The following is a 57,671-nucleotide window of genomic DNA, read 5'->3' on the forward strand; positions in this document are numbered from 1 at the left end:
CGGCCAGGTTAACGTGCTGGATTCTGAGACGCCTAATACATCAATAACAATAACTGAATTTATCGTGTACAGGACGATGATCAAAGCAACGCCGATGATGGCGGAGCGCACCATTTTTTGGGGTTTATCCACGAAAGCGGAGAACACCATAATACATTCAAAGCCTGAATATGAAAGTGCTGTCGAAAGAAGGCCGTTAAAAACAGGGCGCATCCCTTCGCTCAGAACTGGACGCAACTTATCGACATCAAAGTCTTGGACGCTGAGCAGCATAACAAACAAAATGCTTATATAGGTAACCGGCAATAAAAATTCCATAAGTCGGGCAATAGGATTTATTTGTCCCAGAAGCAAATAACCGGCAACAAACAGAAAAGTGATCATTGTCACTTCAATCGGCGTTTGATCTAATAGAAATTGCCTGATCACCTCGGCTTGCATGCGTACCTCGAAGGCAGCCATCAAAATGTAGTAAACGCAGAACACCAGGCTGAAAGCAATCCCGATGGCTTTACCGACAATCTGCTGATTGTATTCAAAAAATGTCTTTCCGGGAAACCGTTGGCTTACCTTCGCACATATAACGGCTAGCGCCACAGAGATGAAACCCGCTATGATGATGCTGATCCATACATCCGGGGTACCGATCTTCTCCGAAGTAGCCCTTGGCAGCGTGAGGATGGACAGTCCGAGAATCATGGACGTATTTAAAACAGTTAATTGCGATATCGATATCTGATCGCTTCGCACGATCTTCATGTGTCCATCCCCCTTCCTTCGTTGCGTTAATTCGCACGCTTCTTGTCCTTGGGATCAATCAAATTCGGACGTTCTTTGAACCACTTCAAGGGATATTTAATGATCGAATCCTTCCAGTTTGAAGGGTGATAATGCACGAACGCGCCGGCATAGTTGGTTCCAAAACTTTTTAGCTTCATGATATGAGACAGCAGAAGCAGCGTAACCATGATGATGCCGTATAAGCCCAACATCGAGGCTGCAAACATCATGAAGAATCTTAGCAACCGCATGGCGATTCCTCCCGAATAAATGGGGATTGTATAGGAAGATATGGCCGTGACGGCTACAACAATGACCATGATTGGGCTCACAATACCCGCCTGTACCGCAGATTGCCCAATGACAAGACCGCCGACCATACCGATGGCCTGTCCGATTGGCCTGGGTAAACGAATAGCGGCTTCCCGTAGGATTTCAATGGTTATTTCCATCATCATAGCTTCTACAAAGGTAGGGAAAGGAACACCCTCCCTGCTGGAGGTGATGGATATGGCCAGCTTGGTGGGAATTAGCCCCTGATGAAAGGAAATAAAGGCAATATACAAGGATGGCAAATATAGAGAAACGAAAGCGAGGATATACCTCATCATGCGGATTAAGCTTGAATACATCCAGCGTTCGTTATTGTCTTCCGGAGAGTAAAGCATCATGGGAAATGTCACCGGCACAATAAGCACAAAGGGCGTACCGTCCAAGATGATCGCCACTTTGCCCTCCATCAAGGCATTGACCACTCGATCCGGCCGTTCTGTGTTCATCACTTGCGGAAATGGAGAGAAGGTATTATCTTCAATAAACTGTTCAATAAACCCCGAATCCCCGGCATCGTCGATATCGACGGTCTCAATTCGGCGGCAAACTTCCTCCACAATCTGATCGTTGGCAATATCCTTAATGAAAGCTATAACCAGCTCCCTCTCGGTACGCTTGCCAACGTGATACTGGAGCATCGTGAAAGTGGGATCTTTGATCCGCTGCCGGATGAGCGAAATATTCGTTGAGATGTTCTCAACAAAACCTTCACGCGAGCCGCGCACCACGGATTCCGACTTCGGTTCCTCAATACTTCTGCCCTCTAGATGCGCCGTGCTGAGAATGATATAACTGTTAATTTGGTCAATGATGAGTACGGTATTTCCTGTTAAAATATTGCGGATACATACCGCCACAGAGTCGTCTTCTACCAGTTCAGTAAGCACAATTGTGGCGTCTATCACTCTTTCTTTGAATCGATCCGAATCCGCATCTCCGTCGGCCGCTTTCATCTGCATGAGCGGTTGCAGCAGGCTTTTATTAATGACCTCCGCATTCCCGAGTGTAGCAATATAGATAATGGCTGCTTTTCGTCCCGTACTTCCAAGTGCAATTTCTCGCAAAACGACATCATGATTGTGCCCGACTACATCCATAATCGATTTAACACTATCTGAAAGGGACTCACTCACCATCATTTTCGGTCCCCACCTTCCAACGTAATTTGTCAGATCTTCATGGTATTATTTGTTTGGCAAGAATTACTTATACGCAAAAACCCGACCAGCTCATCTGAGCTAATCGGGCTTCTAACTTGGCATCTTTATGATCCGCTTGCTCGCATCGGCGCGAAGAAAGCTTCCTCTACATCCTGAGCAGGCAACGGCTTGCTGTAATAATAACCCTGAATCTTTTTGCAATCATTATCCATAAGAATATCCAACTGTTCCTTCGTTTCAATGCCTTCCGCAATAACGTCCATATTCAAATGCTGCGCCATCGAAATAATCGTAGCCACAATCGCTTTATCATTATTGTTCTCCGTAATATCGCGGATAAACGAACGGTCAATTTTGAGCTTGTGGATCGGCAGAAGCTTCAGATAACTCAAGGAACTATATCCCGTTCCGAAGTCGTCCAGGCTGATTCGAATGCCCGATTCCGTCAATTCATTGAGAATGCTTCTGGAAACCGTCGCATCCATCATCATGCTCTCCGTAATTTCCAGCTCCAAATATTGCGGCTCAAGTCCCGTATCCTCAAGAATTTCTTTAATGTACATCGCCAAATTGGTCTGGTGGAACTGCTGGGAGGATAAATTAACGGAAACAGGAATCAGCGGCCCTCCGCCGCGATGCCATTCTTTCATTTGCCGGCAGGCTTCTCTCAGCACCCATGTGCCCATTTCATAAATAATGCCTGTTTCTTCGGCTATCGGAATGAATACGCCTGGAGAAATCGTGCCCTTCGTCGGGTGATTCCAACGAACGAGCGCTTCGACGCCAATCATCTGGCCATCCCCGGCTCGAATTTGCGGCTGGTAATTCAAGAACAGCTGTTTGCGCGCAATCGCCTGACGCAATTCAACTTCCAGCTCAATTTTCTCCTGCAGCTGCGCGTTTAGTTCGCCCGTATAGAACTGGTACCCGTTCTTGCCGTTTTTCTTCACTTCGTACATTGCAGTGTCCGCATTTTTGAGCAGCTGCACAGCATCTGCGCCGTCGTTCGGATAAACGGCAATACCGATACTCGCTGTAACATAGAAGTCATTTTCTTTAAGTCGATACGGCACGCCAATCGCTCTGATGATTTGTTCAGCAAAATCGGCAACTTCTTCTCTCTCGTAACGGCTGTCACAGAGCAATGTGAACTCGTCACCGCCCATACGCGCCAAGGTCACATTCATGCCCTCCATGCACCGGCGGATACGTTCACACATCTCCTGCAAAAATTGGTCCCCATATGTATGTCCAAGCGAATCATTAATTAATTTAAACCGATCCAGATCCATCACCATAACGGCGAACTGCTTAGCTTCGCTATCAATCATTTTGCCCAGCACTTCATTGAACATTCGCCTGTTGGGCATCCCCGTCAGCTCATCATGAAAGGCTAAGTGTTGAATTTTCTCTTTGGACTGCTTTTCTTCTGTTATGTCTTTGGCAATGATGTAGCTGCCGACTACTTCCCCATCGAGGATAACCGGTGCGTTAATCACACTGAGTTCAACACGGTGCCCTTGCTCGTGGATAATCGCAGTCTGGTACGTCTGCATCTCGCCGCCGCGCGACTTTACAAACATCTCCCTCGTGCGCTCCTGATCTTCCGGTACAATGAAGGGTAGAATATTGTCGATCGTTTGATTGCGGAACCATTCACCGGTTAGCCCTGTGAGCTGCGTGACAGCCGAATTGAACCCAATAATGCGATACTGCATATTAATTGAAATGATGCCATCCTGATTATTTTCAAATAAAGATCTATACCATTTCTCATGTTCCTCAATTTCGTTATCTTTTCGTGACAATCGATTTGATATAAATATGCCAAAAAGCGACAAACCTAACGTGAACAATGTACCCCCTGCAATCGTATAAGCCAAAAGCTTCTGGTCCAGAAACATACCCTTCGTTTCGTCTAGCGCATCTAGCATTTGAAATTGTGCTGCATACATACCCGTATAGTGCATGCCTACCACGGCAGCTCCCATAATTAAGCCGCTGCCTAGCTTCTTCCACATTCTACTTGGCTCTGTGCCCTTGCGGAAATAGAATGCTAACCATAAAGCCGCGATAGACGCCACAATAGCAATGATAATTGATAGTACGAAATAAAAAGGCTTATAGGAAATATGAATTTCCATTGCCGCCATCCCGATGTAATGCATGGCCGAGATGCCCGTTGCTAGCAGCAGCCCTCCTGCAAGTAATAATCGCCAAGATAATTGACTGCGGCCAACCACATACAACGCCAGGAAGGAAGCCGCGATAACGACCACGACGGAAAGTATGACATTAACTAAGTTATAGGCAACTGAAATGTTCAGCGAAAATGCAAGCATCCCGACAAAATGCATAGACCATACGCCGAGCCCCATTGCGATCGCTCCGAAAAGGAGCCATAACCAGCGAAACATCCCCTTGGACGTGCTGATTCTTCCTACTAAATCGAGGACAGTATAGGATGCCACGACAGCAACCACATAGGAAAATGCAACTAAAACCATATCGTATGTACCATGCAAATGATGCACTGCTAGACCTCATTTCAACTATAAAATATTGGCAATCATTTATAATATATATATTACCTGATTTGTCGAAAGATATATAGCTTCCTAACATGTAAAAAAGGGCTAACTGATTAACAGTTAACCCTTTCGACACAGATGGTTGTTAATACTGCGCTGCTTCCGTTGGATTCATCGTCAACGTAATATCCAAGTTTCCGTTCCTGCATCTAATGGCATCCAGAAAGTCTTTTTGATTCGTGAGATGGTCGATTGTAACCATGTACACCAACTCGTACAAGCTGCCGAGCTCCGTCGTTTTAACTTTTCTCAGCTCATAAGCAATGCCGAATTTGTTGAAAATCTCATCAAACGCTTCCTCGTACCCCAGATTCTCCGGGATCGTAACGATCAAATACACCAAACCGAAAGGCTTGATTGCGATTACCTTGCAGAAACGGCATAGCGATATTCTGTTCACGGTGACCAACACGGGCGAGGGTATCCCATCCGATTATCTTGGGAGGATTTTCGACCGCTTCTATCGCGCTAATCAATCCCGTTCGCGCAAAAGCGGCGGCTACGGCCTGGGACTAGCCATCGCCAAATCCATTGTCGAACAGCATAAAGGGAAGATTTATGCGAAAAGCGTGCTGAATGAGACCACTTCGTTTTACGTTCAGCTTTCATAATGACACTGATTATTTATCACTTTTTAAGTTGCTCTTAAGGATCTTAGGATACAATTTTTCCAAACGACTATCCTACTACAAAGGAAAATAAATAAAATGATGCATGTGGAATCCTTATTTTCCTCTTTCCCTTTCATTTATACCGAACGGCTCGTCTTACGGCAAATGGATGTCGCGGATGCGGAGGATATCTATGCTTTTTACTCCGACCCTCAAGTCACCAAGCACTTGGATTGGCATGGCCCCTCTTCGATCGAGGACACCCGTATGCTAATCGACTCGTGGAATCAGGCTTTTGCAGACAGAAGGTTAATTTCTTGGGGAATTTCCTTCTATCCTAGCGAATCTCGGCATATTATCGGAACCATTACACTTATGCCTACAAGAGGCATATTTGATGCCGATCACCGTTATCCTTTAACTGTCGGCTATGATCTACAGACCGATTATTGGGGCAAGGGCATAATGTCCGAAGCCATGCAAGCGGTGATCCATTTCAGCAAAACACATATAAGTCCTCATAGAATTCAAGCCGAAGTCTACCCTGAAAATGTGGCCTCACTGAAGCTATTAAAAAAGCTCGGTTTTCAAGAAGAGGGGCTGCTGAAGCAGTATTTAATGCACGAGGTCACGAAGACCTTTCTTGACGTGGTTTTACTTGCTTTGTTGTTTAATTAGCGTGTGTATAAAAAAGAGAGGCCGTTCGAAACCTTGTGGTTTCTGACGGCCTCATTTCTTATTGGTTTATATTTGTTGCTTTTATACGACGAATCACTACACGTTCCTGCTCCTGATTCATCTCTTCTATTCTTTTGTTTAGAAAAAAAGCGTCAATCCAGCTCCAAAGCAAAGATCCAGCTAATATGGCTATGTTAAACCATAAAAGAAAGTAACTAAATGCTTCTAACTCTGTGTAGACCGCCAATAGAATGATTGCAAGACCAGGAACGACCGTAGCCGTAAACATCAAGCTTGCATACAGATAATTCTCTGTATAATAACGGTGGGCTCCAAAATAATGCAGCACAGACCATAACGCCCATACAACTTCCTTAGATTTGCGTTTCTTCAACAGTTCTGCTTCTAAGATAGCTAGCTCTTCCAGTGTTAGCGTACGCAATAAATTTAAATTATCCATAATATGATGTACGTTATGCCTGCGCTACAGCAGCTTCTGAGTTTGCTCGTGCTTGGTGGATCAGACGGATTTCGGAAATAATCTCATTCTCAACTTTTTCATTCGTATCTCTAATCATCCCTGATAACAGGAACAAATCAACGAGTGACCAAATACCCAAACCGCCTAGTGTGAGTAACATAGCTACTCCTGTTCCAATTCGACCTAAATAGAAACGGTGACCCCCAAATGAGCAAGTGAAAAACCAAAGTAGCCATGCAATACCACCTGATTTCTGTTTCTTACTCATTTCGGAAGCAAGCAATTGAAGCTGTTCCGATGTTAAACTCTGTTTTTGCAATAGTGACGACATAGTTCGACCCCTTCTCGTATAATGTTTAAATTATACCGTGAGGAGGTATCATTTTATATCAAATTTCCCTAAATTTTGGTCAAGTTTTCATAAAGATTCATATAGACAAAGAAGAAAACACCCTTACAGGTGTCTTCTTCTTTGTTAACTTTGCCCCGAAGTTTACTGAGCCGCTCGCTCCGGAGTTAGCACACTGGCGGTTGGCTCAGCCTGTGCAGGGCGAGTATCCGGTAACGGTACTGGCGCTGCCGTCGGCCTCTTCACATCTCGAGATTCAGGCACTGCCGTTACCTCACTCGCTTGTCGTGGTGAAGCAGGTACTTGTCTTGGACTCTCCGCTGCCTGTGCGGCCGCGGCATTTCGTCTTGCCTCCGTGACAGACGCTACCGGTGAAGGCTTCAACTCGTCCGTTCTTGTAACTGCTGCTGTAGGTCTAGCCTCTTCTGTGGTAACCGTTGGCGACGCAGTTGGTTTCACGGAGTCAACAGGTTTTGTATCAGCTGTTGTTTCCGTCTTTTTATCCGTATCCGTTGTCTCTGTACTCGTATTTGTATTCGTCGTATCTGTTGAGTTTGTATTATTTGTTGTGTCTGTCGTCTTTTGATCAATAGCCGGAGAGCTCGGTGGAGCTGAAGCTTGCTTATCCGTATTCGTCGCATTCGTCAATGAACATCCGCTAATGATCAAAACAGCAGCTAAGCCAACGAACGACCAACGGTATGAATTAAATTGAAACTGTTTAATCATGATAATTCTCCTTTTTAACTGTGACTTGCTGCCCGATAAATTAACATTGCCAGGTACACTTACTGGACGTATATAGCTCTCTAATAATTGAATGAGCGTATATCCGTAACTGTCTCTTCCCGCCGGCTCAAGATAAGAAAGTGCTAACGCGTCGCTTGCTATCTCCTGATCTTCACGCATGCGTTGATTCACGTACCAAAGTACAGGATTGAACCAGTGAATAATCAATAAAAATTGCATGATCCAATTGATTCCAATATCATTCCGTTTGCAGTGGGCCAGTTCATGCAGAAAGATATGCCGCAGTTGTTCCTGGCTCAAGCTGTTAATCACCCTCTGCGGTATAACTAACCGTGGTTTCCAAAATCCAAAAAGCGTGGGCATCGTCAATTGGTCCGATACGACTAAAGTGACGGGTTTATGTACCGACATGAGCTTTTGACATTGGGAGAACAACTGCAGGATGCCGGTGTCTGTCATCGGACTCGTTTCATTTGTTATTTTCTGCGCGAATCTACGGTTAATCACTAACGTGTATATGCCAAATACGGCAATACCAAACAGCCATACATACATGGAATACCTGTACAAAATAGTACCTACGGAGTCCACAGCAGCCAACCTCTCTTGTGTTCCCATCTGAACCACGGAATCGATTTCGTGAATGCCGCCAGAGTAAGATAGCCAATTGTAGATGCTTAAATCGCTTTCCAGGTCCCAAGGTAGAAGCAATCGCACTATGACCAACAACCACATGAGATAGTGCCATCTAGGTTTTATCCGTTTATGCAGAATACGTTGGGTTAGCATGATCAACACGGCCGTAATGGCGGCCATTACCGATACCGACAAAATCCACTCAAAAATACCTTTGAGAAGTTCATTGGTTTGGTTCACTTTCACCCTTTCCTTCCTGAAACCGCGCCGCCTGTTCTGGCATCGCTGTTTATTTGGATTTATTTTCGAGAAGTTGTTTTAGTTCTTTAATATCTTCCTCCGACAGCTGCTCCTCCTTCAAAAAGTTAACCAGCATCGGCTTAAAGGCACCGCCATACATTCTTTTCAGAAAAGATTGCGTTTCTGACTTCACACATTCACCCTCAGAAACTAAAGGGAAATAGGCATACACTCTGTTTTCTTGCGTAAAAGACAACGCCTGCTTCTGCGTTAATCGGTTTAACAGGGTTCGAATCGTTTTCGGCTTCCAATCCGTCTGATCCTGCATAGCTTCAATCACTTCATTCGCCGTTCGTGGGGACTGGTTCCAGAGCACCTTCATTACTTCCCATTCAGCATCCGTAATATGTGGGACAGTTTTCACATTAGCTACCTCCTTTCCACTTGGATTACAAATGTAATACACACTCAGTATTACATTTGTAATCCATACTTGTCAAGTTCAACGACTGAGTCATAAAATAGCAAAAAACCACCCTGCAGAAGGATGGTTTTCTTCTTTAATCGTTTAATCCCTTGCCTTCGAGAATTTTCGGCACATTTTTCTCTACCCGTGACTGTCGCGTTTTTGATTGTTTCGGCTCAGAAAAGTGAAGCAGATCATTTCTTTGCCGTCCGGGTGTTAAGGCTTCAAAAGCCAAAATACGATTCACCTCAACTCTATGTATTCTTCCTTCCAGGTTTTGGCCTTACTGATAAATTCGTCAACCTTAGGATTCGTTTTTGCCATGAAAGATCACCTCATCAAGCTTCAGTTATATGCATATTCTCCTTTGATGACGAAAAACGACCCCCGAATTGTTCCAGCTAATTTAGACTTCTGCCTAGCGAACTTGAACTTCGGTTCTAGCTCTTTAGGTATCTCCATCCCCTCGGAAAGCTTAAAACCAACCGCCCGCTTCTTAGGGTCATCCACCGTGTACATGACATTGATTGACAGGCCATCCTCATAAAAAACATAGGTAAACTGAATATTTTCCACTTGAAAATGTGAGGTTTCTAAGGGTTTGGCGGCAAACTCAATGTCACGTTCTTTTAAAACTTTGTTCACATAATCAAGGTTTTCCTGACTTTCACTGGCGGGTATAACCTCGAATTCATGCTTGTATTTGTTCATAAAATAACGGGCTTCATTCGCGCGCAAACCGGCAAGCGCTTCTGCTACAGGTGAAGACTCTAAACCTACTGTAGATACATTTTTAAAATCAACGATATACGACATTACCATCCCTCGTTTTCTATCAATATTTGATATGACTAGGATTCCATTTTTGTCCAAAAATTAAACAGCCCTGCTATTTCTATTATAGCAAAAAGTAGACCACCCTGAGGAAGGATGGCCTACTTTTCGTGTTTTGATTTACTTGGCATAGACCATTCTCCCAGTGATCATCAGCGTAGACAGTAGCGTAATAAGCGCAATGGATCCGACTATAAGAGAAAGCATCCATATTGCGAAGCTAAAGCCATAAATAGTGGAAGCCAAACCACCGCCAAATGCGCTGGCTCCTTGGAACAGATAAGAGACGACAAAAACAGAAGATAAAAACTGCGCTTTGTTTTCAGGTGACGCGTACAAGTTGGCAAGGCCAATCCCGCCGGTTACAGAGAATCCATAACCAAGTCCTCCGATAATCGACGACGTTACGAATAGGATGAAAGAATGCATTTCCGACGCCATGACAAGAAGAATCAATGTCGAGCTTATCAGAAGCGTTCCGATACGAATTGAAGGCAGCGGACTCATTCGCCCTGCAATCGTAGCACCCACCGCAATTAGCAAACTCAAAATCGATAAGACCATACCGATCACAAGAATATCTTTCGTCCCAACGACATCGCGCGCAATTTGAGCCCCAAGAGATAAAAATATTCCTCCATAGGCAAAACCGATTCCTACGGCCAAAGCTGCCAGGAGATAAATGCCCCATAGTCCTTTCGGTATCTTAATCCCCGCTGGTTTCCAGTTCGTTTTACGGCCAGATCGAGATGTTTGATTTTTCGGAAGGAATACGCACAGGAGGATACTGACCAATATGAGTAAGGATAAAACCCAATAACTTAAATGCAGCGGGAATGGCTCATACTTAATCAGAATTGCCCCAAGAATTAATGCAATGAACACACCAACTGCCTGAGTAATCGTGTTTATCGATCCGGGAAATTTCGTGTTCGTTGTCGGATTAAACTCTACAAGCGCTGCGGCCCCCGCCCCCGATGTCAATCCAACCCCAATGCCCTGTAGGGCTCGGGCCACAAACAGCCAGTGCAAGTTCGGAGCTAATGCAAAAACGGTTGCGCCAAAAAGGAGGAACATAAGTCCGATCATTAACGTCATTCGGCGTCCGATGTAATCTGAAATATTACCTACTATCACAAGCACGAAGATGATTGCAATAGGATACATAGCAAAGATACCAGTCGTTGTTGCTTTCGAGAGATGCCAATCCGTTGCATATAATGGAAACACAATGGAAGGTGCTGCACTCGACCATAAACAGAGCACGAGCACCCAGGCGACTATCCAAAATGCTGCTTTGGTTGACTTGCCTTTCATTTGTCATCCTCCAAGAAATAATAAGGTTGTGGCGAAAAAGCGATATCGTGTAGTCTTCCCTTTTTCCAATCACTTATTATAACAACTTAATGAGCTCCTCCAGCTCCTCGACCAATACTTTCGCAAGTTCAAAATTCGTATCTCTTAATGCCAATTCTATTTTCATTTCAAGTGATTTTTTATTTTGTTCATGTTCTAGATAGTCTTTATCAAAATGACTAGCATAAATCATCTGTCTAAATTTCCGCATACTCATTTTTCTAATCGTCTTATCGTCAATGATTAAAACATAATCCATACCATTTACAACCGAATAGAAATCATGAGAAATCATGAGAATCGCACCTTTGTAGTCTTCAATGGCTTTCTCCAGTGCTATCTGTGTATAGGTGTCTAAATGGCTTGTCGGTTCATCTAGGAGCAATACGTTTGCTTTGCTGGCAGAAACCTTAGCCAACTGAAGCATATTTTTTTCTCCACCAGATAAAGATTGTATCTTTTGATTAACGATTTCCCCTTCAAAGCCATAGTTTGAAAGATAGGATCTAATCTCATCATAAGTTTTAAACCCAGCATCGATGAATTCTTCTAGAATTGTATTAGAATCTTTTAGCATTTCACCTTGAAACTGAGATAAATAAGCCACTTTAACATCAGGATTAATTTCAATGGAATCATGCTTATTTTTAAAGATATCTCGAAGTAAAGTCGTTTTCCCGGTACCGTTTGGACCAATAATGGCTACTTTATCCGTAGATTTTATCTCAAAGTTAACATTGTCTAAAAGCAACTCATCAAAAGTAACACTGAAATTATTGACCTTTACAACAACGCTGTCTTCAATTTCATTCTTAATACCAAAACTGATGTTCGGTTGCTTAATTTCAACAAAAGGAGCCTTAATTCTACGTGCTTCCAATCTCTCTTGAAACCTAACTCTAGCTTTTAATGCTCTACCTCTAGATGCTTCTGAATTAATAGTTGCAATAACTCTAAGATTATCAATAATGTTATCGTATCTCTCAATTTCTTCTTGTTCAGCGACTGCGATTTCTTGCAACTCAACTTTTGTCTGAAGTAATGAGAAAGTATACTCCATATATCGCCCATCAAACTCTTGGATCTCCATGTTTTCAAGGTGTATGATTTTATTGAAACAATGATTCAATAGATATCTGTTGTGCGTAACAACTAGTAGTATTCCTTTGTGAGAATTAATAAGATTTTTAAGCGCATTTAGGTTTTCAAAGTCTAAAAATACATCTGGTTCATCCATAATCATCAAGTCTGGACTACTGAGCATTTCCTTCATTACTTGAATAAGTTTGAATTCCCCACCACTTAGGTCGGATACCCTAAGATCCTTTAGCTTCATGAGGTTTGCTAAATTTAGTTTCTTATTTATGTTACTTTCAAAATCAGCCCCACCAATGGAATCAAATGCATCTAGCGCTAATTGATACTTTTCTAATAACGAATCCATATCATCCGGTGATGTTTCCATTTCCGCACAAATCGATGTTATTTCATCTTGAATCTTAATGAATTCTTCCCCTATATATTCAAAAACGGTTGTTTCTTTCGTTTCATCCAGTTGTGAGAATTGGCTCACACGCCCGATTTTGCAAGTCGGGTCTATTTCTAACTTGCCCTCGAACAAATATTTTTCTGGATCCATAAGTATATCTATCAGTGTACTTTTTCCACTGCCACTTGTTCCTATAAAAGCGCAATGTTGTGCCTCTTCAAGCGTAAAGGAAATGTTTGTATATAGTTCTTTTTGCGGAAATGAGAAGGATAAGTGATCAACTTTTATCATAGTGTTACCTTTCTATACAAACGTAGATTATGAGTTTACCGTTGTAAGAGTAACACTGTTTACAATCAACTACAATCCCATTTGGGGAATAGCAGCATTTACCTTACAAAACCAAATCAAAAGGCGTCCAATTGGACGCCCTCTGTCTCTCTATTTGAGCATTTGATAAACTTGCTCGACATCCTTATCCCCGCGGCCGGACAGATTGACGATAATAATTTGATCTTCGCTCATCGTCGACGCCAACTGCTTCGCGTAGGCAACCGCATGCGCGCTCTCTAAGGCAGGAATGATTCCCTCCGTGCGCGACAGTTCCTGGAAGGCTTCCAGCACTTCCTCGTTCGTGACCGTTGCATATTCAGCCCGGCCCGACACCTTCAGGTGGCTATGCTCCGGCCCAATGCCCGGATAATCCAGCCCCGCGGCGATGGAATAGGTCTTCTTCGGCTGTCCTTCCTCGTCCAGCAGCACTAAACACTTGAAGCCGTGTATGATGCTCGGAACGCCTTGGGTCAAAGACGGAGCTTGATCGGGCTCGACCCCGATTAAGCGAACGCTCGGCTCGTCGATGTAGTGAGCGAACGCACCGATGGCATTACTGCCGCCGCCTGTGCAGGCCACCACCGCATCCGGCAAACGACCTTCTTTCTCCACAATCTGCCGCTTCGATTCTTCACTAATAATGGCCTGGAAGTGCTTGACCATCGTCGGAAACGGATGCGGACCAACGGCGGAGCCTAGTAAATAAAATGTATTTTTATAATTGCGAACCAGATCGTCCAGCGCCTCATCTACCGCATCTTTCAATCTTCCTTGTCCTTTATGTACCGGTACAACCGTCGCGCCCAGCAGCTCCATTCGGAACACATTAAGCGCCTGCCGACGTGTATCCTCAGCTCCCATATAGATGATGCATTCCATATTAAACATAGCGCAAGCCGTTGCCGTAGCCACACCATGTTGTCCGGCGCCCGTCTCAGCGATGATTCGCTTAGCCCCCATCCTTTTAGCAAGCAGGATCTGCCCAATAGCGTTGTTGATCTTATGCGCTCCTGTATGATTCAAATCCTCGCGCTTTAAGTATATTTTCGGCCCTCCCCAAGCTTTGGTCAGCCGCTCCGCATACGTTAATGGATTCTCACGTCCAACATATTCGCTTAGATAATAACGAAGCTCTTCCTTAAACTCCGGATCGTCTCTAAACTTGTAAAATTGCTCACTCAAATAACTCAACACTTCCTGTAATTCCGGCGGGACAAAGCTGCCGCCAAACTCCCCAAAGTATCCCTCTTGCTGCAATTGTTGGTCCATAAGTAAGCGCCTCCATTTTATGAGATAGGAATGGTACTCTCTGCTATTATCTTATCATAATTTTCTGGTGTCGTATTTAAAAGAAAATAGGCAAACTATGTCCTGCGGATCGGCCAATGAATACGTAGTGAGGGGCATAAAAATGCATAGGCGCACCGATTTCAATATGTTTATTTACATAAACTTCTTGCTTATCTAAATTGACATGCAACTGGGGAAGATATATTATGGACTATATAAATCGTCGATAAATTAAGTCGACAATATACGTCTAGGAGGAACTATACATGAGTAAATTACTTATCATCAATGCACACCCGGATTTTGATTCCACAACCTCTGCAAGTCTCGATGTGTTTAATTATTTTCTGAAAGTATATAAAGAGAAGCATTCCAATGACGAGGTTATTGAACAAATTAATCTATACGACGACGAAGTACCCGCGCTTGATAAAAATGTATTGAGTGCATGGTCGAAACTAGCGGAAGAGAAAGAGTTGACTAGTAAAGAAAAAGAAGTAACCGATCGTATGAACACCCTTTTAAAACAATTCAAAAGTGCTAATAAATACGTCATTGTATTTCCAATGCATAACTTCAGTATCCCGTCGAAACTAAAGGATTATATTGATAATGTTATGATTGCCAGGGAAACATTTAAATATATCAGCCCCCCAATGAGTAACGGAAGAGCATCTGTCGGACTTCTCAATGATGGAAGAAGCGTCGTTACCATTCAAGCCAGTGGGTCCATTTACACTAATAATGACTTCTATGCCGAGCTGGAGTTCACGAATAAATTTTTGAAGTCCATGTTTGATTTGATGGGGATTGAAGATTTTGAAGCGGTGCGGATTCAAGGAACAGCCTTTTTGGATAGAGATGAAGTGTTGCAAAAAGGGTATAAAGATGCTGAGGAGCAGGCTTTGAGGTTGGCGGGTAAGTAAGGACCCAGCCTCCCGTATCCCTCATAGAGCGTCGCTTAGAGGTTCTTAGTGGACCACATGCAAAACCTGACTATCTTCCGCAAGCGTATGTCCGGTATTCTCTAGGATTGTATGCCGCATTTGCAACTTCATCTGGGTAGCAGTATAAAGCAGAGGCGCCTGAGGCAGGCCGTGAGATCCATTCAAGATCAGTACCGGCATACTTATACTTAAAGCCTGAGCCGCTCGCATCCGATTGACTTCTCCGTCGCGTAGTAAAGCTTCGTAATGCATGAATCCAGCTCGCATGGCGCCCGGTAATTGAAATTTACTGATCAGCTCAGCTTTCAGCGTTTGATCAAGCGGATTAATTGGAGACATATGTCTCCAAAACTGTTCAAGATATTCCGCTTCTTTTCCCCGGACCAGACTTGCAGCTAAATCGGCCTGCATATGAAATCCGAAATGCCACGAACCCCCTTTGGCCACATCCATCAGTTCTTCTAGCCCGAATCCCGGCAACACGGATTCCGATATAACGAGTCGTCGAATGCTTTCCGGATAGGACGTAGCAAACGCAAAGGCCGTCATTGCGCCTATGTCCATTCCCATTAGATGGATTTGGTCATGTCCCAGCTTTTGAACAAGTTGATGAATATCTTCAGCACTGTTCGTTTTTTCGTTCCTTACCTGGAGACGGCGAACCGCCAACCCACACCGTTCGTCTCGTCCTTTGCACAACCGACGAAGCAGCAACCAACGTTTACGTTGAAGGAAAGGACATTTACGTGAGGATATACAACCACCAAGACTGCAGAATTCGTATGGGAAGACATTGGGAAAGAAGGGCCTCTTACACCCGTTCACCAAAGACTGATCGCCCTACTTGTGATATGATTCACCGCGCTGCCTGTAACGGCAAGTTTAAAGGCCATCCATGCCAGGATGGCCTTTTTGGGTCGTACCCGTTAGCCAACCCATCAAAATGACTCCTCAGGTACCTTCAACTTTATTAGATAGCACCTGCATCTCTTGCCGAATAAAATGACGGGTAAATCGGCCGATAATTTAATTCTTCTCTGATCCGAGTGGTATCAACGACCATATCCCATGGATCATAAGCCTGTTGCAGTGCGTTTGGGGTAAATTCACTATGATGAAGCATGGCCAATTCCGCAGCGGAGATCGGCGCATCGTCGGCAACATTGTAGATACGGCCATCAATTCCTGGTGTGGAAGCGGCGAGCATCAGGGCTTGAGCTACATCCGCATGGTGTGCCATATGCATTCGTTTGGCTGGATTCCAATTGCGCATATACGGAAGAAATTCCTGGATATGAGGGTCCTGATCACCATAGACAAAAGGAAGTCGTACTATACGCAGTCCCAGTCCCTGTTCGCGATGAAGCTGCAGCAGAGCCGTTTCGGCCGCGGCTTTGGTTTGAGGATATGCAAAGGCAGGTCTAAGCTCGTCATCTTCACGGTTGGGTCTTGAACGATTCCCGGAGCCGTATACATTATTGGTACTGGCAAAAACAAATTTTGGAACTTCCGCCTGCAACGCAGCCCGTGCTAGGGATATACTGCCATCCAGGTTTGAGATTTTGGCGGTATTCTCGTCTACCCCGCGGAACTGAGCAGCCAAGTGAATCACAGCAGCAGTGCCCTGGAGAGCGTCACCATAATCTTCCGGCTGCAAAAGATCGCCTTCAATAAGTTCAGCTCCCTGCTGATGAAGCCAATCCGCCTTTGCAGCGTCCCTAACCAACACTTTAACGTTATGACCCCGCTGTAGTATACGCGGAACAAAACGGCTTCCTACTTTTCCTGTGGCACCTGTTACAAAAATGTTCATTGTTCAAATCCTCCTAGGTTTTTAGAAGCTATACCGGCAGTATAATAGAACGGGCAAGTAGCAACCATCCTGCGATTATCGTATGATTGAAAGTGTCAGGATAAGGAGGAGTTTGAATGGAAGAAATCCCTTCCAGAAAATCGTTAGGTGAATTTTTGCGCTCGCGCCGGGAACGTCTTACTCCGGAAAAAGTAGGGTTGGCATCCTATGGACAACGCCGGACCTCAGGGCTTCGAAGGGAAGAAGTAGCCCACCTTGCCCATATTGGAACATCATGGTACACCTCTTTGGAACAAGGCAGAAGTGTCAATCCGTCAGAGGATGTACTGAATAACATAGCAAAAGCGCTGCAATTGACTGAGGATGAACGCTCCCATCTCCATCTTCTTGCAAGACCGGCACAACAGGAAAAGGTAGAACATCAGCAATTAAATGCAGGCTTGGAACAGATGATTAGGGCTCTTGAACCGAATCCGGCATTTGTACTCGGAAGATACTGGGATTTACTATTTTGGAACAAAGCAGCTGAGTTTGTATTCCATTTCCCATCATTTTCAGATCAATTGCAGCAGAGACCTAATTATATGAGATTCTTCCTGATGGACAACAAGCTGGGATCGGACACAAAGGATTGGGAAGCCAAAAGACAAATCATGATCGCACGCTTTCGTGCGGATTACGGACACTTCCCGAATGATCCGGGGTTCAATGAGCTTATTGAGGAATTTATGCAGAAAAGTCGGCTGTTTCGCGAGAGCTGGCCGATGCATGACGTTCAGGTCGTAACCGATTGCCATAAACGGTGGTACGATCCTCGTATCGGAGAGATGGAGTTTGAACATGTGACCCTGCAGCAGCCGACCCATCCGGATCTGAAGATTATGATTTATATAGCTTCAGCAGATACTGCTCTACGTCTGGGAAGTTTAGTGAGCAATTAGGAGTATTGATCAGTCACTTGAGACTTGCATTCACTCTAGAACTGTAGATCCAAGACCCCTTTCGAGGGGTCATTTTCATTTTTAGGTGGTCTGCAGATTGAGAATCAACAAAACAGAGCAGGAAGTGAACACCGCACGATTAGCTTGGTTAAGAGCTAACTTATTTAGTTTCCCACATCGCTTAACTTGTAATACAAAAAACCTGCCGTTATTTATGATAAGGCTCGCCCCGATTTATCCGCATAGCGCGATAAATCTGCTCCACCAGCACCAGCCGCATCAACTGGTGCGGCAGCGTCATGCGGCCAAAGCTCAGCCGCATATCCGCACGGCGCAGCAGCTCGCTAGAGAGCCCCAGCGAGCCGCCGATCACGAAGGCCACCTGGCTCCGCCCATAGGTGGCCAACTTATCGAGCGAGGCCGCCAGCTGCTCGCTCGACCACATCTCGCCGTCGATGGCCAGCGCCACGACGTACACATCCGGACGCAGCGCAGTCAACAGACGCGCGCCTTCACGATCGCGCACCTGCTGCTCCTCAGCGGCGCTCATGTTCTCCGGTGCCTTCTCATCCGGCACCTCAATCATCTGCACCTTGGCATAAGGCCCAAGGCGCTTGACGTACTCCGCGATCCCATCCACAAGATAGCGCTCCTTCAACTTCCCAACCGTTAAAATCTGTATCTGCATAAACGAATACGCCCTTTCTTAATCTATTCAAAAACAAAAAGGAAGGCCTAAGCCTTCCTCATACAACTAGAAATCGCGCCAACTCCTGGCAATGCTCACAATGGGAAGGAGGCTCCCAGTTCGCGAAGTGGGTTTTCAGCAAATCCACAACGTCCGGCGCTTCCTCGTATTCATCGACAAACTCATCAATCGCGATTTCCACATGATCCTTACAAACTACGTGCATGCAACTACCTCTCATCCGCATTGTTTCTATATCTTATTTATCCGTTGCTTCCACTAACGTTACGACCGCATTCATCTTCTTGCCGCCGCGATAGAAAGTAACGTTCACTTTATCACCAATATGTTTCTCATTGTATAAATACTTACGCAGCGTGATCGTATTATCAATCTTCCGGTCATCCAACAACACGATGACATCCTGCGGCTTCAGACCCGCCTCTTTGGAAGGGCCGGATACTTCGAAGACGATAACTCCAGTTTTCACATCTGCGGGCAGCTTTAATACATCCGTCCCTTTAAAAGCTTGCAATTCCTGCGTCGAGACACCCATCAGCGGTCTTTTGACCTTGTGATCGGTGATTAGATTATCGATGATCGGCTTGGCGCTATTAATAGGAATTGCGAAACCTAACCCTTCAACGCCGGTATCCGCAATTTTCATCGAGTTAATCCCAATCACTTTACCGTCGATGTTGACCAGGGGTCCGCCGCTGTTTCCTTGGTTGATCGCCGCATCCGTCTGGATGACATCCATCTCCCAGTCATAATCCGTACCCTCGCGGGACAAAGCAACCGGTATCGTTCGCTTCGGCGACGAGATGATGCCCTGCGTGACTGTGGGCGAGAAGCCAAGTCCTAGCGGATTACCGACGGCAATCGCCATTTCCCCAGCGCGGAGCGTCTCAGAATCGCCAAATTCCGCAAGGACCTTAATATCCTTGCCATCGGCTTCCAAAACGGCTAAATCCGTGATACGGTCACGGCCGACCAGCGTAGCCTTGCGATGTTCACCTTGAAAATTGACGATTTCAAACTGGTTCCCATTTTCAACAACATGGCTATTGGTTACGATACGCACCTTATCCCCATTCCGGGAAAAAATGACGCCCGATCCAATCCCGATCCCGCTCTCTTGACCCTTATCATCCTTCTTGGAGGAGATCACGCTGACTACAGCCGGCTTGATCTTCTCCGTTGCCGCCACGACAGAGTCGTTGATGTTCATCGGACGCGTCTCTGCATTCGCGACTGCAGCCGGTATCGCTATTGCATCGGTTTGCGATTCCTTATGACCCAAACCGCTAACTAAGCCAACTAGCAAAAGCATCGATAAAGCCCCGCCTACACCTGCGATAAGGGCCACATTTCGTCTGCGTTCCGTAAAGCCTGTAAATCCTCCCGACCTTTTAGGACGCCACACAGGCTCTCGCTGCTTGGTTCTTTTCGTCGAATAAAAATCATCATCAAACAAACTCACAGGGTGTCCCTCCTTGCTGACAGGGGGCGGGTCATGCCGCTCTTGCCTCAGAATCTTATTTGCAAAAAATAGGAATGTTTCGTTCCGTTCTTGCCTACAATAATAGTAAACCAAATCTCTCAAGGAATTACTAGAGTTAACCGTAACTTTAAATTAGAAAACCAAAGGAGAATGCACATTATGAATCGAATTCCATCCCATATGGACGAAATCAATATGATCGGGAAGCTCGCTGATCTCAAGGACAGCCTCTACCACCAATCCCTCGTGCTTTCATCTCTCATTCAAACACTGATTGATAAAGGTCTGATCACGCCGCAGGAAATACAGCTCAAATCCAAAGAAATCGACGCCGCGCTTACTCCGAATCCAATACATCCCATTTCGTAGAACGGTCAAAATACGTATCCATTAATCGTAACTGCTTAGACTCCGGGGCGCGCTCTTGTACTATGTTATTCACCGTTAGCCTGGCTAAATCCATTAAATTATGGTCACGGCTTAAATGGGCCATATAGACGGACTTCGTCTTATTCGTCATTACGTCACAAAGCGCTTCTCCCGCGGCTTCGTTGGATAAATGCCCCTTATCCCCGAGAATGCGGCGCTTAATGCTCCAAGGATAGTGCCCTACGCGCAGCATGTCTACGTCATGATTCGTCTCTAGTACCAGTGCATCTGAATCTACAATCTTCTCTTTCACTTTCTCGCTCATATAGCCGAGGTCCGTGACGACACTTATTTTCTGCTCCCCATCATAAAAGCAATAGCCCACCGGTTCCGCCGCATCATGCGAAATCCCGAACGATTCCACACGCAGTGTACCGAATTCTTCGATGCTGCCGGTTTCCATAACCCGCTTGTTCTCTTCTGCAATCACACCGATTTGGCGGTCCAATTCCACCCATGTTTTCTCGTTCGCATAAATGGGCAAATCATACTTACGCGCCAGCGCGCCTAGACCTTTGATATGATCTGAATGCTCATGCGTGATTACAATGGCGTCAATGGTATCCGCGGCAAGCTCGCGTTCCTTCATCAACGCCTCCATCTTCTTCGCGCTGAAGCCCACATCGATAAGCACCTTGGTCTCCCCATTGTCGACGACCGTCGCATTTCCCGTCGAACCGCTCGACAGTACTGTAAACCTCATACCCATCCTACCCTGCTCCTCTATGCATTCATGTACACATGTTTTAGTTATTTATGTAAAACGCTGCGCTACCACTCTACTCTACTTTTTTTCCGGCTTGTTCTTATCATCGTTGTTATTTGTATTTGCCGGTTTGCCGCCTTCCGGCGTTCCAAATGGCACAGGATCCGACCCTTTTTGCGGAGACTCCACCGCGCCGTTGAACGCTTGCAGATAATAAATATCGTGATTATCAATCGTAATCCGCCAGTGCGGGAACATCGGCTGTGTCTGGGAATTGTAAGGCTGTCCATGGTACCCCAGTCTGACCTCTGTGATAACCGAGCCTTCGCTTAAATAGTTGTCTACAAGGCTGCGTACCGCTAACTGAGCGGGAATCAGCTTTTGCTCCGTTTGTTCTACTCCTGATTCTACTTCAACGTAGGCTTGACGGTAACTGGTAATTTCTCCATTTTCCTCATTTAACTCTACCGTCACATCAAAAAGCGGAAGCTTGCCATACAGCTGATTAAATACATAAGTACCATTCGTTCTTACCGCCGAATCCAGCTGATACAGGTTAAAATTCGGAATTTCCGACTGAGCCTGAACTTCTTTGCTTGCCCCTTTGCCGAGCAGCGCGCTCATGCTTAACGGCGTTTTCAGCATTTTCTTGTCCCCAGGCTTTATACTATCGTCATATTTCACCGTAATCACCTTCAGCTTCGTAACATCCGTCGGCAATTCATCGGCTAATCGAATATTTTTACTGTGGAGTGCGCGATTCAGCTCCTCGATCGTCCCTGACGTGTCTAGCGAGATTTCCGTCTGATTGGAGCGATTGGTGGACCACAGCTGGAAGCCAAGAATCATATTGAGCAGCAAAAAGGAGCAAATCAAGATCGTTTTGGCCCTGCTCCAATTCATGGTCTCACCAACCTTTCCATAAAAATAGTGTTAATCATCCTTATTCGATGAAATCATATGTGCCATCTCGCAGCTCCAAAGCCCATGCAGGAACTAACGTGAGGGTCTTTTCCGAAACAACCGGATGATACGCCGGAAAAATAGAGACGATGCTGGACCGCCGCTGATAATACTGCAACCGTTCTTCTAAAGCGTCACCGGATAATATTTCCCCGTCACGCCGCTGAGCTGTCTTCAGATCCGGAATAATCATGGACCGTTCGAATCCAGAGATGATTCCCTTCTGTACCTGCATTTTCAGCGAACCATAACCCTCAGGTTGTGAGGTCACAATCGGCAAGGATTCATAATACTGACGGAACGTGAAGGCCTGATTGTCAAAAAGCTGCTTCTGTGGCGTCCGAGCCACCATATATTTACCGTCCCAACCAATATGTTGGTTGATGAATTTAATACCCGCAAGCAAGTTCTCAAGCACTTCGCTTTTGCTCTCCACAGGAGCGACAGGGTCGGAGTACGTCACCCACCGCAGGTCGCGATTAAGCTGAAAACCGCGTTTGCTGTCCGTGTAGATTTCCGAACCATCGCGCTCTTTAAGATAGCGGGTGATGCCCGGATCTACGAACAGGCTTTGCTTCAATTGATCCGCTGTAAGCAGGGTGTAATTGAAGGTATAACTCGGCAGCCTGAGCGGCTTGACCGGAAGATAGTAATCGCCGCTGTTCGTCGTCTTATACAGATTCGTAACATCACCGAAGGCCGCAAAATTCTCCACGTCTTTACTTGTAAAATCGGCCCCGATCACCTCATAGCCTACGCCTGGTGAATCCGTAAAGAAGAAAGCGCGAACATCTTCGTTATTGCCTTTCGAATAAATCCATATCCGCGTCACTTTATCGTTATCCGCCGGCAGCTCGCCTTCAATCCGCAGCACCTGCTGCAAAATGGTGAACGGAATGCCGTCCCGGAACCGGATCTCGACGCCTTGCTGCTTATTGCGAACATCTTCCCAGTTCACATTCACCAAATACATTGATGTCTTGCGGAAGCCCTTAAAGCTCCGCTGCTTAATGTTATCAAGCAATCTTGTATAGTAATAATTCGTGGGATACAGCACGGAATGTTGTTGATTGCCCAGATGGACAATAATTTGATCGGGAAAAAGCATATCCTGCAGCTCTGCCTGCTTCCCAAGTGTCTCTGTCTGCACATAGTTGCTTTGTTGAATGGGCTCAATCTTAGGCGGGCTGTACGACGCCAGCAAAAAACTTTGATACAGCGAGGTACCAATCAGGATGACAAGCGCGATAGATTTTAAACTCTCAATCATAGCTCATCCTCCTCCTCTTGCTGAATCGGCAGCGTAAATACAACACGGGTCCCTTGTCCCAACTCGGATTCTAAACTAATCGTACCGCCATGCGCTTTGACTATTTCCCGGGCAATGGACAACCCAAGTCCTGTACCGCCCATATTCCGTGAGCGTGCTTTGTCTACACGATAGAAGCGGTCAAAAATGCGGGTCAAATCCTTTTTCGGAATCCCAATCCCATTATCCTGAACGGAAATCTCCAGCATATCCTTCTCGATCTTCCGAGCCTCCAGCCGGATGGCGCCTTCATCGCCCGTATACTTAATGGCATTGGACACCAGGTTATCGAGAACCTGATCTATTTTGTCACGGTCGAGCAGCAGGCCGGTTACGCCTTTCTCGACCCGAATCACAATCTCAATCTTGCGCTGCTGCAGCTGAAAAGAAAACCGATCGGCCACTTCCTCCAGCATTTCGCTCACAAGTGTTGTAGATTTACTCATCATCGACTGCTTGGAATCCAGCCTCGACAAGTGTAAAAGATCTGTCACCAAACGGATCATCCGCTCTGTCTCGCTGCGTGTCACGCTGATAAAGCGAGAGGCTAACTGCGGTTCCTCGATGGCGCCGTCATCCAGCGCTTCCAGATAGCTCTTGATCGTCGTCAGCGGTGTACGCAGCTCATGCGACACGTTCGCGACGAACTCGCGTCTGGCTTGCTCCAGCTTCTCCTGATCCGTCACATCCTGCAGCACCGCAATAATCCCGCTTTGCCCTTCTCCCCGGCGGTGAATCGGTGTGAACGTAATCCTTACGGACAGCTGCTCATCATCATCCGGCAGTTCTATATTGAGAAGCGTCGTGCGCACCTCTCCCTGAAGCAGCCCTTGAATCGTCTCGTCCGGAATCCCGAGCACCTTGGAAATATCGAGGCCAATCGTCGTGTCTTCTTCCGCTTGCAAAATTTGCTTCGCCCTGCGGTTCAGGACGATGACATGGCCTTTATCATCCGTTGCGATGACCCCGTCGTTCATATTCGTCAAGATGGAGGCCAGCTTCTCCTTCTCCTCTTCATTGAGAGACAGGGCTTCCCTGAGCCGATTCATCATGAAATTAAACGTATGGCCAAGCTGGCCGATCTCGTCGGTACCTTGAATTATGACCTGTTGATCAAAATTCCCCTCCGCAACCGCTGTCGCCTGTTTCGTAATCTCTTTGATTGGATTTGTAATCGTACTGGTGAGGATCACACCAAGAATAGCCGTTAATCCTAGCGCAATCAGTGTTCCCGAAATCAGAATGCGGTTAATCGACCTGATCGTCTTATAGACATCCTCCATGGATGCAATCAGATAGACAGCGCCCAGAACTCGCGCACCGCTGCCCACAGGCTTAGCGATAATGACCTTCCGATAACCATCTTCGTCGGTAAAGATCCGCTGGTTGTCCTTAATCCCTTGCAGAGCCCTGATGACTTCCGGCTGCGTATTTTTTTGCTTTAAATGATTGGGAACCGACGTGCTAATGACGTTCCCGTTGGCATCTATAATTTGAATTTCAGCATTATTAATCGAAAATAAATTGCTAACGAACTCGTTCAAATCCGCGTACGTTTTCTTGCCTTCGGCAGCGTTCTTGCTGTCTTGGTCTCCTGTAAGGTAAGACCCCACGAAACCTGCCAGCAGCGTAACCTGGCTATTGCGCGAAACCAAGAAGTCGTTCTTGAAATACGTCTCCACCGTTTTGTAGAAATACACCCCGATCAGCTGCATCGCAATCAAAATAAGCAGGACATACACAATAATCAGCTTCGCTTGGATCGATTGAAAGAAGCGGATGCCCTTCATGCTCAGAAGCCTCCGGCTTTAGGGCTGCGCATTAAATAGCCAAGCCCCCTGCGCGTCATGATGTACTCCGGACGGCTTGGGTCCGTCTCCAGCTTCTCGCGCAGCCGGCGTATCGTCACATCGACGGTGCGCACGTCGCCGAAATATTCAAAGCCCCACACCGCTTGCAGCAGGTGCTCGCGTGTCATCACTTTGCCGGAGTTTTTGGCCAAATATTGAATCAACTCGAATTCGCGATGCGTCAAATCGAGCGGAACCCCATCTTTATACACCATGTACATGTCGTTATCGATGAATAAAGCGTGAATTCGCATCCCGTTGCGCTGCGTATCCGACTCCGTCGGAGCTGTCTGCACTTTCGTCTGGCGGCGTAAATGTGCCTTGACTCGGGCCAGCAGCTCTCTTGTGCCGAATGGCTTGGTGACATAGTCGTCCGCACCCATCTCCAGGCCAAGTACTTTATCCAGCTCGGTATCTTTGGCTGTTAACATAATAATCGGTGTGTTCAGCTTCGAGCGCACCTCTCGGCACACATCCATCCCATCCTTCACGGGAAGCATGAGATCCAGCAATATAAGATCGGGCTGCTCGGAGAACGCAAGCTCTACAGCGCTTCCGCCATCATAAGCACAGACCACCTGATAGCCCTCTTTTTCCAAATTAAATTTCAAAATATCTGCAATCGGTTGTTCGTCATCCACCACGAGAATTTTCCCAAACAAACCTACCACCGCCTACTCCAGGATAAACTGCGAAGTCGTCCTATTCCTTGCATACTACCCTTTATTTTATCATATATTCAACTAAAAAGAGACAAGGCCCCCGAGTTGTCCGGTTTGACCTTGCCTCTATGTAAATTAACGATTTAAATACTTCAATGGATTCTCCAAGCTGCCGCTTTTGTGTATTTCAAAATGCAAGTGAACGCCTGTGGAATCGCCTGTGCTTCCCATTATACCGATGGCATCACCTTTTTCAACGATCGAACCCTCGGTAGCAATAATTTTGCTCATGTGGCCATACAACGTCTCGTAACCATTCAAATGATTAATAATCACATAATTGCCGTAATCTGATTTATATCCTGTTTCGGTTACTTTGCCATTGTCGGCTGCCATGATGTTTTTGTTACCCGTAATATCGATTCCCTTGTGAAGCTTGCCCCAACGCACGCCGAACGTACTGGAAATACTCGGGGAAATAACAGGCCATGCGAATTTTCCTGTGCCTTCGCCTTTCACGACCTTCGTCCCTTTTTTCACCTTCGCCGTGACAGGTTGATCGATAATTTCTTCATCCACCAGCTGCTCGTTGGTCATTAACCCATCGACCTTCGTCACTTGGATCGTCACCTTCTTCAGCCCGTTTTTGCCGGGTGAAATCGGTTGAACGACGCCTACGCGCTGCGAATCATCTTTTACATATTCCGTATCGTATTGAATCTCTTGGTTCTTCACAATCTTTTCTGTCGTTTTGACGGACAGCTTAGGTTTAAGCACCGTAACTTCCAGCTGATTGCCAATCTTCAGCTTGTCATCCTGAAGACCAGGATTTTTATCATAGATGAATTGCTTTGTTACTCCTAATTTCTTCGCGATGCAGGAGACGCAGTCTCCCTCAACTACCGTGTATTTCGCAGGCGTCACATCGCCCGTCGTCAACTTCTTCACAACATCTTCCGGTTTGGCCAAATCTTCCGGCTCAATCGGCACTTCGACTGTATCGACTTTCTGAACAAATTCCACTTTCTCCAGCTCTGACGGCGCAGTGGAAATATCCTCGCCCTGGCTTGCTGATAGGGCAGAGACCTTAGCTGTTTCCTTGGCTTTTGGTGTAAAAGGCGCACTAACTTGTTCCAAAATCTGATCAGCTGTCTGCTGATCCTTCACAATCGCGATGGTATTCCCATCTACCTTCAATTCGACCCCGACCGGTTGGGGCACTAATGCCTTATTAAGCGTAGCGATTACAGCTGAATCATCCGTCACCGGATTGTAAGCCTTTTCAGGCGTGTAGGTGACACCGTTTGTCTTAAGAACGACATGAACATCTGGGAAATTCTTTTGTACTTCTTCTGGTCTTTGCTGCTTATATTCATCAATCAATTTATTATCGCTCACGACGCCGATTTCTTTGCCGTTGAGCATAACGTGATATACATTTACCATATTCGCTTGCACATACTGATGACCTGCAAACGTAATAGCCCCTGTTAGCGCTACCGCACCAACTCCCAGAACTAGAGACCATTTATGTCGTTTGATTACCGTTAGCGTCGTAGTTGTCGATACTTCTTCCAGCTGCTTGTCTGATATTGATTCATTTCCGGTCAAGCTTTCTCGCTTCGGCGTGAATCTCTTGATGAGATCCTGAACAAAGCGCATACCCCTGAAACCTGTCATGATCTTCTCCCTTTGAACGGTTTTGCATCCATGAAGTAATTATTCAAATACATCCTAATGATTAATTACTCCAAAATACATAAATAAACCTTTATTAGACATAATATCCGTGAAGATATCTACCTTTTGTTAAATTTAACACACTTTCTCTGCTTATTTCAACAAAATACTCGATCTCCATGTGATAGATTCGTGTCCACCGCCAAAAGAAGACGTTAAAGTTTCACTTTTTTGTACATAAATCCAATAGATTTACACCCAATTACGAGAAATGACGAATTTGAGTGAAAATTTGAAAGGGGAGCTTATGCATGGAAATTAATTTGGAAGCTACGTTCACAGATCGGTCTACAATGGAGAAAACAGCTGAAGTCCTTAGATCTCAAGGTGTGCTGGATATCAAATTCAATTATGGCGGTGAGCCACATACGGACAACTATGCCGGCGGTTTAATCCAATCGGTTGATAGCTTTTCGGCAGCTGAACCTTCTTACGCGCTCATCGTTTGCGTAGAGAAATCGCGCTACCGTCAAGCTGAGGATACGATTATGAAATTCGGCGGACAGCTCCATTAGGACTAATCCAAGATCTCGAATGAGGAAAGCTAGTATTTGTTCAGGATAGCTGTTAACTGTTGGAGTTCCGTCTCACTCAAATATTTCTTGAGTGTATCATTGACCTGCTTAAGCTCATCTGTTGTAATCCCGTCCTCCAGCAAAGCGGACAGATGCTGCACCTCATTTTGCGGCAGCTTAGCAACAACAAGAGAAAATATTTTCATCTTATCATCACTGGATAACGCTTCTTTCTTTTTAGCGAAATCCTCGGTCGACATGACAAGCTCCTTCTTCTGCTCGTTTGCATCACTTACTCGCCCCATGACGGCTACGGCATCATCATCCTTCACTCCTTGGGAAGCCGATTGGCCATTTGTTCCTGCGTCCGAATGTAAAGGATCACTCGAATTAGAACCAGGCACGCTTCCAGACGGGCTGGGACTAGGCGTAGCTGCCGGCGGTGTTTCCACCGGGGTAGCTTGCTTCCCCCCGTCTCTACGCATAACTATATTCAGGTCCCCCGCCAATCTTGCAGCAAAATCACTAAATTGAACCTTTTTACCCAAAGCCGGTATCTGATATTGTCGAAATATATCCTCTACATACATGTTAACAACATACCATGTCGTAAACATTGTGATTGTTGTAATAAGTACACTGCTTATGACGATTTTGCCCAGCCACGTTAATACTTTCATTCTCTCTATCACTCCTGACGCTTGAATCTGTTCCCTCCTTCCCAGTATTGACGAAATCGTGCCCATTAAATCCCATTAGGCAAAAAAGAAATCCTCTAAGCTGCTGATGCGCCTAGAGGATTTTGTATTTATCTCGATTGAATTATGCGTAGATTGGACGAACCAAATTTGTTTGCTCACGGTTACGGCCTACGGAGAAAATCGCGATTGGAATGCCTGTCAGCTGTGAAACACGCTCAACGTAGTGTCTTGCATTCTCAGGCAGATCACTCAGTGTACGCGCACCAGAGACATCTTCGGTCCAGCCCGGAAGCTCTTCGTAAACAGCCTCACACTCTGAGATGGCTTTCAAGCTAGCCGGGTAGTGCTCGATAAGCTCACCGCGGTACATGTAGCCTGTGCAAATTTTAACCGTTTCAAGCCCTGTCAGAACGTCGATGGAGTTCAAAGACAGGCCTGTAATGCCGCTAACGCGTCTTGCGTGACGGACAACCACGCTGTCGAACCAGCCAACACGGCGCGGACGGCCTGTTACTGTGCCGTATTCGAAGCCTTTTTCACGGATCCAAGCGCCAATTTCGTTGTCGAGTTCCGTCGGGAACGGACCGTCGCCGACACGAGTTGTGTACGCTTTGGCTACGCCGATGATGTTGTGGATCTTCGTTGGACCTACGCCGGATCCGATACATACGCCGCCAGCCGTTGGGTTGGAGGAAGTTACGTACGGGTATGTGCCTTGGTCAATATCCAACATAACGCCTTGTGCGCCTTCAAACAGAACTCTGCGTCCTTGATCGATGTACTCATTCAGAACAACAGAAGTGTCCGTTACATAAGGACGAATGATTTCTGCGTATTCGAGGTACTGCTTAAGAATTGGCTCTACATCCAGACCTGTGGAACCGTATACTTGCTCGATCAATACGTTTTTCTCTGCGATGATACGTCTTAGTTTCAATTCAAACTCTTCCGCATCCATTAAATCCGCAATACGAATTCCGTTACGTGCTGCTTTATCCATATAACAAGGTCCGATCCCTTTGCGGGTCGTGCCAATTTTGCTATCGCCTTTACGATCTTCTTCCAGACCGTCAAGCACCAGATGGTACGGCATGATCACATGCGCGCGGTCACTGATGTTTAAATTTTTTGTCGAAAAACCATTATCATGAATGTAATTAATTTCTTCAATGAGTGCTGCGGGATTAATAACCATACCGTTCCCGATAACACATGCTTTGTCTTGGTAAAAAATACCGGAAGGAATCATCGTCAGCTTATACTTCTTCCCGCTGATAATAATCGTATGGCCTGCGTTGTTACCACCTTGGTAACGAGCTACAACCTCAGCAGATTCCGCTAAGAAATCCGTGATTTTCCCTTTTCCTTCATCTCCCCATTGCGTTCCGACAACAACAACCGTTGACATATGCACTTACCTCCGTACGGTGACGAGTCACCCATAATGAGCCGTTATGGCTTTCGTATCACTGAAAAACATGGACCTCATTAAAGCACTAAAGTGTTCAGCGTCCACTACTCACCGAAGGAACCAGGTCTCCTCGGCAGTAACCTGCAGGAAGGGCACCTACCTTTCGGCATGAAAAACGACCTTAACTCGAAGCTGCCCTGCTTAGATCTGATCATGCAGGCAGACGAACAAGGTTTTTTTCACCGTCTTTAGTGTAGCAGTCCCCCTACGCAAAGTCAATGAAAAACGAACAATAATAAGTGCTCCTGTATAATCGTTCGGATATTGGTCATACTATAAAGTTGCCTCCGACTTGCCCTATAAGGATAAACAACTTCGTCGTTCATATGTGAAACCTTACGTTGGGAACTACAGGCCGTTATTTCTCCTGAAATCGACTCATCCAGAGGTTTAGTGGAACTACGATCCTCTATCTCTCCAACTTCTGCTTACATGTAGGCATTTATGGACTGATAAGACCCTCCAGTTCCCTTATTTCCATACGCAAGAAAAAAAGCAGCAGGCCGTTAATACTGCGCGGCCGCTGCTTCTTGATGACTACGATCCATGTTCACGAATTTGTTAAATTGCTTCAAGAACGCCAGCTCAACGGTTCCTACCGGACCGTTACGCTGTTTGGCGATGATAATCTCGATAATGTTCTTCTTCTCAGATTCTTTATCGTAGTAATCGTCCCGGTACAGGAAGGCTACGATGTCGGCATCTTGCTCGATGGAACCCGACTCCCTAAGGTCAGACATCATCGGACGTTTGTCCTGCCGCTGCTCAACACCCCGGCTGAGCTGCGAGAGCGCGATAACCGGTACATTGAGCTCACGCGCGATTTGCTTCAGCGTACGGGAGATCTCAGAGACCTCCTGCTGACGGTTGTCGCCTTTGCCGCGGCCGGCAATCAACTGCAAGTAATCGATGAGGATCATGCCAAGCCCCTTCTCCTGTTGGAGACGGCGGCATTTCGCACGAATATCCGCAACCGTGATCTGGGCCGAATCATCGATGAAAATATTCGCTTCCGACAAGGCGCCGATGGCCATCGTCAGCTTCTCCCAGTCATCGCCTTCGAGATAACCCGTCCGCATGCGGTTCGCATCGACGTTCGCCTCGGCGCAGACCATACGTTGAACGAGCTGCGCCGCGCCCATCTCGAGCGAGAAAATCGCGACGGTTTCCTTGGCGCGTACTCCGACGTTCTGCGCTACGTTCAGCGCGAACGCGGTTTTACCTACTGAAGGACGCGCTGCCAGAATGATTAAGTCGGAGCGCTGGAAGCCCGACGTCATCTTGTCCAGGTCGATAAAACCCGAAGGAACGCCTGTGGATCCGCCTTTATTCGAGTAGAGCGACTCTACCTTCTCGAAGACTTCCATGAGCACATCGCGAATGACCACGAAGCCGCTCGAGCTGCGGCGCTGCGAGATCTCAAGAATCTTCGCCTCCGCTTCGCTCAGCATGGACCCTACATCGTCTTCATTGGCGTAGCCATTGGTGACGATTTGGGTGGCTGTGCGGATCAAACGGCGAAGCATTGATTTCTCTTCGACGATAGCCGCGTAATAGTCGATGTTAGCAGCTGTCGGCACCGCGTTCGCTAGCTCGGATAAGTACGTAACGCCGCCGATCTCTTCCAGCTGCTGTTTGTTCTGCAGAAGCGATGTTAGCGTGATCAGGTCGACAGGCTCTTGATCCTCCGCCAGCTCAACGATCGCTTCAAAGATGCGCTGATGCGCCCCCCGATAAAAGTCGTCGCTCGTAATCCGCTCCATCGCGGTAATTAAAGCGTCACCGTTAATCAAAATGGCGCCGAGTACGGCTTGCTCGGCTTCTATATTTTGAGGGGGTACGCGATCCATAAACATATTGTCTCCGCTCATGCTTCAGTACCCGCCTTTCTTTTCATAGTTTAGTAGTCTTGGTACCAGACAATAGATAAGAGCCCCTCCTAGGGACTCTCATTTGCTTTCTCAGTCACTTATTTCTCTTCCAGAACCTGTACGTTCAAACTTGCTGTAACTTCGCTGTGCAGCTTCACAGGGACCTTCGTAACGCCTAGTGTACGAATTGGTTCGTCGAGGACGATTTTGCGCTTATCAATTACGATCTTGTACTGTTTCTCCAAAACTTCTGCGATTTGCTTGCTTGGAATGGCACCGAACAATCGGCCGCCTTCACCGGCTTTCGCTTTGATTTGAACCGTCATTTCGTTCAACTTCTCGCCCAGCGTTTTGGCATCGGCTTTCTCTTGATCCTTTTTACGCTGTTCCGCTTTTTTCTGATTATCCAGCACTTTCACTGTGCCCGTTGTCGCGGGAGCTGCAAGCCCCTGAGCAATGAGGAAATTCTGTGCGTAGCCCTCGGATACTTCTTTGATTTCACCTTTTTTGCCTTGGCCTTTAACATCTTTTAGTAAAATGACTTTCATTCGAAAAGTCCCTCCTCTTCCTGCATCTCATCGAGTACTTTCTTCAATCGGTTCGTTGCTCCCTCTAACGTCGTGCCATCGAGCTGAGTTGCTGCATTGGTCAAATGACCGCCGCCGCCCAGCCGCTCCATCACGAGTTGGACGTTCATCTGCCCCAGCGATCTGGCGCTGATGCCGATCAGTCCATCCGGCCTTTCAGCGATGACAAAGGAAGCCATAATATTCGTCATATTCAACAATGTATCAGCAACCTGTGCAATCATCAACTGAGAATATTTGCGATTAGGCTCAGCAACTGCCAAAGCGATATGCTCATGGATAGTTTCTGTATGCTTGATCACTTCGGCTCGCTCGATGTACGAATCGAGATCTTCCTTCAGCAAACGCTGAATCAGCGCGGAATCTGCGCCATTACGGCGCAAATACGAAGCGGCTTCGAAGGTTCTCGCCCCTGTGCGGAGGGAGAAGCTCTTCGTGTCGACTACGATGCCGGCCAGCAAAGTCGTAGCCTCGAGCACTTCCATCGTCAGCTTCTCATTGATGTACTGCAGCAGCTCGGTCACCAGCTCACAGGTAGAAGACGCATAAGGCTCCATATAGACGAGTGTCGCGTCATTGATGAACTCCTCGCTGCGGCGATGATGATCGACCACAACGACCCTGTGCGTCTGCTGGAGCAGCTTAGGCTCGGCTACCATGGAAGCCTTGTGTGTATCCAGCACCACAGCCAAGGTACGCTGCGTCGTAATCTGCATCGCCTGCTCCGGTGTTATGAACCAGCGATGCAGCCGCTCATCACCGGCAATCGTCTCCATCACTTTATGGATCGAGGGATTCACTCCCTCAAGCACGATGTAACCTTCCTTGCCAATCACTTGCACAGCCTTCAAGATGCCGATCGATGCGCCGATGCAGTCCATGTCCGGAAAGCGATGACCCATAATAATCACTTTATCGCTATCCTTCATCAAATCCCTTAAGGCATGGGATATGACCCTGGCCCTGACCCGCGTGCGCTTCTCAACCGCATTCGTTCTTCCACCATAAAAGCTCAGCCTCTGGCCCACTTTCACCGTCACCTGATCGCCGCCGCGGCCTAAAGACATGTCCAGGCCCATCTGCGCCATTTGACCAAGCTCCATTAATTGCTCCGCACCAGATGCGATCCCGATACTCAGCGTCATCGGAAGCTTGTTCTCTATCGTCAGATCACGTACATCGTCCAGAATTTCAAATCGCGTTTGCTCTAATTGACGCAGCGCTTTCTGATCCATCAGAATGAGGAAACGGTCGGAGGACGTCCGGCGCAAATAAAGCTGATTTTTCTGAGCCCATTCGGTAATTTCACCCGTAACTTTGGCCAGCATAATGCTGCGCGTTTGATCATCCAGACCTTGCGTTGACTCCTCCAGATTATCCATCATGACGATTCCGATCGCCGTCTTCTCATCTTCGTACTTTCTCGCCAAATTCGCATGCTCCGTGATTTCCCGGAAATAGAGCAGTCTTTCTTCCGCCCGAATCGAGACTTGATAAATGGACTTCCCGATGGTGAGATCTACTTTATCGCTTTTATCTTTTCGATTTTTCAGGTCTGGCAAATATTCGTACAACGGCTCGCCGATGACGGAATCCTGCCCCAGCATTTTCGCCACAAACGGGTTGTGCCATTCGATGCGCTTCTCTTCATTATATAAAATAATTCCGATAGGAAGGCCGCTCATCACTTCATTGCCGGCTTTTTTGACCCGATGCGTAATCGTTCCGACATACATATTCAGCTCTTTGCGAAAAGCTGTTTCCGCTTGGAGCGTAAAGTATGCCAGAACGGCGCAGACCAGGAAGGCCGTAACGCCCAGCCACCATTTGAACATATAGATGGTAGCTGACATGATGATGAGCAGAACGAAAATCCACACGATGTGTTGACCGTGCCATCGCTTCAAAAGGAACTTCGGCATTCGAACTAGCTCCTAATCCTATAAATTTTTCTTAAACCGTTCACGGATTGGAAACGCAACATCAAATACCCCTAGTAAGCTGTAAACGATAAAAAGTGGCGGCATGAAACAAAGAATGATCATCGCCACGATCGGCAAAATTGGCTTCCACTTGTTCGCATGCGCAACAAAGAATAGAAAACAGATCGCTTGAATAGCGAACGCCAGCATCAATAGTGGCATTGCATTCATCATCAGCGTCGGAATGAGTGAATTGGAAGCTGGATTCATAAAGAGATCGAGCACAAACACGATCAAATAAATCCACACCAACGATTTCTGCAGCATCCACTCGCGCATTGGGCGCAGACCTGGGATACCTTCTCCTGTTTTGTTGAGCAGCCAGCGGCTGATGCCATGAGTGACAAAGGTGTAGAACAACGCCACAAAAATCAGATACAAAGGTATTACTTGCACAATGAAATTCACATACCAGTCCTGATCCTTCGGAAGAACCTCCCGAATCCCCGGCGGCATACTTGCTATGCTGTCCATCATGAAAAGTTTGAACTTCGCTACCGGATCGAATCCGAGCGAATACCCGATGAGCAGACTGAGCAGTGACTCCGCCAGAATGGTGATAATTCCTGCTGTAAGTACGGTTCTAGCGGCGGCTTTGCGTTTATATAAGTTACCCATAACCAGTACCGGCGGCAAGAAGAATAGCGATACGGACATGAGGGATATCCCATGCCACTGGGTAAGCAAATAAACGACGAGCAAGCTGATGACATAACTGATGACGAATCGTTTGGTGCTTGATTTTACATATAACATCAATACAGGAATCATGAGAAAACTAAATGTGAAAATAATAAAAGGCGTCATTAGAGATAGCAATGAAAGGATCGTCACCGCACTCCAGATGATGCTTTGCCAACTTCGATTCCCCAACCGGGCTCACCTCTTACGTAAATGTTCTTCGAGCGATGAAATGTCGCCGTACCAGTCCTCAAGTTGATGGCCCTCTTGGCGGTGCTTCTTCATTTTCTCTACAATGGCTTCGTCCAAATCGCGATAAGATATACCCAGTCTTCTCCCCAAAATATAGCCGCTTGAAATTAAACTGGCCAAGCCATCCACGATTCTGACATGGCTGCCTTCCCATATGCCTTTAAGCAGGTGCGCTACGTGATCTACGACTTCTGTCTTGAGCCACTCAATGACTTTGGCTCGTCTGGCTAGGTCTACATCCTTTTCCCTATTCAGCAACCGTCATCTCTCCTCATCCTACAAAAGACTATAGCGTTAATTATACCACAAAATAGGGGGAGAAAAGAAAGCCTCTACAAAGCCGCGCGATCTCTCCTCTCGCCTATGGACTTCTCGGCATACAAAAAAGACAGCCGTATAAACAGCTGCCTTCTTAGTAAACCCTATTCCGTTGTGTAAGGCAACAATGCGATTGTACGGGAACGCTTGATAGCGATCGTCAATGCACGTTGGTACTTAGCGGAAGTACCAGTTACACGTCTAGGAAGAATCTTCCCGCGCTCACTGATGAACTTTTTAAGAGTTTCGATGTCTTTATAGTCAATGTGCTTGATTTTGTTAACTGTGAAGTAACAAACTTTACGACGTTTACCTTTACCGCCTTTACCACGAGGAGCAAATTTGCGATCGCCGCGATCTTCACTATTGTTATCTCTTTTTTGGAAAGCCATGAATTTGTTCAGTCCTTTCTACTTTAGAATGGCAAGTCATCATCGGAAATGTCGATCGGTTTTCCGTCATCGATGAAAGGATCTTGCTGTTCGCGTGACCCACCGCCACGATTGCCACTGCCTCCGCCGCCGTAGCTAGCGTTTGCGTTCGATCCACCGTCTTCACGATTTCCGGCACCGTTACTGGATTCAAGGAAGCGTACATTATCGGCAATCACTTCGGTCACGTAAACTCTCTTGCCCTCGTTGTTGTCGTAATTACGTACCTGAATTCGGCCTTCCACTGCTGTCAAACGACCTTTACGCAAATAGTTCGCGCATGTTTCGGCAAGCTGCCTCCACGTGACGATATTGATAAAGTCCGCTTCGCGTTCTTTCGAACCTCCGCTGGTGAAAGGACGGTCTACTGCGAGAGTAAACTGCGTAACCGCAACGCCGGCTGGCGTATAACGAAGTTCTGGATCTCTGGTCAATCTACCGATAAGAATGACACGGTTCAACATAGAACATTCCCCCTGACGAAAATACTGGCATGCAATTAAGCTACGTCGTTTGTGATTAAGTGACGGATAACTTCATCCGTAATCTTAAGTACGCGATCAAGTTCAGTTACAACAGCAGGTTCTGCGTTGAAGTGTACAAGCACGTAGTGCCCGTCACGGAACTTATTGATCTCATACGCAAGACGGCGTTTGCCCATCAGGTCATGTTTGGAGACTTCGCCTCCACCGTTCGTGATGATGCCTTGGAACTTTTCTACTGTAGATTGAACAACTTCTTGCTCAACGTCAGTACGAATGATGTACATCAGTTCATATTTGCGCATGTATGTCACCTCCTTTTGGACTAAGCGGCCCCTGTTCAAGCTTGTTCGCACAAGCGAAGGAGCAAGGAGCGAGGATTCTTTTTCAAAACTCGCACCTGAATACTATAGCAAATTGAACGCCAGATTACAAGTCTTTTTCTCAAGGATGAACATGGCAACGCCTATCGTACATGCTTCCCCTTCAGGAGGGTAATCTAAACCTGATTGAAAATCTTTCGAAGAGGTGATCAATGTGGGTGAATGGACACAGTTCAATGAAGGCGATCATGTACCTAACGACGGCGTATACATCGAGATGGGTGAGAATGCCGTCCACATGGGTATTGAGAACCCGAAAATAGTCACGTTAAAAAAAGGAGACAGATTTCCGGCCAACAGCAACCATAATCGGAAATGGCACCGCAAAAAGCCTTAACTAGGAGAAATTCACCATGAGAACATCCACGTTTACTTGGCTGTTTACCTTCATTGGTGCAGCCCTCTGTTTAGGTCATTATTTATTTCACGATCATGATGCCTTTTACATGATCTTCTACGCGCTTAGTGTTCCTGCCTGGTTTGCATCCACATTCACGGACATCTATGAGATCTCCATGTTCCGGATGCTGGTCATCTATGTATTAACGATCGCTACATGGGCGCTAGTCGGCTATGTCATTGATCGTTTCTCTATCAGTTACAGAAACCGCAACAGGAGCTATTAATTGGCTGAAATGAAGGAAAGCTGGCCCCTAGGCAGTTTCATTTACCTGCTTAGGACCAGCTCTTTTACACAATAAACCTGTACCCGGATCCCCAAACTGTGCCTATGTACTGAGGTTTAGACGGGGTCTCTTCGATTTTCTCTCTGATTCGGGCAATATGAACCGTGACGGTCGAGGCATCACTCATCGCATCCAAGCCCCAAATTCTCTCAAAGAGTTCTTCCTTGCCAAACACCCGATTGGCATTCTGCAATAGAAATAGAAGCAGGTCAAATTCTTTTTGCGCCATAACGACTTCATTTCCGTTCACAAAGACGCGCCTTGCCTCCTTCTGAATCTCCAGACCTCTAACTTGAATCGTGCTTCCTTCATTCCCTTTACCAAACCGTTCTTTCATCCGTTGGAACTTTTTCAAATGAGCCCCTACCCGCGCAACCAGCTCGCCGGAGCTGAAAGGCTTGGTAATATAATCGTCCGCCCCAAGGCCCAGACCATTAATTTTATAAATTTCCTCTGCTCTTGCCGATACCAGAAGAACGGGAATATCGTCATGCTCGCGCACTCTCTTCAATACTTCAAATCCATCGATATCCGGCAGCATGATATCTAAAATGATCAGCTCAAAGTCTTCATCCTTGAGAGCTTTCAATCCCGCTAATCCACTGTTCACTGTCTTAACAGAGTAACCGCTCAACTCGAGGTAATCTTTCTGGAGATTGGCGATACTTTGATCATCTTCAATAATCAGAATTTTTTTCATCATAACCTCCAAGCCTACTAGAACTTCTTCAGAGATATCATTATCTGAGTACCCTCTCCTACGGCACTTTTCGCCCATATTTTCCCCTCGTGGCCTTCTATAATTTGCTTGGCGATAGCAAGTCCTAGTCCACTGCCGATTTTTCTTGAAGGATCCACCTGATAAAATCGCTCAAAAATATGGGGAAGTTTATTCTCCGGTATTCCTTTTCCATTGTCCTTAATTTCTATGATCGCAGATGTTCTTGTTTCCCTGAGAATAATCTCAATTTTTCCATCCGCTTTCTCTACATATGTCATGGCATTATCAAGAATGTTCTGTATGACCCTCTTTAATCTTTCACGATCAATTAAAACTTTGACAGGCTCATTAAGTTCGTTGATTAACGATAACGATAGGTTAGCCTTTTCGTATTCATATTTATGATCCGCGACACAATCCTCGAAATAGCTCGCCAAATCACTCTTTTCAAAATGATACGGAAGCTGGTTCAAATCAAGCTTTGAGTATAGAAGCAGATCATCGATCATAGCGTTCACGAGAATCGCTTTGGATCGTGCCGTTTCCAGATACTCGTCCATTTTCTCAGGTGTCTTGGCGACCCCATCGATAATTCCTTCAATATATCCTTTGATCGAGGTCACAGGCGTTTTTAAGTCATGAGATATGCTTGAAACCAGAAATTTTCGGTTATCATCATATTTTTGCTGCATATAAACCGATTCCTTCAGCTTAATTCTCATAAGCTCCAGCGTCCTGCATAACTCTCGAACTTCTCCTTCGCCTTCTTCTGCAATCCCTTGGCTTAGATCACCTTCGCTAATTTTATTAGCAGCAGCCTTAAGCCTGGAGATCGGCGATATAATACCGCGGGAGAATCGATACGACACCCAAAAGTTCGTTAACAAGAAAACAACGGTGAATACGCTGACTGTAAAAATGCCGAGCACCATAAAAACGTTCGTTTTCAGCTTGATTGGCGCAAGCAGCAGCAGAACACCGGGATCGCCAGCCGGCACCTTATAATCCACTCTTGTAATCATATATGTTTTGCCGGCAAGTTCGACCTCATCGCGGGTTGCCTCGTTGTCTGAGAGCATAAGACTTCTCTCAATATCGATCCTGTTGAAATTTTGCGTAGCGTATACAACTTCTCTATTTTTTAAAATAATCGCACTGGCATCCAAAGCGTTAATCCGATTAGCAAGCTCTTGTTGAAATTTCGTATCCAGCAGCTGCTCGAACTTAAGGGGCTGTGCTTCTCTTTTGATCTCACTGATCGCCGCTCGAACTTCGAAAGCCTTCTGAAACTCCTTCGTCTCGGCTTCGCGGCCAAAAACCTTCGTATAAGCAGCAACGAAAATAATGACAGCCAGAACTGTCAAACCAACGGAGAGCAGCACAGCCAGCGCATTCATCGTGAAGAAACGTTTGGTTAAATGCATGAAGATCCCTTTCTATATATCCTTACTGTCAAACAAATAATACCCTGTTGTAAATAACATCATACCACAGCCCGACATGATTAGAATCTGGCGGAATATTTTAAACACATTCATCGTTTCCGATATCCATAATGTATACCAATCCAACATCGATGTAATGAAAAAACTGGAGTAGGATGAGAAGACAATACCCAATGAATTAAAAACGATAAATATCAGGATCGAGAGGAAAAATACAGCTAACCCCCCTTGTATCACATTAGACAACAGGACGACAATCAGCGCAAACACAAATACAGGGAAAAAGGTTAATCCGTACGATAAAACAACCTTGAAGATCCCTGGCAAACTAGCCGATGAGGGATTAAAAATAAACCCCGCTAATAACGAAAGAATCATTACAAATAAGAGATTCCCGGCAATAAATAAAGCTAAATTCAACACTTTTGCGCTAAACACACTGAATCGGGAGACAGGTCTCAAAAGTGTTATTTTCATTGTATTCGATGAAGATTCACCGTTAAACATATCAATCGCCACAAAAATGGCAAACAGCGGCAAAAGCGTATAAGTAATAAATGATAGAACGACAATAGGAAATTCAACGCTACCTACAACCCGCAATCCAAGCCCATGCTTGATGGTGGTTACAGCGATCTGTCCAACCAAAACAGCAAGGATAGATAAAATGGCAGCCGCCATCATTTTTTTCTTTTTCAACAGCTTCACGGATTCATTGATAAATGCGGCCTTAAACCCTTCCATTCCGGTCCACCTCGCTAACAAAAAAGTTCTCCAACGAAGAATAATAGGAAAGAATATTTTGCGTATATTCTACATTAACAAGCTTGCCCCCATAAATGATGCCGATTCTTGTGCACGTCAGTTCCACATCATGAATCAAGTGGCTTGAGATGAAAAATGTCGTGCCTTCCTGAGAAAGTTGTTTGATCAATTTCCTCATCTCCAGCATCCCTTCAACGTCCAGTCCGTTCAGAGGCTCGTCCAATATTAATAATTTAGGTTTCGACAGTATCGCAGCTGCGATCCCCAGTCTTTGTTTCATCCCCAGTGAAAACTTCTGAGATTTCTCATTTTTATATTTCAACATGCCTGTGAGTTCAAGGCACTCATCAATTCTCTTCTGATCAACATGCGGATAAAATCTAGCGAACATCTTTAAATTATCGTTAGCTGTTAAATAAGGATACGACTCTGCTGTTTCAATCAAACAACCAACATGCTTCATGGCGTTAACATAGTCTTCCAAAATGCTGGCACCGAAAATTTTCACATCGCCACGGTCTGGCTTCATTAGGCCCGTTATCATTTTCATAGCCGTCGTCTTCCCTGCACCATTCGGTCCGAGGAATCCGAATACATCACCTTGATCAACATCTAGGTTTAACTCTGTGATCCCCCGGCCATTTTTAAATGCCTTCGTTAATCCACTTATCTCAATCGCCTTGACTGTCAATTTCTATCATCTCCCCAAAAAACGCTCAGGAAGCCGCACCGGCAGCCTCCTGAACCTCTCTGTTTTATTCAAATATGCGGCTAAACTCTCCATCGTAATATGGTTTGGAGATCGATCTGTATGAATTTTCGTTAACAATCTCAACATTCATTTCAAAATAAACTTTGCCTGTAGCGCCTTGATGAATGGAACCATTCTTCTGCTCGCCTTTTGCATCCTTATACGTGAATGTTGAGGACGCGGCTGGATCATATTCAAAGTCGAAAACATCTTTATTCGGATATTCGCTCTCATAACCTGGAATAACCGTTTCGGAATATTTCCCTTTCACTTTATCGTTGTCTACGCTTGTGATCTCAACCATTCTTTCGCCGATTTTCACAAACTTGCCGTCTTTCTCCATCACGATATCGTTTTTATATTTACCTACATACTTGCTGCTAAATCCATTGGAGTAGCTAACCTTTTCAACTTTTGCGCCAGTTAGATCAGGTAGTGTAATTTTCGTATTGCCAACCTCAGATAGCTTCACAATAACATTCAGGTTCAAGTCGTGTTGAACACCGTTCTTATCTTTGCCGGACAGTGTAATATCACCTGTTACATTTTCTAGGTAGCCAGCTTTATTTTCATTAGCCGTGCCTACCACCTTTTTCACAAATACATCGCTTTCTATGGTCGGCAAATCGCGCTCATCGTTCAGCATCTGTTTGATACCAAAAGAGGAGACAGCATTCAGGACGGCTGGTACCTGTGTTTCAGACAAGCTGCCCGAATATACTTTTCCACCTTCAGGTCCTTCCTCTACTTGCACGTAATCTTTCAAACCGCCAACGACAGCGTCAACGATTTTTTCAATTTCTGGTGCTCCCTTTTCTTTAAATGGATTTTTAAAATCCACGGTGCGATTTTTTCTGTCACTAGCCGGATATTCCGTCACATAATAAGTATTGTCTGATCCATTTTTATTAACTGATTTCGTTATGTCGGAATAATAGTATCTTGATGTTGTTTCGCCATTGGCGTCTTTCGTCGTTGTGTTCTCTTCCTTCATTTGTTTTTCAACATCCATCTTTTGCGACGTTGATCCTTGAATTAAGGTTTTATCGTTATCTTTCAACGTATACAGCGCTTCGAGCGTGTAATTCTTCATATCCTTTTCCATCATGTTTGCAGTTGTTTTTGCTGAACCTTTTAACCGGTCATAACCCGATCCAAGCAGTGTGTCGGCAAATGCCGTGGATACGAATAAACACGCTCCAATCGTAAAGGACAGTACTGTAACGGATTTTTTACTAAGTTTCATCTCTTTTCTCCTTTTAACACAATGTACGGGAAACGTTTCCTTATATTTATATTAATATATCCTTATTGAATCCATCTAAATGGAATATTAACAAAGTATAAACTCTTATATTATGAGGAAGGTACTAAAAAAGCCGCACAGCTTTCACGCTGCACGACTTGATTTATTTCCTAAATACTTTCTTTTCGGAAATCATTCCATCTGCAAAATAAACGATTTCCGCAATGTAGCCAGGTTGATTAGAAATGGCGAAATCATAAGTTTTCTTACCATTCTCGTCTTTCACCAACTTGCCTTTTGCTCCTGTCTGCTTCACTAGATCATCATAGGTGCTTGTCATGCTTATCTTATCAGCTTGCTCCTTCGTTATCTGAGGAAGCGGCTCATCCTTTGTTGTATCGTTGCCACCTGCTGCTGGCGTTGCTGTGGCAGATGTTCCACCACCTGTCCCACTTGTTGCACCAGGCGTCGCTGTAGCCCCTGTGGAAGGCGTTACGGTCGCTCCTGCTGTTGGGCTTGGCGATGCACCCTCTTCACTCTTTTTAGCGCATCCTGTGGCTACTACAGCTAGTACCAGGAATATCATCATCCATCTTTTCATTACGCTTACCTCCTTCTTGTTGCCAACACATCGATATGAGTTTATTCTGCTTTTCTTTTAGCCTTTTTATCCCTACTGGATTAGACAAAGGACTGAAAGCAAATGAGCCTTTTACGCCCTAATAGACGTTTTAAACTCTTAAAATGTTTCACGTGGAACTTAAATATTGGAATTTGACATTCTCGTTAAAATAAAAAAGCCTCCTGCAGATGCAGAAGACTTTCATTCCTTAGCTAGTAATAGCTTGTACGGAAAGAGTGGGATTCGAACCCACGCACGCCTCGCGACGCCTAGCTGATTTCGAGTCAGCCCCCTTGGGCCTCTTGGGTACCTTTCCAATAAAACGCGAGAACAGGATTCATTATATCAAAAAATTCCTGTCCCCGCAAGTGCTTTTCCACAGCATTTTTATGAGGATTCTTCCTCTTTATCTGGGTTAGATCGAAGCACTTTCTTCAGTTTACTTTCGAACTTCGTTCTTGGTACCAGAACACTGTGTTTACACCCTACACACTTTATTCTAATATCCATCCCCATCCGTATGATTTCCATTTCATTCGTGCCACACGGATGGGGCTTTTTCATTTGCACAATATCGCCAAGTTGATACTGCTTTTTCTCCATACGTCCGCCACCGCCTTTTCAACTACATCGTCTCAATTTGCACACTATCGAGTCTCTTCTTAATTTCTATGTTCAAAAGCCTCGTCACATTAAATTGTCGCGTTGGTTTGCACTCAGCAATAATGCGAATCTTCAGATCCGTCGTACCCACCACTTGAACACCGAGCACTTCGGGCTGTTTCACAATATCCTCGGTAAGTTCTTGTACGTGCTTGACGGTATCCTTGAGAATTTGTGTAGCATCGTCAATATTTATATGATGAGGAATCGTCACATCGACCACGGCTAATGAATTGTACGTAGAAAAATTGGTCACCTGTTTAATATTTCCGTTCGGAATGATATGGACCTCACCCGTCCAACTTTTAATCCTTGTGACTCGGATGCCAATCTCTTCAACGGTCCCTTTAAATGAATCAATTTGAATGACATCCCCTACACCAAACTGATCCTCAAAAATGATAAAGAAACCCGTAATCACATCTTTCACCAAACTCTGCGCTCCGAAACCTATCGCAAGTCCTAGCACTCCTGCCCCTGCCAGCAAAGGCCCAAGATTTAAACCAACTTGTCCAAGGATCAGCATAATGCAAATGAGATTCACGGTGTAGGCTATTAAATTATGTATAAGGCTTCCTATCGTATTTGTTCTACGTCTATCAAACTTCAGTGGCGACTTGTCTCTAGCAGCCATCATATGTGCAATTGTTTTATCCGCAATTTTGATACATACTCTTGCAACAACATATATGAGAACAATTTTTACGATAATCCAAAATAGCGAAGCTAGTATTTCAGGGTTCGATAGATGCTCTCGAATCCAGTTCATCAAATCCGTGAAATACTTCGTAATAAAGGCCACGGTTTAGACCTCCTTTTTCATTCCATGGTAACATATTTATCTTCTTTTTTAAAATAGATGCCTCTGATTTCTACGTTCTCTGATTCAATAATCTCTTGAACCTGTACTAGATTTTCGCCAGGAAATTCAATAGAAAGGGCACAGCCAGCTGTAATTTCTTTCGGTGTAGGTCTGATGTCAATTTCTATATCCGCATACTCTAGCAGCATCTCGGCGCGCAGAGCCTGCTGCGTAGAATCGAAGGCTAACAACATAACGGAAAAATTCAAGGAAAATCCCTCCTCTCCTACGTATAAATGTCTCTATCTATCCATATACTAGTAAAAAAGAAGAAGTACTTTGGAGGGATATGATGAAATTCCAAATTGGTTTCGACGGAATGAAAGACACGGAACTGACCCCACTCAAAATTCAGCACACAGACGCCGATACCCCTTTTCTTCTCTCTAAGCATTTGCAATCCATTTTTAGTAAGCTACCAACCTATCAACCTATCGTTGTTATCTGTGTGGGCACCGACCGTTCTACGGGAGATTCACTTGGTCCGTTAGTTGGCTCTCATTTGAACCGTACGACGAATCTTCGTAACCTTCACTTGTTCGGTACATTAGATGAACCTGTCCATGCCATGAACCTGTCTGATACCGTTGATAAAATTCAACGTCAATTCGATAACCCTTTTATCGTTGCCGTCGATGCTTGTTTAGGCCAAGTATCCAGCGTAGGCTGCATTCAAGTTGCTGATGGTCCGCTTAAGCCTGGTGCCGGCGTTAATAAAGACCTTCCTCCCGTTGGCAATATCCATGTGACGGGGATCGTCAACGTAGGCGGATTCATGGAATATTTCGTTCTTCAAAATACGCGGCTCAGTCTTGTCATGAACATGGCGAATGTCATTGGCGATGCTCTTCACTCTGCATTACGTCGCACTCAAGCCTATGCACCAAGTGCTAAGACGGCTTTACAGATTGACTAATTGCCTCTTTCTCTTCTGGACTTAATGTGTAAGTGGATTGTCCATTTTGAATGGGCTTCGCATACAAGTACATCTGCTCACGGCTATGTATTCCTGTCAAAACTACACCATCTTGAAAATCATCCAAAATGGCAATTGTGAAGCTCAGGTTACTTCCTCCATCATTGAAGGCATTATATCGATGAATCGCTACTTTGGATTTCATCTTCGTTAGGGATTGGCGAATTGTATCAACCTGGGCTGATGTCATTGCTGACTCGGCCTTTTGATCGTTGATGGCTTGCTGCATTTCAATCAGAAGCTGCTCGATATTATCTGAACTTGAACCATTCATCATTTGCGTATATCGTTTACGTAAAGATGATAATTTAACCAAAAGAATAATGACGATAAGGAATAAAACTAAAATCAATCCCACAATGACTAATACAACAAAGTTGCCATTCAATCCGAACAGTTCCCCCATGGTTGATCCCTCTTTCTACTTAGCATACTGCGATTGGATCTCTTTCACTGCATAAACAAGAGCTTCCACTTCTTCATCCGTTGTAAAATAACCTATGCTTGCTCTTACCGCTCCACTAGCTAACGTACCTGCCGTTTCATGGGCAAGCGGTGTGCAATGATAGCCGGATCTAACGGCGATTTGAAAAGATTGATCCAATATGAAAGCGACTTCCGATGAATCCGCGTTATTCACATTAAAGGAAACAATCCCTGTTTTATTTTGTCCAAGAGCTGGGCCAAGAATCGTGACTCCTTCAATTCCCAGTAAACCTTCCATCAGCATTTGCGTTTGACGCCACTCTTTTGCATGGATCTTCTCAATCGTTTCAGCTATTACAAATTTCACGCCTTCGTTTAATCCAGCAATACCAACTGTGTTTTGCGTACCTGCCTCATAGCGATCAGGCCTTACCTTTGGTTGATGAATGGCCTCTGATTGACTACCTGTTCCCCCGTGTAGAATCGGCTCCAAATCAATGTCAGGATGGATATATAAACCACCCGTTCCCTGAGGCCCTAGAAGCCCTTTGTGGCCTGGGAAAGCCAGCATATCAACATTCATATCTCCTACGTGGATAGGCAGTATACCAGCGCTCTGAGCCCCGTCTACAAGCAACTTAGCGCCATGTGCACGGCATATCTCCCCGATCTCTGCCACAGGCATAATTGTCCCCAATAAGTTAGAACTGTGATTAACAACTACTAGTGATGTATTTGACTGTAATGCCTTTTTGAAATCATCCAACTGGATATTTCCTTCTTCATCATTACGGATATAAGTAATTTCTATTCCAATCGTAGCTCTCAAATGTTCCAATGGTCTGCGTACAGAGTTATGCTCAATATTCGTACAGATGACGTGGTCCCCGGGTTTTACAAACCCTTTGATCGCTTGGTTCAGTGCATGTGTCGTATTCAATGCAAAAGATAGATCATTCGGGTTTTTGATTCCAAATAAGCGTGCTAAGTTTTTTCTTGTTTCAAATAAAACCCGGCTTGCCTTCACAGCCATCTGATGGCTTCCCCGTCCTGGATTAGCCGAATAATCTTGCATACAAGTCATCATCGCATCCATTACAGCCGGCGGTTTTGGCCAGGAGGATGCAGCTTGATCAAAATACATAACACCTTTCATATGTTCACCCACCCTCTCACGGATTCAGAATTCTACTCATAAATATAGCATACCTTAGTTTGATCTTTCTGCTCGAAAGAAAACCATCGGTATGCTATCTAATTTTAAGAGATTTTGCCTTGAAGCAATTCTAGCAGACGGTTCAAATCGTCTTTTGAATAGTAGAGAAGTTCGATTTTACCTTTATCCTGCTGATTCTTGATTTTCACCGTAGTACGGTAAATATCTCTTAATTGGTCTTCAGCTTGGTTGATATAAGGATCTCTATTCTTTTCTTTTTGCTTCGTTTTTTCTTTCTCTTGACCCGGTGATTCCTCGAGCATTTTCACTGCTTCTTCAAGTTCGCGAACACTCCATTGCTTACTAATGGTGTTTTCCGCAAGCTCTTTTTTGATCTTGTCATCTTTGACACCAACAATAGCTCTTGCATGTCCCATCGATAATGTTCCACGTGAAACATATTGTTTTATTGATTCCGGTAATTGAAGTAGTCTCAGGAAGTTCGCAATATGGGAGCGGCTCTTTCCAACCTTAGCAGAAAGCTCTTCTTGGGTTAACGAAAACTGATCGATAATTCCCTGATATGCAAAAGCAATCTCCATTGCGTTCAGATCTTCCCGCTGAACATTTTCGATCAAGGCAATTTCCATGACTTGTTGATCCGTGAAGTTTCTCTCAACAGCAGGAATCGTTGCAATTCCCGTAACCTGAGAAGCTCGGAATCTACGTTCACCGGCAATGATTTCATAACCTTTAAGAACCTTACGAACAATAATAGGTTGGATAACACCATGTTCTCTAATCGAATCCGCTAACTCTTTAATACTATCTTCGTTAAAATGCTTTCTAGGTTGATAAGGGTTAGCTCTCAATTGTGCTAAAGGAATTTGAATGACTTTATCGCTCTCATCAATATGTAGTGATGTAATTAATGCATCCAATCCTTTACCTAAACCTTTGTTTAGGCCTTTGGTCATATCGAGATCACTTCCTTCGCAAGCTCTAAATACACTTCCGCGCCTTTTGATCTAGGATCATAAGTAATAATCGATTGTCCATGACTGGGAGCCTCGCTCAAGCGAACGTTCCGCGGGATAATCGTTTGATATACTTTTGTTTGGAAATATTTCTTAACTTCCTCAATGACTTGAATGCCGAGGTTCGTTCTAGCATCAAACATCGTCAATAAAACACCTTCAATTTGAAGCCCTGTATTAAGATGCTTTTGGACCAAACGAACTGTATTCAACAGTTGGCTCAATCCTTCAAGCGCGTAGTATTCACATTGAATTGGAATGATAACAGAATCAGCAGCAGTTAAAGAATTAATTGTAAGAAGACCTAAAGATGGTGGGCAATCAATAAGAATATAATCGTACATATGCTTAACAAGTTGCAAAGACTTCTTCAAGCGTACTTCTCGTGAGATCGTTGGAACAAGTTCAATCTCAGCTCCTGCTAGTTGAATCGTCGCAGGTACAATCTTAAGATTTGGAACATTCGTATCCACTGTTGCATCTTTGGGGTGGACATCGTTAATAAGCACATCATAGATGCAGTTCACGACATCGGCCTTGTTAACCCCGATCCCACTAGTCGTATTCCCTTGTGGATCGATGTCAACGAGAAGCACTCTCTTCCCTAGTGAAGCCAAGGAAGCACCCAAATTCACAGAAGTTGTCGTCTTGCCGACGCCACCCTTCTGATTCGTTATTGCTATAATTTTAGACAAAACCATTTCACCTCAATCGCTTATGTTCCAAATGCCATACTAAAGCAGTATATCTATCTTAACATATCTATCATTCAGTTACCTTATCTATATTTGATAGTTTTATCTCATAAGATGCAAAAAAACGGCTTGCGCCGTTTAAGGTAGCAATAAATGCTCAATTATTCTTAGGAATTTTAATTATAATTTCGTAGTGATCCTCATGATCTTTCTCAGACGTGTTAATATTCAGGCCCGAGCTTGTAACCATTTCAACGGATTGGCGAATGGTATTTAAAGCTAGTCGAACATCCTTTGAAAAGGATACGCGACGCGACTTTTTAATCTTTGCTGCTTCCTTTAAAAAGTTAATCTTAATTTCTGTCTGTTTTACGTTTAGCTCTTTAGCAATGACTTCCTCAAGAATTTTCACTTGCAGTTCTTCTTGATCCAGAGCAAGCAAAGCTCTCGCATGACGCTCCGTGATCTTCCGCTCCATCAATGCCATCTTAACAGGTTCACTTAGATGTAAAAGCCGGATCTTATTCGCAATCGTTGATTGGCTCTTACCAAGACGCTGAGCTAAGCTTTCCTGCGTCAAATCATGCATCTCAATCAATTGCTGATAAGCAGCAGCCTCTTCAATTGCAGTCAAACCTTCGCGCTGCAAATTCTCGATAAGAGCAATGGATGCAGCTTGAGAATCATTGAAATCTCTCACAATTGCAGGGATTGTATCAAGACCTAGCTTCTTAACTGCTCTTAGGCGTCGTTCTCCGGCAATGAGTTCGAATGTATTGTTTTTGACTCTGACAACGATTGGCTGAATAACACCATGCGTTCGAATCGTTTGGCACAATTCATCAATACGATCATCATCAAATAAGGTTCTAGGTTGATAAGGACTTGGAATAATAGTATTAACCGGTATGTTTTTGACCTCATCCGTCGACGAACGATCAGCAAGTCCAAATAGCTTTGAAATTTGTTCTTTCATAGGAAACCCTACCACCAACTCTTCCCGTAGTTTAAGCGACCATTACGATCCAAAGATAGACGACCTCTTCGTCCTACAGAACGAAAACGCTTGTCAAGAATACGGCGAAGTATGACAAGTGCAATCACATAAACTCACTACAAATAGAATAGATTCTTACTATAATATATTCTTCATCGAAGCAAGATTTCCTGCTTTAAGCAATTGTGAAACTTAATTGAATAATGTTTCACGTGGAACATTTTCACCTTTTCATAAGAGGCTCTTTTAGAGGAAGTCCAGCCTTTCTAGGATACTTAGCTGGTGTTACAGCAAGCTTTTGAATTTCTACAAAATGCCTCAGCGATTCCTCAACAGGCAGCTGCATCTTAAGAACTTTAATAACTTTCCCCTTCAACTCTGATAAGCTATAAGCAGACTCACTTAGCTCTTCTTCAATCTCAGACCCCTTCATTGCAATAAACGTACCATCCTTCTTCACAAAAGGAAGGCAAAATTCATTCAACACTTGAAGTCTAGCTACAGCTCTAGCTGTAACCAGATCAAACTGATCACGATATTTAGGGAGTCTAGCAATATCCTCTGCTCTACCATGAACGCATTCCGTATCCGTTAAACCTAATTGTGAAACCAATTCTTTTAAAAACAAAATTCGTTTATTCAAAGAATCGATGATCGTAACCTTTAGATGAGGAAATGCGATCTTCAAAGGAATGCTTGGAAACCCGGCGCCAGAGCCAATGTCTGCAATCGTAGATATGGAGCTCATATCATAATTGAAAGAAACAGAAAGAGAGTCATAGAAGTGCTTTAAGTATACCTGCTCTCTCTCCGTAATACCTGTTAAATTCATTTTTTCATTCCACTCTACAAGTGTCTTAAAGTATTGCTCAAACTGTTCCAGTTGTAGAGTGGAAAGAGTTATCTGTTGTTTCTCTAAAAATTGAACAAATTGTTGTTGAATAGCATCCATATGTTAACCTCTAGCCGCCGTGACTCTGTTATAGTGTTCCAAATACACAAGAAGGATAGAAATATCAGATGGTGTCACACCTGCAATACGTGATGCTTGACCAATCGAAATCGGACGGATTTTAGCAAGCTTTTGCTTAGCTTCCGTTGCAATTCCATGAATTTCGCTATACTCGATATCATCCGGAATCTTCTTCTTCTCCATTTTACGCAGACGCTCTACTTGATTACTTTGTTTCTCAATGTAACCCGCATACTTAACTTGAATCTCAACTTGCTCTTTCATTTCATCGTCCAGCTCAAGTGGTGAAGGGGACATTTGTTCAATATGTTTATATTCAATTTCAGGGCGACGAAGCAGCGCGATTGCTGGAACAGAATTATTCAAAACTACACTTTCCAAGCTTTCTAAAAGCTGTTGAACATGCGGTTCCGGTCTAATTTTATCCGTATTTAAACGCTCGATTTCTTGGTCAACCAATGCTTTTTTATTTAAAAACGTCGCATAACGCTCCTCAGAAATCAGCCCAATATCATGGCCAATTGGTGTTAAACGCAAATCAGCATTATCGTGGCGAAGCAGCAAACGATATTCCGCGCGGGACGTTAATAGACGATATGGTTCGTTTGTCCCTTTTGTAACTAAGTCATCAATAAGAACACCGATGTACCCTTCGGAACGATCCAACACAACTGCTTCTTTACCTTGAACTTTGCGAGCCGCATTAATTCCAGCCATAACCCCTTGCCCAGCTGCTTCTTCATATCCAGATGTCCCATTAATTTGTCCAGCAGTAAACAAACCGCTAATAAGCTTAGTCTCCAAAGATGGCTTCAATTGAGTAGGAACTACCGCATCATATTCGATGGCATAACCAGTACGCATCATTTCTACTTTCTCAAGACCTGGAATGGAGCGCAAAATGCCAAGCTGTACATCTTCCGGCATACTCGTTGATAAACCTTGTACATAGTACTCAGATGTATTACGGCCTTCCGGTTCCAGGAAAATTTGATGTTTCGGTTTATCGGCAAAACGAACAATTTTATCTTCGATAGAAGGGCAATATCTTGGCCCAGTACCTTCGATCGCACCTGAAAACATTGGAGCACGGTGCAGGTTCGAATTGATAATGTTATGCGTCTCTTCAGACGTATACGTTAACCAACAAGGCAATTGCTCATTAGCAGCCCCTGATTTAGTCTCAAAAGAGAAAAACTTAGGTTCATCATCACCAGGCTGAATTTCCGTTTTACTAAAGTCGATTGTATCTTTATGAACCCGCGGCGGAGTTCCCGTTTTGAAACGCACGAGATCAAAACCTAATTTGCGAAGCGACTCCGATAGTTTAACCGAAGGCTGTTGATTGTTCGGACCGCTCTCGTACATAAGCTCACCCATAATAACTTTCCCTCTTAGGTAAGTTCCTGTCGTAAGAACAATTGCTTTCGCATAATACTCAGCGCCTGTTTTAGTAATAACGCCTTTGATCGCGCCATCTTCAACGATGAGCTCTTCGGCCATACCTTGACGTAACGTTAAGTTTGGCGTTGCTTCAATCGTTTCTTTCATTTTGTGCTGATATGAAAATTTGTCGGCTTGTGCACGAAGTGCATGCACAGCTGGACCCTTACCAGTATTCAGCATGCGCATTTGAATATAGGTTTTATCGATGTTGCGGCCCATTTCGCCGCCGAGTGCATCGATCTCCCGAACAACGTGGCCCTTTGCAGGACCACCAATAGATGGATTGCATGGCATGAAAGCAACCATATCCAAGTTAATTGTTAAAAGTAGTGTATTACATCCCATCCGGGCAGATGCCAGAGCAGATTCGCAACCTGCGTGTCCAGCGCCAATGACAATAACATCAAATTCACCAGCATGATATCCCATAGTTCAAAGTCCCTCCCTCTTTTATGAAAACGAAAATGCTGTCGGTTTTCATTTACCTAAGCAGAATTGTGTAAAAATTTGATCGATCAACGACTCACCAACAGAATCACCAATAATCTCTCCAAGCTGCTCCCAAGCCGCTCGAATATCGATTTGTATCATATCAATTGGCACGTATTGCTCGTTTGCTTCAAGCGCATCATGCAACGAGCGTTTTGCTTGCTTCAATAAGGATATATGTCGAACGTTGCTAACGTACGTCAAGTCACTTGACTCTAGTTTGCCCTCAAAGAAAATTGCCGCAATCGCTTTTTCTAAATGATCGATACCTTTATTCTCAATCAGGGATAGCTCGACAATACGTTCCTGTGGAAAATAACTCAACACTTGATCGATATCCAGCTTACGACTGAGATCAATCTTATTCAAAATAACAATCGTTTGCTTCTCCGCTAATTGCTTCATTAAAACAAGCTCATCTAATTGAAGTTCTTCATTGCTATTCAGCACCAACAAAATCAGTTCCGCTTCAGCCAAAGCAGTTTTCGATCTTTCCACTCCGATTTGTTCCACAATATCTGTCGTTTCGCGAATCCCCGCTGTATCCAACAGTTTAAGCGGAATACCGCCAACATTGACGAATTCCTCAATGACATCCCTTGTTGTTCCTGGAATATCGGTTACAATCGCCCGATTCTCCTGCGCCAATTCATTTAACAACGATGATTTCCCTACATTCGGTCTACCGACAATTGCTGTCTCAATACCCTCGCGCAAAATTTTACCTTGCTCAGCGGTCACCAAAAGACGGTCAATTTCAAGCATTACCGTGTCACATTTACTCTTTATGAAAGCATTCGTCATTTCCTCAACATCATGCTCTGGATAATCAATATTGACTTCCACATGAGCCATTAATTCTACCAACACATATCGTAGATGTTTGATTTGCTTCGACAAATTTCCTTCAACTTGCTTTAATGCCACTTTAAAAGCTCTGTCCGATTTAGCTCGAATTAAGTCGATTACAGCTTCCGCTTGCGTCAAATCAATCCGACCATTAAGGAAAGCTCGCTTCGTGAATTCACCGGGCTCCGCCAAACGTATCCCCTGCTGCAGCAATAAATCCAGCACCTTCTTTACAGAAACAATACCGCCGTGGCAACTAACTTCGACCACATCTTCCATTGTAAAAGAACGCGGAGATTTCATTAAAGTAACGAGAACCTCCTCTACCTTTTCGGCAGAAGCAGGTTCTATAATGAATCCATAATGTACCGTATGCGTCTCAGCATCAGATAATTTCGTTTTTGAGCGAAAAACACGCTCCACTAATGGAACTGCTTCATCCCCGCTCACACGAATAACCGCTATCCCACCCTCACCGAGCGGCGTAGAAATAGCAGCAATCGTATCATTTAACATAGTATTAACACCTCGAGTTTACCTCATCTTAAAGAAAAAGCAATGACTTATGCTCATGTCATTGCGGCTAAGGTTATTTGACGGCGATCACGACCCGACGGTTCGGTTCTTCGCCTTTGCTATAAGTTTTGACAACAGGATGCCCTTGCAGTTCAGCATGAATAATCTTGCGTTCTTGCGAGTTCATCGGCTCCAAAATAACTTCTTTTTTCGACTTTATGACACGATTCGCCAACCTTAATGCTAGCTCTTCTAACGTCTTTTTACGTCGATCTCGGAAATTTTCTGCATCTAAAATAATCCGGAAATGCGAATTTGCATAACGATTAGCGACAATATTCACTAAATACTGCAGCGCATCGAGGGTTTGTCCTCTTTTACCGATCAAAATACCAAGCTCCGAACCACTCATATTCAACTGGTAGCCTTCGCGATCCTTTGACGTGTCTATGGTGATGGAAATTTTCATCGCTTCGAACATATCTTGTAAGAAAGCAATGGCTTCCTCAAGCGGATCTGGTATCAATTCAAGCTCAACCTTAGCTTCTTTGGAACCAATAAACCCAAACAACCCCCGGGAGGGCTGTTCCAAAATATGAATCTTAACACGATCCTCCGAAACCTGCCATTGAGAAAGACCGGCTTTCACCGCGATCTCAATAGTTTTTCCAGTCACCACAATTTTTTTCATTTGGACAGGCCACCCTTATTATTTTGAGATCCAGGATTTTTTTGTTTTCCAGGAGAACCATAAATAAAGTAAGACTGAATAATGGTGAAGATGTTACCGTAGATCCAGTAAAGTGGCAGCGCAGCTGCGAAATTCATGGACATCACGAAAATCATAACCGGGAAAATGTATAGTAAGCTTTTCATTTGTTGATTCATTTGAGAAGACATAAACATTTGTTGAACGAATGTTGTTGCCGCGGCGATCAAAGGAAGTATGTAATAATGATCGGGCTGTCCTAAATTCATCCATAAAAAAGTATGCTCTCGAATGTGGTCATTACGCATGATAGCTTGATAAAGCGCAATCAGAATTGGCATTTGAACAATGATTGGAAAACATCCAGCTAGCGGATTTACACCATTTGACTGAAATAACTTCATTGTTTCTTCCTGCTGCTTCTTCGCATCATCTTTATACTTTTCTTTAAGCTTCTTCATCTCAGGCTGCAACTCTTGCATCCGTTTGGAGCTCTTATACTGTTTCAGCGTCAGAGGCAAAATAATGAGACGAATAATGAGGGTTACGACCAGAATCGATAAGCCATATTGGCCCCATAACTTGACGGCGAACCAGTCGAGTGTCTGCGAAAGCGGGTACACAAAATATTTTACAAAAAAACCTGCCGTATTAGGATCAATCGGTGCCATAGCAGCGCTACTAGGACTACATCCTGACAACAATAAGATCAACGCAGAAAGAGCTGCAAGCAAATAAAGTCGACGAGTCAAAATGAGATCCTCCTAAATATCTTTTCCAACATAAACTATAACACAATTTAAGCGCGAAAAGAAATAATGCTTCACTTTTTTATTGTGTCATTTCTTTTTAATAAAGAAGCTTTTCGGATTACATGCCAAATGCTTTTCTCCATCTCGGCATATTCCATATCTACCGCGGGTTTTCGAGCCAGCAAAATGTAATCATAATGCGGCGTCATATTCTCTTTTTTCAAACGGATGATCTCTTTCACCATTCGTCTCAAGCGGTTCCTGACAACCGCGTTCCCCACTTTTTTACTCACCGAGATACCAAGTCGGAAATTTTCCATTTTAGGCTGAGGTAAATAGTAAAGAACGAATTGATGGTTGGCCATTGATTTGCCATATCGATAAATCTTATTGAAGTCTTCTCTTTTAGCTAATCTATATTCTTTTTCCACAGACATGTACGCTCCAGACCGTTAACTTCAGATAAGCCAAATCACCACTTAGGCATCTTATCTATTTTTGACCGAAATGACGGCATATAAACTGTCCATCCAAATGCAAAAAAAAAAGCCCCTTCCGGAGCCTCTTTTTACGCGCTAAGAACTTTTCTTCCTTTAAGACGACGAGCTTGTAGAACTTTACGACCGTTCTTCGTGCTCATTCTTTTACGGAAACCATGATTTTTCTTACGCTTTCTCGTATTCGGGTTAAACGTCGGACCCATCTATAGCACCTCCCTACCTGAGGATATCCATCCTACAAAATTTCTACTACTCATTAAATCATATATCACTCAAGAAAGTCAACCTACCCGAGCGTGCAGAAGGAAATGCCAAAATGATCACAATAAATCGAAAAAGAATAACCTGTGTATAAATTTTATCCACCGAAAAGAGAAGCTTGTCGAAAATCAACAGAATATTAACAATATCTTGTGTTGTGAACAATTTCTATGCACAACTTGTTGTAATTGTGGATAATCCCAAACAATCCGTTGATTAACAGGCTATCTTTTGTTAAGATGATAATGTTTCTGTTGTGGATATACACGACCACTTCTCCGATTTATCAACAGTCTGTGGATAACATTGTGAACAAAATTCCCTCTACAAGAATAAGTCATTTTAACCGATTCTTAATAATGTGGATAAAACGACAAAAGCCGTCCTTTTTTGACCCCATTAGACATGTTGGTTCTTTTCGCAATAAATCGCGCAGAATATACTCTGATTGCGTTCAATCTATACGTTTTTCGGATCGCTCCAGTTAGAGCTTCAACCATAATGATTTATACACAGATCGCATTG

At 44.6% G+C, this 57,671-nt stretch carries 62 protein-coding genes, 1 tRNA gene and 2 pseudogenes (1 of these 65 cut by a window edge); 9 read left to right on the plus strand and 56 right to left on the minus strand.

The annotated features are described in order from the left end of the window. From PCH02S_RS14045 to PCH02S_RS14060, 4 genes and pseudogenes are all read right to left on the minus strand, one after another. Positions 1–759 carry the 5' portion of a GerAB/ArcD/ProY family transporter gene (locus tag PCH02S_RS14045; RefSeq protein ID WP_127453995.1) on the minus strand. The gene continues 339 nt to the left of window position 1, outside the view, so 759 of the gene's 1,098 nt are visible here — the first part of the coding sequence; it begins with the start codon at positions 757–759; the stop codon falls past the left edge of the window. Positions 760–785: 26 nt separating this feature from the next. Beyond that, a complete protein-coding gene (locus PCH02S_RS14050) occupies positions 786–2,252 on the minus strand; it encodes a spore germination protein (RefSeq protein ID WP_127453997.1) in 1,467 nt (488 codons plus the stop codon). Positions 2,253–2,377: 125 nt separating this feature from the next. Beyond that, entirely contained in the window at positions 2,378–4,807 is a 2,430-nt protein-coding gene (locus PCH02S_RS14055; RefSeq protein ID WP_246069073.1) for an EAL domain-containing protein, read from the minus strand. Positions 4,808–4,949: 142 nt separating this feature from the next. Continuing rightward, positions 4,950–5,198: pseudogene (locus PCH02S_RS14060) on the minus strand (DUF4956 domain-containing protein); the annotation flags it as partial. A gap of 34 nt (positions 5,199–5,232) precedes the next feature. Between PCH02S_RS14060 and PCH02S_RS14065 the strand changes: the two are divergent. Further along, positions 5,233–5,475, plus strand: a complete 243-nt coding sequence (locus tag PCH02S_RS14065; RefSeq protein WP_407670074.1) for a sensor histidine kinase — start codon at positions 5,233–5,235, stop codon at positions 5,473–5,475. A 96-nt stretch (positions 5,476–5,571) separates the two neighbouring features. Then, positions 5,572–6,153, plus strand: coding sequence for a GNAT family N-acetyltransferase (locus PCH02S_RS14070; protein ID WP_127454001.1), 582 nt, complete (start codon positions 5,572–5,574; stop codon positions 6,151–6,153). Positions 6,154–6,211: 58 nt separating this feature from the next. On the opposite strand, the gene PCH02S_RS14075 is transcribed toward PCH02S_RS14070, so the two are convergent. The 9 genes and pseudogenes from PCH02S_RS14075 to trpB form a co-directional block, all read right to left on the minus strand. Then, positions 6,212–6,613 (minus strand): TM2 domain-containing protein, encoded by a 402-nt coding sequence (locus PCH02S_RS14075; RefSeq protein ID WP_127454003.1) that lies wholly within the window; start codon positions 6,611–6,613, stop codon positions 6,212–6,214. A gap of 13 nt (positions 6,614–6,626) precedes the next feature. Further along, positions 6,627–6,965: a TM2 domain-containing protein gene (locus PCH02S_RS14080; RefSeq protein ID WP_127454005.1), complete on the minus strand. Its 339-nt coding sequence runs from the start codon at positions 6,963–6,965 to the stop codon at positions 6,627–6,629. Positions 6,966–7,127: 162 nt separating this feature from the next. Next, a complete protein-coding gene (locus tag PCH02S_RS14085) occupies positions 7,128–8,615 on the minus strand; it encodes a M56 family metallopeptidase (RefSeq protein WP_127454007.1) in 1,488 nt (495 codons plus the stop codon). 43 nt (positions 8,616–8,658) lie between these two features. Then, positions 8,659–9,033, minus strand: coding sequence for a penicillinase repressor BlaI (blaI, locus tag PCH02S_RS14090; RefSeq protein WP_127454009.1), 375 nt, complete (start codon positions 9,031–9,033; stop codon positions 8,659–8,661). 136 nt (positions 9,034–9,169) lie between these two features. Beyond that, positions 9,170–9,307, minus strand: a pseudogene (locus tag PCH02S_RS14095) (YdeI/OmpD-associated family protein); the annotation flags it as partial. A 113-nt stretch (positions 9,308–9,420) separates the two neighbouring features. Beyond that, complete coding sequence (locus PCH02S_RS14100; protein ID WP_127454011.1) at positions 9,421–9,891, minus strand: phage tail protein; 471 nt, start codon at positions 9,889–9,891, stop codon at positions 9,421–9,423. A 138-nt stretch (positions 9,892–10,029) separates the two neighbouring features. Beyond that, on the minus strand, positions 10,030–11,226 hold the full coding sequence (locus tag PCH02S_RS14105; RefSeq protein ID WP_127454013.1) for an MFS transporter: 1,197 nt from the start codon (positions 11,224–11,226) through the stop codon (positions 10,030–10,032). A 76-nt stretch (positions 11,227–11,302) separates the two neighbouring features. Further along, a complete protein-coding gene (locus PCH02S_RS14110) occupies positions 11,303–13,045 on the minus strand; it encodes an ABC-F family ATP-binding cassette domain-containing protein (protein WP_127454015.1) in 1,743 nt (580 codons plus the stop codon). 150 nt (positions 13,046–13,195) lie between these two features. Beyond that, positions 13,196–14,356, minus strand: coding sequence for a tryptophan synthase subunit beta (gene trpB, locus PCH02S_RS14115; protein ID WP_127454017.1), 1,161 nt, complete (start codon positions 14,354–14,356; stop codon positions 13,196–13,198). Positions 14,357–14,643: 287 nt separating this feature from the next. Here trpB and PCH02S_RS14120 point away from each other — a divergent pair, with 287 nt between their 5' ends. Then, complete coding sequence (locus tag PCH02S_RS14120; RefSeq protein WP_127454019.1) at positions 14,644–15,303, plus strand: FMN-dependent NADH-azoreductase; 660 nt, start codon at positions 14,644–14,646, stop codon at positions 15,301–15,303. A 45-nt stretch (positions 15,304–15,348) separates the two neighbouring features. Here the strand turns inward: PCH02S_RS14120 and PCH02S_RS14125 are convergent, their stop codons facing one another. Together PCH02S_RS14125 and PCH02S_RS14130 are read right to left on the minus strand one after the other, a co-directional pair. Next, positions 15,349–16,023, minus strand: a complete 675-nt coding sequence (locus PCH02S_RS14125) for an alpha/beta fold hydrolase (RefSeq protein ID WP_164819565.1) — start codon at positions 16,021–16,023, stop codon at positions 15,349–15,351. A gap of 271 nt (positions 16,024–16,294) precedes the next feature. Beyond that, positions 16,295–17,137: an NAD-dependent epimerase/dehydratase family protein gene (locus PCH02S_RS14130; protein WP_127454023.1), complete on the minus strand. Its 843-nt coding sequence runs from the start codon at positions 17,135–17,137 to the stop codon at positions 16,295–16,297. Positions 17,138–17,253: 116 nt separating this feature from the next. Here PCH02S_RS14130 and PCH02S_RS14135 point away from each other — a divergent pair, with 116 nt between their 5' ends. Further along, positions 17,254–18,078, plus strand: coding sequence for a helix-turn-helix transcriptional regulator (locus PCH02S_RS14135; RefSeq protein ID WP_127454025.1), 825 nt, complete (start codon positions 17,254–17,256; stop codon positions 18,076–18,078). A gap of 208 nt (positions 18,079–18,286) precedes the next feature. Here PCH02S_RS14135 and rlmH read toward each other — a convergent pair whose 3' ends face one another. The 3 genes from rlmH to PCH02S_RS14150 are packed head-to-tail and all read right to left on the minus strand — an operon-like array spanning position 18,287 to position 20,249. Continuing rightward, positions 18,287–18,766, minus strand: coding sequence for a 23S rRNA (pseudouridine(1915)-N(3))-methyltransferase RlmH (gene rlmH / locus PCH02S_RS14140; protein ID WP_127454027.1), 480 nt, complete (start codon positions 18,764–18,766; stop codon positions 18,287–18,289). Positions 18,767–18,824: 58 nt separating this feature from the next. After that, positions 18,825–18,992, minus strand: a complete 168-nt coding sequence (locus PCH02S_RS14145; protein WP_127454029.1) for a CxxH/CxxC protein — start codon at positions 18,990–18,992, stop codon at positions 18,825–18,827. A gap of 33 nt (positions 18,993–19,025) precedes the next feature. Next, positions 19,026–20,249, minus strand: a complete 1,224-nt coding sequence (locus PCH02S_RS14150; RefSeq protein ID WP_246069074.1) for a S1C family serine protease — start codon at positions 20,247–20,249, stop codon at positions 19,026–19,028. 180 nt (positions 20,250–20,429) lie between these two features. Between PCH02S_RS14150 and PCH02S_RS14155 the strand changes: the two genes are divergently transcribed. Beyond that, complete coding sequence (locus tag PCH02S_RS14155) at positions 20,430–20,639, plus strand: hypothetical protein (RefSeq protein ID WP_235959445.1); 210 nt, start codon at positions 20,430–20,432, stop codon at positions 20,637–20,639. On the opposite strand, the gene PCH02S_RS14160 is transcribed toward PCH02S_RS14155, so the two are convergent. The 6 genes from PCH02S_RS14160 to PCH02S_RS14185 all read right to left on the minus strand — a co-directional run bounded on the left by PCH02S_RS14160 (position 20,608) and on the right by PCH02S_RS14185 (position 27,869). After that, positions 20,608–21,408: an MBL fold metallo-hydrolase gene (locus PCH02S_RS14160; protein ID WP_127454030.1), complete on the minus strand. Its 801-nt coding sequence runs from the start codon at positions 21,406–21,408 to the stop codon at positions 20,608–20,610. The genes PCH02S_RS14155 and PCH02S_RS14160 overlap by 32 nt on opposite strands. 75 nt (positions 21,409–21,483) lie before the next feature. Further along, the gene (yycI, locus tag PCH02S_RS14165) at positions 21,484–22,308 is read right to left on the minus strand and encodes a two-component system regulatory protein YycI (protein WP_127454032.1); all 825 of its coding nucleotides are present in this window, start codon (positions 22,306–22,308) and stop codon (positions 21,484–21,486) included. 40 nt (positions 22,309–22,348) lie between these two features. Continuing rightward, positions 22,349–23,638 (minus strand): YycH family regulatory protein, encoded by a 1,290-nt coding sequence (locus PCH02S_RS14170; RefSeq protein ID WP_127454034.1) that lies wholly within the window; start codon positions 23,636–23,638, stop codon positions 22,349–22,351. After that, the gene (gene walK, locus PCH02S_RS14175) at positions 23,635–25,467 is read right to left on the minus strand and encodes a cell wall metabolism sensor histidine kinase WalK (protein ID WP_127454035.1); all 1,833 of its coding nucleotides are present in this window, start codon (positions 25,465–25,467) and stop codon (positions 23,635–23,637) included. The genes PCH02S_RS14170 and walK overlap by 4 nt, the downstream gene beginning before the upstream one ends. Positions 25,468–25,469: 2 nt before the next feature. Further along, on the minus strand, positions 25,470–26,189 hold the full coding sequence (gene yycF / locus PCH02S_RS14180; RefSeq protein ID WP_127454036.1) for a response regulator YycF: 720 nt from the start codon (positions 26,187–26,189) through the stop codon (positions 25,470–25,472). Positions 26,190–26,324: 135 nt separating this feature from the next. Continuing rightward, on the minus strand, positions 26,325–27,869 hold the full coding sequence (locus tag PCH02S_RS14185; protein WP_127454037.1) for a M23 family metallopeptidase: 1,545 nt from the start codon (positions 27,867–27,869) through the stop codon (positions 26,325–26,327). A 311-nt stretch (positions 27,870–28,180) separates the two neighbouring features. Between PCH02S_RS14185 and PCH02S_RS14190 the strand changes: the two genes are divergently transcribed. Further along, entirely contained in the window at positions 28,181–28,444 is a 264-nt protein-coding gene (locus tag PCH02S_RS14190) for a hypothetical protein (RefSeq protein ID WP_127454038.1), read from the plus strand. Positions 28,445–28,473: 29 nt separating this feature from the next. Here the strand turns inward: PCH02S_RS14190 and PCH02S_RS14195 are convergent, their stop codons facing one another. From PCH02S_RS14195 to rpsF, 10 genes are all read right to left on the minus strand, one after another. Then, a complete protein-coding gene (locus PCH02S_RS14195; RefSeq protein ID WP_127454040.1) occupies positions 28,474–29,124 on the minus strand; it encodes a hypothetical protein in 651 nt (216 codons plus the stop codon). Positions 29,125–29,266: 142 nt separating this feature from the next. Further along, positions 29,267–30,553 (minus strand): adenylosuccinate synthase, encoded by a 1,287-nt coding sequence (locus tag PCH02S_RS14200; protein WP_127454042.1) that lies wholly within the window; start codon positions 30,551–30,553, stop codon positions 29,267–29,269. Between the two features lie 569 nt (positions 30,554–31,122). Next, positions 31,123–32,487, minus strand: coding sequence for a replicative DNA helicase (gene dnaB, locus PCH02S_RS14205; protein WP_127454043.1), 1,365 nt, complete (start codon positions 32,485–32,487; stop codon positions 31,123–31,125). 98 nt (positions 32,488–32,585) lie between these two features. Then, positions 32,586–33,035: a 50S ribosomal protein L9 gene (gene rplI / locus PCH02S_RS14210; protein WP_127454045.1), complete on the minus strand. Its 450-nt coding sequence runs from the start codon at positions 33,033–33,035 to the stop codon at positions 32,586–32,588. After that, a complete protein-coding gene (locus PCH02S_RS14215; RefSeq protein ID WP_127454047.1) occupies positions 33,032–34,996 on the minus strand; it encodes a DHH family phosphoesterase in 1,965 nt (654 codons plus the stop codon). Before PCH02S_RS14215 ends, rplI begins: the two co-directional genes overlap by 4 nt. Positions 34,997–35,014: 18 nt before the next feature. Then, on the minus strand, positions 35,015–35,929 hold the full coding sequence (locus PCH02S_RS14220) for a DUF2232 domain-containing protein (protein ID WP_127454049.1): 915 nt from the start codon (positions 35,927–35,929) through the stop codon (positions 35,015–35,017). A 6-nt stretch (positions 35,930–35,935) separates the two neighbouring features. Then, a complete protein-coding gene (locus tag PCH02S_RS14225; protein ID WP_127454050.1) occupies positions 35,936–36,247 on the minus strand; it encodes a MazG-like family protein in 312 nt (103 codons plus the stop codon). A 164-nt stretch (positions 36,248–36,411) separates the two neighbouring features. After that, on the minus strand, positions 36,412–36,699 hold the full coding sequence (gene rpsR / locus PCH02S_RS14230; protein WP_029196139.1) for a 30S ribosomal protein S18: 288 nt from the start codon (positions 36,697–36,699) through the stop codon (positions 36,412–36,414). 23 nt (positions 36,700–36,722) lie between these two features. Then, positions 36,723–37,202 carry a single-stranded DNA-binding protein gene (ssb, locus tag PCH02S_RS14235; protein WP_127454052.1) on the minus strand — a complete coding sequence of 160 codons (480 nt, stop codon included), beginning with the start codon at positions 37,200–37,202 and terminating at the stop codon, positions 36,723–36,725. Positions 37,203–37,237: 35 nt separating this feature from the next. After that, entirely contained in the window at positions 37,238–37,525 is a 288-nt protein-coding gene (gene rpsF, locus PCH02S_RS14240) for a 30S ribosomal protein S6 (RefSeq protein ID WP_127454054.1), read from the minus strand. A 232-nt stretch (positions 37,526–37,757) separates the two neighbouring features. Between rpsF and PCH02S_RS14245 the strand changes: the two genes are divergently transcribed. Continuing rightward, positions 37,758–37,940, plus strand: a complete 183-nt coding sequence (locus PCH02S_RS14245; RefSeq protein ID WP_127454055.1) for a YjzC family protein — start codon at positions 37,758–37,760, stop codon at positions 37,938–37,940. Positions 37,941–37,956: 16 nt separating this feature from the next. After that, complete coding sequence (locus PCH02S_RS14250; protein WP_127454057.1) at positions 37,957–38,229, plus strand: hypothetical protein; 273 nt, start codon at positions 37,957–37,959, stop codon at positions 38,227–38,229. 64 nt (positions 38,230–38,293) lie between these two features. Here PCH02S_RS14250 and PCH02S_RS14255 read toward each other — a convergent pair whose 3' ends face one another. From PCH02S_RS14255 to PCH02S_RS14300, 10 genes are all read right to left on the minus strand, one after another. Then, positions 38,294–38,989 carry a response regulator transcription factor gene (locus tag PCH02S_RS14255; RefSeq protein WP_127454059.1) on the minus strand — a complete coding sequence of 232 codons (696 nt, stop codon included), beginning with the start codon at positions 38,987–38,989 and terminating at the stop codon, positions 38,294–38,296. Between the two features lie 17 nt (positions 38,990–39,006). Further along, entirely contained in the window at positions 39,007–40,434 is a 1,428-nt protein-coding gene (locus PCH02S_RS14260) for a sensor histidine kinase (RefSeq protein ID WP_127454061.1), read from the minus strand. Between the two features lie 12 nt (positions 40,435–40,446). After that, complete coding sequence (locus PCH02S_RS14265) at positions 40,447–41,199, minus strand: ABC transporter permease (RefSeq protein ID WP_127454062.1); 753 nt, start codon at positions 41,197–41,199, stop codon at positions 40,447–40,449. Then, the gene (locus PCH02S_RS14270) at positions 41,186–41,911 is read right to left on the minus strand and encodes an ABC transporter ATP-binding protein (protein WP_127454064.1); all 726 of its coding nucleotides are present in this window, start codon (positions 41,909–41,911) and stop codon (positions 41,186–41,188) included. Before PCH02S_RS14270 ends, PCH02S_RS14265 begins: the two co-directional genes overlap by 14 nt. Positions 41,912–41,975: 64 nt before the next feature. Next, positions 41,976–43,217 carry a hypothetical protein gene (locus tag PCH02S_RS14275; RefSeq protein ID WP_127454066.1) on the minus strand — a complete coding sequence of 414 codons (1,242 nt, stop codon included), beginning with the start codon at positions 43,215–43,217 and terminating at the stop codon, positions 41,976–41,978. A gap of 163 nt (positions 43,218–43,380) precedes the next feature. Further along, complete coding sequence (locus PCH02S_RS14280) at positions 43,381–43,818, minus strand: type 2 periplasmic-binding domain-containing protein (protein WP_127454068.1); 438 nt, start codon at positions 43,816–43,818, stop codon at positions 43,381–43,383. 249 nt (positions 43,819–44,067) lie between these two features. Next, a tRNA-Ser gene (locus PCH02S_RS14285) sits at positions 44,068–44,155 on the minus strand. A gap of 71 nt (positions 44,156–44,226) precedes the next feature. Then, positions 44,227–44,442: a DUF951 domain-containing protein gene (locus tag PCH02S_RS14290; protein ID WP_127454070.1), complete on the minus strand. Its 216-nt coding sequence runs from the start codon at positions 44,440–44,442 to the stop codon at positions 44,227–44,229. 22 nt (positions 44,443–44,464) lie between these two features. Then, on the minus strand, positions 44,465–45,304 hold the full coding sequence (locus tag PCH02S_RS14295; RefSeq protein ID WP_246069075.1) for a mechanosensitive ion channel family protein: 840 nt from the start codon (positions 45,302–45,304) through the stop codon (positions 44,465–44,467). 17 nt (positions 45,305–45,321) lie between these two features. Then, entirely contained in the window at positions 45,322–45,558 is a 237-nt protein-coding gene (locus tag PCH02S_RS14300) for a DUF3343 domain-containing protein (RefSeq protein ID WP_127454124.1), read from the minus strand. 98 nt (positions 45,559–45,656) lie between these two features. Between PCH02S_RS14300 and yyaC the strand changes: the two genes are divergently transcribed. Then, the gene (gene yyaC / locus PCH02S_RS14305; protein WP_127454072.1) at positions 45,657–46,280 is read left to right on the plus strand and encodes a spore protease YyaC; all 624 of its coding nucleotides are present in this window, start codon (positions 45,657–45,659) and stop codon (positions 46,278–46,280) included. On the opposite strand, the gene PCH02S_RS14310 is transcribed toward yyaC, so the two are convergent. The 12 genes from PCH02S_RS14310 to rpmH form a co-directional block, all read right to left on the minus strand. Beyond that, positions 46,255–46,746: a DUF4446 family protein gene (locus tag PCH02S_RS14310; RefSeq protein WP_127454073.1), complete on the minus strand. Its 492-nt coding sequence runs from the start codon at positions 46,744–46,746 to the stop codon at positions 46,255–46,257. The two genes, yyaC and PCH02S_RS14310, sit on opposite strands and share 26 nt — an antisense overlap. 15 nt (positions 46,747–46,761) lie before the next feature. Next, positions 46,762–47,922, minus strand: coding sequence for an aminotransferase class V-fold PLP-dependent enzyme (locus PCH02S_RS14315; protein WP_127454075.1), 1,161 nt, complete (start codon positions 47,920–47,922; stop codon positions 46,762–46,764). A gap of 104 nt (positions 47,923–48,026) precedes the next feature. After that, positions 48,027–48,899, minus strand: a complete 873-nt coding sequence (locus PCH02S_RS14320) for a ParB/RepB/Spo0J family partition protein (protein ID WP_127454077.1) — start codon at positions 48,897–48,899, stop codon at positions 48,027–48,029. Beyond that, positions 48,896–49,654 (minus strand): ParA family protein, encoded by a 759-nt coding sequence (locus tag PCH02S_RS14325; protein WP_127454079.1) that lies wholly within the window; start codon positions 49,652–49,654, stop codon positions 48,896–48,898. Before PCH02S_RS14325 ends, PCH02S_RS14320 begins: the two co-directional genes overlap by 4 nt. Before the next feature lie 157 nt (positions 49,655–49,811). Beyond that, positions 49,812–50,630, minus strand: coding sequence for a nucleoid occlusion protein (noc, locus tag PCH02S_RS14330; RefSeq protein WP_127454081.1), 819 nt, complete (start codon positions 50,628–50,630; stop codon positions 49,812–49,814). Between the two features lie 244 nt (positions 50,631–50,874). Continuing rightward, positions 50,875–51,603 carry a 16S rRNA (guanine(527)-N(7))-methyltransferase RsmG gene (gene rsmG, locus PCH02S_RS14335; RefSeq protein WP_127454083.1) on the minus strand — a complete coding sequence of 243 codons (729 nt, stop codon included), beginning with the start codon at positions 51,601–51,603 and terminating at the stop codon, positions 50,875–50,877. Between the two features lie 3 nt (positions 51,604–51,606). Next, positions 51,607–53,499 (minus strand): tRNA uridine-5-carboxymethylaminomethyl(34) synthesis enzyme MnmG, encoded by a 1,893-nt coding sequence (gene mnmG / locus PCH02S_RS14340; protein ID WP_127454084.1) that lies wholly within the window; start codon positions 53,497–53,499, stop codon positions 51,607–51,609. Between the two features lie 48 nt (positions 53,500–53,547). Then, positions 53,548–54,924: a tRNA uridine-5-carboxymethylaminomethyl(34) synthesis GTPase MnmE gene (gene mnmE / locus PCH02S_RS14345; RefSeq protein WP_127454086.1), complete on the minus strand. Its 1,377-nt coding sequence runs from the start codon at positions 54,922–54,924 to the stop codon at positions 53,548–53,550. A gap of 73 nt (positions 54,925–54,997) precedes the next feature. Beyond that, positions 54,998–55,615, minus strand: coding sequence for an RNA-binding cell elongation regulator Jag/EloR (gene jag / locus PCH02S_RS14350; RefSeq protein ID WP_127454088.1), 618 nt, complete (start codon positions 55,613–55,615; stop codon positions 54,998–55,000). Further along, positions 55,612–56,385, minus strand: coding sequence for a membrane protein insertase YidC (gene yidC / locus PCH02S_RS14355; RefSeq protein WP_246069076.1), 774 nt, complete (start codon positions 56,383–56,385; stop codon positions 55,612–55,614). The genes jag and yidC overlap by 4 nt, the downstream gene beginning before the upstream one ends. Positions 56,386–56,456: 71 nt before the next feature. Further along, positions 56,457–56,816 (minus strand): ribonuclease P protein component, encoded by a 360-nt coding sequence (gene rnpA, locus PCH02S_RS14360; RefSeq protein ID WP_127454090.1) that lies wholly within the window; start codon positions 56,814–56,816, stop codon positions 56,457–56,459. Between the two features lie 137 nt (positions 56,817–56,953). Beyond that, a complete protein-coding gene (gene rpmH, locus PCH02S_RS14365; RefSeq protein WP_028557239.1) occupies positions 56,954–57,088 on the minus strand; it encodes a 50S ribosomal protein L34 in 135 nt (44 codons plus the stop codon). Between the last annotated feature and the right edge of the window lie 583 nt (positions 57,089–57,671).

It is taken from the genome of Paenibacillus chondroitinus NBRC 15376 (assembly GCF_004000765.1).
GTDB lineage: Bacteria > Bacillota > Bacilli > Paenibacillales > NBRC-103111 > Paenibacillus_E > Paenibacillus_E chondroitinus.

Bases quoted from the DNA above. Each gene is read 5' to 3' on its own strand.
- PCH02S_RS14050 (WP_127453997.1), bottom strand. From the start codon at position 2,252: ATGATGGTGAGTGAGTCCCTTTCAGATAGTGTTAAATCGATTATGGAT.
- PCH02S_RS14070 (WP_127454001.1), top strand. From the start codon at position 5,572: ATGATGCATGTGGAATCCTTATTTTCCTCTTTCCCTTTCATTTATACC.
- PCH02S_RS14075 (WP_127454003.1), bottom strand. From the start codon at position 6,613: ATGGATAATTTAAATTTATTGCGTACGCTAACACTGGAAGAGCTAGCT.
- PCH02S_RS14080 (WP_127454005.1), bottom strand. From the start codon at position 6,965: ATGTCGTCACTATTGCAAAAACAGAGTTTAACATCGGAACAGCTTCAA.
- PCH02S_RS14100 (WP_127454011.1), bottom strand. From the start codon at position 9,891: ATGTCGTATATCGTTGATTTTAAAAATGTATCTACAGTAGGTTTAGAG.
- PCH02S_RS14105 (WP_127454013.1), bottom strand. From the start codon at position 11,226: ATGAAAGGCAAGTCAACCAAAGCAGCATTTTGGATAGTCGCCTGGGTG.
- PCH02S_RS14110 (WP_127454015.1), bottom strand. From the start codon at position 13,045: ATGATAAAAGTTGATCACTTATCCTTCTCATTTCCGCAAAAAGAACTA.
- trpB (WP_127454017.1), bottom strand. From the start codon at position 14,356: ATGGACCAACAATTGCAGCAAGAGGGATACTTTGGGGAGTTTGGCGGC.
- PCH02S_RS14120 (WP_127454019.1), top strand. From the start codon at position 14,644: ATGAGTAAATTACTTATCATCAATGCACACCCGGATTTTGATTCCACA.
- PCH02S_RS14130 (WP_127454023.1), bottom strand. From the start codon at position 17,137: ATGAACATTTTTGTAACAGGTGCCACAGGAAAAGTAGGAAGCCGTTTT.
- PCH02S_RS14135 (WP_127454025.1), top strand. From the start codon at position 17,254: ATGGAAGAAATCCCTTCCAGAAAATCGTTAGGTGAATTTTTGCGCTCG.
- rlmH (WP_127454027.1), bottom strand. From the start codon at position 18,766: ATGCAGATACAGATTTTAACGGTTGGGAAGTTGAAGGAGCGCTATCTT.
- PCH02S_RS14145 (WP_127454029.1), bottom strand. From the start codon at position 18,992: ATGCACGTAGTTTGTAAGGATCATGTGGAAATCGCGATTGATGAGTTT.
- PCH02S_RS14155 (WP_235959445.1), top strand. From the start codon at position 20,430: ATGAATCGAATTCCATCCCATATGGACGAAATCAATATGATCGGGAAG.
- PCH02S_RS14160 (WP_127454030.1), bottom strand. From the start codon at position 21,408: ATGGGTATGAGGTTTACAGTACTGTCGAGCGGTTCGACGGGAAATGCG.
- yycI (WP_127454032.1), bottom strand. From the start codon at position 22,308: ATGAATTGGAGCAGGGCCAAAACGATCTTGATTTGCTCCTTTTTGCTG.
- PCH02S_RS14170 (WP_127454034.1), bottom strand. From the start codon at position 23,638: ATGATTGAGAGTTTAAAATCTATCGCGCTTGTCATCCTGATTGGTACC.
- walK (WP_127454035.1), bottom strand. From the start codon at position 25,467: ATGAAGGGCATCCGCTTCTTTCAATCGATCCAAGCGAAGCTGATTATT.
- PCH02S_RS14185 (WP_127454037.1), bottom strand. From the start codon at position 27,869: ATGACAGGTTTCAGGGGTATGCGCTTTGTTCAGGATCTCATCAAGAGA.
- PCH02S_RS14190 (WP_127454038.1), top strand. From the start codon at position 28,181: ATGGAAATTAATTTGGAAGCTACGTTCACAGATCGGTCTACAATGGAG.
- PCH02S_RS14195 (WP_127454040.1), bottom strand. From the start codon at position 29,124: ATGAAAGTATTAACGTGGCTGGGCAAAATCGTCATAAGCAGTGTACTT.
- PCH02S_RS14200 (WP_127454042.1), bottom strand. From the start codon at position 30,553: ATGTCAACGGTTGTTGTTGTCGGAACGCAATGGGGAGATGAAGGAAAA.
- dnaB (WP_127454043.1), bottom strand. From the start codon at position 32,487: ATGAGCGGAGACAATATGTTTATGGATCGCGTACCCCCTCAAAATATA.
- rplI (WP_127454045.1), bottom strand. From the start codon at position 33,035: ATGAAAGTCATTTTACTAAAAGATGTTAAAGGCCAAGGCAAAAAAGGT.
- PCH02S_RS14215 (WP_127454047.1), bottom strand. From the start codon at position 34,996: ATGCCGAAGTTCCTTTTGAAGCGATGGCACGGTCAACACATCGTGTGG.
- rpsR (WP_029196139.1), bottom strand. From the start codon at position 36,699: ATGGCTTTCCAAAAAAGAGATAACAATAGTGAAGATCGCGGCGATCGC.
- ssb (WP_127454052.1), bottom strand. From the start codon at position 37,202: ATGTTGAACCGTGTCATTCTTATCGGTAGATTGACCAGAGATCCAGAA.
- rpsF (WP_127454054.1), bottom strand. From the start codon at position 37,525: ATGCGCAAATATGAACTGATGTACATCATTCGTACTGACGTTGAGCAA.
- PCH02S_RS14250 (WP_127454057.1), top strand. From the start codon at position 37,957: ATGAGAACATCCACGTTTACTTGGCTGTTTACCTTCATTGGTGCAGCC.
- PCH02S_RS14255 (WP_127454059.1), bottom strand. From the start codon at position 38,989: ATGAAAAAAATTCTGATTATTGAAGATGATCAAAGTATCGCCAATCTC.
- PCH02S_RS14260 (WP_127454061.1), bottom strand. From the start codon at position 40,434: ATGCATTTAACCAAACGTTTCTTCACGATGAATGCGCTGGCTGTGCTG.
- PCH02S_RS14265 (WP_127454062.1), bottom strand. From the start codon at position 41,199: ATGGAAGGGTTTAAGGCCGCATTTATCAATGAATCCGTGAAGCTGTTG.
- PCH02S_RS14275 (WP_127454066.1), bottom strand. From the start codon at position 43,217: ATGAAACTTAGTAAAAAATCCGTTACAGTACTGTCCTTTACGATTGGA.
- PCH02S_RS14280 (WP_127454068.1), bottom strand. From the start codon at position 43,818: ATGAAAAGATGGATGATGATATTCCTGGTACTAGCTGTAGTAGCCACA.
- PCH02S_RS14290 (WP_127454070.1), bottom strand. From the start codon at position 44,442: ATGGAGAAAAAGCAGTATCAACTTGGCGATATTGTGCAAATGAAAAAG.
- PCH02S_RS14300 (WP_127454124.1), bottom strand. From the start codon at position 45,558: ATGTTGTTAGCCTTCGATTCTACGCAGCAGGCTCTGCGCGCCGAGATG.
- yyaC (WP_127454072.1), top strand. From the start codon at position 45,657: ATGAAATTCCAAATTGGTTTCGACGGAATGAAAGACACGGAACTGACC.
- PCH02S_RS14310 (WP_127454073.1), bottom strand. From the start codon at position 46,746: ATGGGGGAACTGTTCGGATTGAATGGCAACTTTGTTGTATTAGTCATT.
- PCH02S_RS14315 (WP_127454075.1), bottom strand. From the start codon at position 47,922: ATGAAAGGTGTTATGTATTTTGATCAAGCTGCATCCTCCTGGCCAAAA.
- PCH02S_RS14320 (WP_127454077.1), bottom strand. From the start codon at position 48,899: ATGACCAAAGGCCTAAACAAAGGTTTAGGTAAAGGATTGGATGCATTA.
- noc (WP_127454081.1), bottom strand. From the start codon at position 50,630: ATGAAAGAACAAATTTCAAAGCTATTTGGACTTGCTGATCGTTCGTCG.
- rsmG (WP_127454083.1), bottom strand. From the start codon at position 51,603: ATGGATGCTATTCAACAACAATTTGTTCAATTTTTAGAGAAACAACAG.
- mnmG (WP_127454084.1), bottom strand. From the start codon at position 53,499: ATGGGATATCATGCTGGTGAATTTGATGTTATTGTCATTGGCGCTGGA.
- mnmE (WP_127454086.1), bottom strand. From the start codon at position 54,924: ATGTTAAATGATACGATTGCTGCTATTTCTACGCCGCTCGGTGAGGGT.
- jag (WP_127454088.1), bottom strand. From the start codon at position 55,615: ATGAAAAAAATTGTGGTGACTGGAAAAACTATTGAGATCGCGGTGAAA.
- rpmH (WP_028557239.1), bottom strand. From the start codon at position 57,088: ATGGGTCCGACGTTTAACCCGAATACGAGAAAGCGTAAGAAAAATCAT.